Origin of the sequence: Caulobacter sp. BP25 (assembly GCF_002737755.1) — a bacterium.
Classification (GTDB): Bacteria; Pseudomonadota; Alphaproteobacteria; order Caulobacterales; family Caulobacteraceae; genus Caulobacter.
This window is the reverse complement of the sequence record NZ_PEGH01000008.1, coordinates 113,555-170,684: the sequence shown is the minus strand read 5'-3', so window position 1 is coordinate 170,684 and position 57,130 is coordinate 113,555. Positions and strand designations below refer to the sequence as shown.

Here is a 57,130-nt window from a genome sequence, read left to right as displayed (position 1 = left end):
ACCAACGGCAAGGTGCGCGGCTACGTCCAGGACGGGGTCAGCGTCTTCAAGGGTCTGCGCTACGGGGCCGACACAGGCGGCGCGCGGCGGTTCATGCCGCCGGTCAAACCCGAGCCCTGGACCGAGGTGAAGGACGCCCTGGCCTATGGTCCGGCCTCGATGCAGACCGGCAAGGGCGAGGAGGGCGAGACCCTCTCGGAAGACTGCCTGTTCCTCAATGTCTGGACCCCGGCCAAGGCCTCGCGCAAGGACGGCCTCGCCGATGGGGTCAAGCGGCCGGTGATGTTCTACATCCACGGCGGCGCCTATAACGGCGGTTCGGGGGCAGCCCCTGGTATGAGGGGACAAAGCTGGCCAAGCGCGGCGACGTCGTGGTGGTGACCGTCAATCACCGCCTCAACGCCTTCGGCTATCTGTACCTGGCGCGCCTGTTCAACGACCCCTCGGTGGCCGACAGCGGCAATGCCGGCCAGTTGGATCTGGTGCTGGCCCTGCAGTGGGTGCGCGACAATATCGCCAGATTCGGCGGCGATCCCGATTGCGTCATGCTGTTTGGCCAGTCCGGCGGCGGGGCCAAGATCGCCACCCTGATGGCCATGCCCGCCGCCAAGGGCCTGTTCCACCGCGCCGCCACCATGAGCGGCCAGCAGGTCACCGTGGGCGGTCCGTTCAACGCGACCAAGCGCGCGAAAGCCTTCCTCGACAAGCTGGGGATCAAGGACCTGGCCGCCCTGCGCGCCCTGCCCGCCGCCGAGATGCTGGCGGGGCTGAAGGCGGTCGATCCGATCGCCGGATCGGGCGGGGTCTATGTGGGTCCTGTGCTGGACCAGCGGTCGCTGACCCGCCACCCGTTCTTCCCCGACGCCGCGCCCCAGAGCCTGTCGATCCCGATGATGGTCGGCAACACCCACGACGAGACCAAGGGCTTCATCGGCTGGGACGCCAAGGCCTTCCCCCAGACCTGGGACGAGGTGATCGCCAGGCTGCCGGGCCAGTTCAACGCCCGCATCGACATCGCCCCCGAGACGGTGGTCGCCTTCTATCGCCAGACCTATCCGACCTATTCGCCGGCCGACGTCTATTTCGCCGCCTCGACCGCCGGGCGCTCGTGGAAGGCGGCGATCATCCAGGCCGAGGAGCGGGCCCGCGCCGGCGCGCCGGCCTATGTCTATCAGGTCAACTGGAAGTCGCCGATCCAGGGCGGGATCTTCGGCGCGCCGCATACGATCGACATCGGCCTGGTGTTCGGCACGCTGGATGCCAAGGGCTCGATCATCGGGACGGGGCCGGAGTCGGTCGCCATGTCGAACACGATGAGCGACGCCTTCATCGCGTTTGCCCGCACCGGCGATCCAAATGGCGCAAGCCTGCCCCGCTGGGAGCCCTACACGCTGGACCGCCGCCAGACGATGGTGTTCGACAACGTCTCGCGCTTGGAAGACGACCCGCGGGGGGCCGAGCGAGCGTTCTTCAACCGCGTGCCGTTCACCCAGTTCGGAACCTGACATCCGAGCAAAGAAAAAGGGCGAGCCCGAAGGCTCGCCCTAGAAAGCGGCCGGCGCGAACGCCGACGCTTCGTTCTCTTAGCGGAACAGGCTCAGGATCGACGAGCTCGAAGAGTTCGCGATCGACAGCGCTTGGATACCCAGTTGCTGCTTGGTTTGCAGCGACTGCAGCTTGGCGCTTTCCTTGGCCAGGTCGGCGTCCACCAGGTTGCCGACACCGGCGTCCAGGCTGTCTTGCAGCTTGCCGATGAAGGTCAGGTGGGTGTCGAGGCCGACCGAGCTGGTGCCCAGGGCGGCCAGCTTGTTGGTGGCGGTGCCGATGGCGGCGTCGAGGGTCGCGATCATCGTCTTAGCAGCGGAGGCCGTCGCGAAGCCGACAGCCGCAGTGGAGATGCCCAGCCCCCCAGAGACAGGTTTTGAGCGTTCACCGTGACGCCCGAGCCATCCGAGTTGGCCAAGAACGTCATGGTGTTGGTCTTGCCGTCGGCCAGGCTAACACCGTTGAATTTCGAGTTGGTGGCGGCCTTGGTGATCTGGTCGCGCAGCGACACGAAGTCGGCGTTCAGCGCCTTAAACGCGGCCGAGTTCAGCGAAGTGTCGGAAGCGGCCAGGGCCTTTTCCTTCATCTTGCCAAGCAGGTCGGTGATGGTGTCGCCGGCCGCCAGGGCCACGTCGATGGTGGACTGACCGCGTTGCAGCGAGTCCTTCACGGCGTTCAGCGATTGAGCGTTGGCCGACTGCGTCTTGGCCGTGGCCCAGATAGCGCCGTTGTCCTTGGCGCTGCCCACCTTCTTACCGGTGTTGATACGCTGCTGGACGGTGCCGAGTTCGGCGTTGGTCGAGTTCAGATTTTGCAGGGCGATCAGGGCCCCGGCGTTCGTATTGATGCTGTTCAGCGCCATAACGAAACAACTCCTATTCGAGGTGTCCCGGTGTCCTTTTGACGACCGGTGGGCGTTTTACCCTCGAACAGTATCCGAATGTGTCATTTCTATTTCGTTTAGAACGGATAGATATTCAATTAAATTATTGCACTATTTTATTAATCATGAACATCGAATTTACCTAGAACAGATAGGTATTTTACATAATCAATGTTTCATTTTGAAACACATCAACAGCGACATCCAGCTCTATATTAATCACCGATTCAGCATGACAGAGGCCTGCGCCGCCTCGTTAGCCGGCGGCGCGCGACGCAAGCGATAGGGCTTGGCCGCCGCGCGGACGGCCATGAGGAAGACAAACGCCTTCCAGGCGTCGAAGAGGAAATGAAGACGCATCGCGGGAGCCTCCCTGCCCCCTTCCAACGAGGAAAAGGCAAGGAGGCTCCCGCGCTCAGGCGGCCAAAGTCTATTTCCGGCGCATCACCGTCACGGGCCCGCCGGCATAGTCGACCGAGGCGTCGGCGGCGTCGAAGTCCGTCGATCTGACGCCCGGGCGGACGAAGCGGACCTTGAACACCCGCTTGTCGACCATGCCATCGAAACGGCCGGATCGCGGGCCGATGGTCAGCCGACCACTGGCGTCGTCATAGCTGATCGGGATACGGCTGTAGGCCCCGCGCTGATAGGCCATCGACAGGCCATCGTCCTCGTAGAGCTCGAACCGGCCATCCTGGCCCGTATAGACCAGCAGGGTGATCGGCGCGTTCGGCTTCTCGCCGATATACTGCTGGACCTCGGTCGTGGGCACGATGGCGCCGGCCTTAACGAACAGCGGCATGCGGTTCAGCGGCGCGGCGGCCTGGATCGTCTGGCCGCCCACGTGGGCCTTGCCAGTCTCGAAGTCGTACCAGGTGGTTCCGGCGGGCAGATAGACCGAGCGCGAGCGCGCCTTGAACTGGGTGACGGGCGCCACCAGGAACGACGGGCCATACAGGTACTGGTCGTCGATGTTCCGCGCCTTCAGGTCCTGCGGGAAGTCCATGACCAGGCCGCGCATAATGCTGCCGTCGCGGTGATAGGTCTCGCCCGCCAGGGTCAGGGTGTAGGGCGTCAGCCGATAGCGGAGCTTGTTGTACCAAACGAGCGAGTCGTAGACCTCGCTCCCCTCGTCGGCGAGGTTCCAGATCTCGCGGAACGGCTCCTCGCCATGGCTGCGGAACAGCGGGCTGAAGGCGCCGAACTGGTACCAACGCAGGTTCAGCTCCTGCCACTCGGGCCAGTGCTGGGCCTCCTTGCGGATATAGCGATCCTCGACCGAGAACCCGCCAATGTCGGTGGTCCAGTTGGGCACGCCGGTCATCGACAGGTTCACGCCGGCCGAGATCTGATCGCGGAAGTCGTCCCAGCGGGACACGACGTCACCGCTCCATAGCGCCACGCCATTGCGCTGGATGCCGCCGAAACCCGAGCGCGAAAGGATGAAGCTGCGCTTGTTCGGATCGAGCTCCCGCTCGCCCTCGAACACGCCAGTCGTGTGGATCAGGGGGTAGGAATTGAAGAACTCCGCGCCCGGCCCCATCGCGGTCGGCCCCATGCGCAGGGTGCGCTCGGCGACATCGAGGTTGGAGTGCATGTCAGGCTCGTCGGCGTCCATCCACCAGGCGTCGACGCCAAGCCCCTTCAGGTTGTCCTTGACCTGGCGCCAGTAGATGCTGCGCGCTTCCTTCGCGTACGGGTCGTAGAACGCGTTCAGATAACCCGGCCCAACCCAGTCCAAAGCGCCCTGCTCGACATTGCGGCGGTATATGAACCCCTTGGCGTCCAGCTCCTTGTAGTTGTCGGTGGTCGGATAGAACTTCGGCCAGATCGAGATCATGAAGCGGGCGTTCATGCCATGAACGTCCTGCAGCATCTTCTTCGGGTCGGGGAAGCGGGTTTCGTCGAACTTGTGGGTGCCCCAGCTGTCGTCTTTCCAGTAGCGCCAGTCGAGCACGATGTTGTCGAGCGGCACGTTGCGCTTGCGGTACTCCTTCACGACGCCGACCAGCTGTTCCTGCGTCTCGTAGCGCTGGCGGCTCTGCCAGAAGCCATAGGCCCAGCGCGGCAGGGCCTGGGCCTTGCCCGTCAGGTCGCGATAGCCGCTAACCACCTGATCCAGGTTCTCGCCCGCCACGAAATAGTAGTCGACCGCATGGGCGACGTCCGAGGTCAGGGTCAGCGACTTCTGCTCGGCCGCCGGAATCGGGTTGTTGTGCAGGAGGGCGATGTAGCCGTCGTTGGGCTCCCACTCGACCCGCACCTTGTGGCGGCTTCCGGCCTTCATCGGGGCGGTGAAGTTATGGAACCACGGGTTCCAGTTCTGCCGCCAACGGTCGATCTTTAGCTGGCCGTCGATCCACAGCTTGGCGTAGCTGGACGAGTACAGCTTGAACTTCTGCAGGCCGCCGACCTGACCCTCGACCGAGCCCTCCCAGACGACCTTGGCGCCCTTGAGCGGCTTCTTGTCGGGACCGGTCAGTTCGGCCGGCCACTTAGGCAGATCATCCAGGTACTGGTAGTCGATGTCCTGCTCGACGCGCGTCAGCTTCAGCTCGCCGTTGATGTAGTACTTGGCGGTGAAGCCGCCCGGCTTGCCGTCGGCGTCGAAGACCTTCAGGTCGCGCGAGGCCAGGGCGTAGGGCGTGGGATCGCCGAACCGGCTGATGCCGTTATTGTCCCACAGCACACCGTAGTTGCGCGTAGACAGCACGAACGGGATCGCGATGGCGCGATTGTACTGGGCCAGCTCGACGTCCTGGCCGTTGTAGTTCATCTGGCCGTTCTGGTGCTGGCCCAGGCCGTAAAAGCCTTCGTCCGTATTCGGATTAAATCGCTGGCTGATGGCGTAGAAGCCCTTGCCGTCGATGGTCAGCGGCTTGAAGTTCGATCGCGCCTGCTCGGTCAACACGGTCTTGCCGGCCGCGTCCTTGAACGACACCGCGCCGGTCGAGAGCGCGACCTCGGCCGTGGCCTTGCCGGCCTTCAGCACGACCTTGCCGCCGACCTGCTCGACGGTGAACCCGCTGGTCTTGGGGGCCGCGATCACCTGCAGACTGGGCGGGACCTTGATCTCGTCGGTGGGCGAGGCGGTGACCCGGATCGCGCGATCACTCATCACCTGGAGCCGGACCTTCTTGGCCGGGCCCGAGGCGGGGGTGACGACCACGCCATCGGCTGTCGTCGTAAAGGCGCCGTCAAGCGCGAGGGCCGATGACGAGGCCATCAGGGCCAGGCCGAAGGCGGAGAGGGCAAGGATACGCATGTCGGCAGTCTCCGTCAGTAGGTCGCGAGCTTGACCCGCAGAACCTGCGAGCCGCTGGTGAAGTTGAGGCCGTAGTCCGTCTGGTCGCCGTTCCACAGGCGATCAAAGATCCACTGACCGTTTTCGAAATGGCCTTCCTCGACCCGCGCCAGCATCATCGGCTTGCCGTCGGTCTTGGCGCGGCCGAACTCGACGCGGACGTTGCGGCCCGTGACAAGGAACTCGTTGGGAGAGAGCTGAGCGATCAGACCGCCGCCATCGGGGCCTTGCGGGCCCGCCGGACGGTCCTTGAGCCAGGTCCAGTCCCAAGCGCCGAACTGCCACTTGCCGTAGCGGAGGCTGACGGTCCAGTCGCCCATCGTCGTCGATTGCGCGGCCCGGTCATCGGGCTCGGCGCCGCCCCAGACCTTGCCCTCGAAGGACAGCTTGGCCCATTCGCGGGCCATCGGCGCCAGCAGGCGGTAGTTGGCGGCGAAGACGTCGATCAGGGCCTCGTCGACCCTGGCTGCGCCCAGCGGGTAGTTTGCGTAGCCGGTATAGTCCATGCCGAACGGCGACCAGCCGATCCCCTGCTTGCCCAGGGTGGAGAACACGTAGCGGGCATAGGCCGGATCATTGCCGGTCTCGGCGACGAACAGGGCGTTGTCGGGGCGCCCGTAGTGTTTGAGGACCGCCTCGTACTTGACCGACTCTTTCATGTAGATGTCGGGCGCGATCAGGTCGATCGAGGGCGCGGCCGCCTGCCAAACGCCGATGACATTGTCGGTGGGCCCGCCCGCCGAGTAGCTTTTGGGATCGCCCGGCGCGATCGGGTCACGCAGAGCGGCGTTGACGTACATCGGCAGCGGATAGACCGCCTTGCCGGCGGCGGCGACCTGGTCGACGAAGCGGCCGATATGCCAGGCGTGGAAGAACTCGTCGGCGTCCTTGCCGAAGGCCTGGGTCCAGGTCCCCGGCTTGGCGCCGAGCGCCTTGACCAGGGCGGCGGGCGCGGGGCCGTCAAACACCTTCTGGGCGGCGGGGCCGAAGTCCCGGACCGTGCCGTAGGTCCCGGTCTCGTTTTCGACCTGAACCATGATGACCGTCTTCTGGTCGCTATCAGCCGCCTTCAGGTGGCGCATCAGGGCCACGAACGCCTTGCGGTCCGCATCGAGCGTCGTCTGGGCCAGCGGCGACATCGAATAGGACCGTCCGCCGGTCTCGGTCCTCAGGCGCGGAAAGCGCTTGTCGTCCAGCTTGACCCATTCGGGCGCATAGGACGGCGAGGAGTTCTTCCAGGTTCCAAACCACAGCAGGACCAGGCGCACCTTACGCTCGCGGGCCTGGGCCAGCAGCAGGTCTAGATAGGAGAAGTCGAACTTACCCTCGACCGGCTCGATCTGCTCCCAGGCGATCGGGACCTGGACCGTGTTGGCGCCCAGACGGTCGATCGCCGGCCAGACCTTGTTCATCTGCGAGGGCCAGGCGCTGGAGTTGTTGACCTGGGCGCCCAGCATAAGCCACGGCGCGCCGTCCACCATCAGGGCGTGGCGACCGTCCTTGGAGACCAGCCGGGGCATGTCCCGTTCGGCCGCCGACACGGGCGCCAGAACGCCGAGGACAAGCGCCGCCGCCAGCCCTGCCGCCACGAACCGTGAAGCCCTCATACGCCTCCTCCCAATCGAGCGCCTTTGTTAGCGCTACCAACTTTGTGGACGGGATCGTCGCCGCGCGAGCGCGCCATGGCGAGTCCCGGTCTCGTATTCCCCGCGTCTCAAGACATGCGCGCGCCGCCGCGGGTGGCGGTGCGCGGGAAGAACGCCGCGCGATGATGGAGGCGGCGGACCGCATCCTCTTCGCGCCGACGCGCCGGGAGGCCCCGGCTTGGCTGAACACAGCCGACTATAATCGTACAATTCAGACCGGCAACCGACTTTGATAGCGTTGTCATGCGTTTTCGCCCCTCAGGCGGCGAGGGGGTCGGCCTTGCAGGCGGCGGCGATGAAGGCGTCGTGCGTCGGCAGGCGCGAGACCAGATTGGCGTTGGCCTGGCCGACCTTCCAGACCTTGGCGGCGGCCTCGTCATAGGATGGCACATCGGCCAACCGGTCGTAGTCGCGCGGCTCGATCCCCTGCCCCAGGAACACCGCCAGCCAGCTGGGCTCGGCGCGCGGCTGCGGAACAGCTCGATCTTGTGCGCCAGGCTGTCGGGGATCGCCATGGTCCGGCAGTAGTTCCAAAGAGGCGTGTCATCCCGCTCGGTGGCGCAATAGTGCAGGATAATGAAGTCGCGGATCTGCTCGTATTCGATCTGCGTCAGGCGATTGTACTCCTGCTCGGCGGCCGGGTCGTAGCCGCTCAGCGGCAGCAGAGCCAGCAGGCGCATCGCGCCCGTCTGCACCAGGTGGATGCTGGTCGATTCCAGCGGCTCCATGAAACCGCCCGCCAGGCCCAGCGCCACGACGTTCTTGCTCCAGGCCTTGCGGCGCCGCCCGGCCTTGAAGCGTAGCGGACGCGGGTCGGCGAGGGCCTTGCCGTCCAGATTGGCCAGCAGGGTCCCAGCGGCCTCATCATCGCTGATGAAGTCGCTGCAATAGACATAGCCGTTGCCGGTGCGGTGCTGCAGCGGGATGCGCCATTGCCAGCCGGCCTCGCGCGCGGTCGAGCGGGTGTAGGGCGTCAGCGGATAGGCGTTCTCGCACGGAACGGCCAGGGCGCGATCACAGGGCAGCCAGTGCGACCAGTCCTCGAAGCCGGCCTCCAGCGCCTCCTCGATCAGCAGACCGCGGAAGCCCGAGCAGTCGATGAAGAAGTCGCCCTCGATCCGGCGACCATCGGCCAGAACGAGCCCCGAGACGAAGCCGTCTTCCGGCCGCTGCTCGACCTTAGCGATCTTGCCCTCGGTGCGCTTGACCCCGCGCGTCTCGGCGTAGTCGCGGAGGTAGCGCGCATAGAGCCCGGCGTCGAAGTGATAGGCGTAGCCTAGCCCGGGCACGCCCGGCGGCAGGTCCTTGGGCGGGGCGGCGAACTTTCCGGCCTTGGCCGCCACCGTCGACAGCGCGTAGCTGTCCAGGCTCCCGCCCTCGCCATTGGCCCGCAGGCGCAGCCAGTAGTGGTGAAAGCTGACGCCGTCGATCGGCTCGCCATAGACGCCGAACGGGTGGAAGTACTCGTGCCCCAGGCGGCCCCAGTTGCGAAACTGGATGCCCAGCTTGAACGTCGCCTGGGTCTTGCGAACAAAGTCGTACTCGTCGATCCCCAGCAGCCCGTTCAGGAACTGGATCGGCGGGATGGTCGCCTCGCCGACGCCGACCGTACCGATCTCGTCGGACTCGATCAGCTCGACCTCGCCCACCCGGCCCTTCAGGGCCTGGATGAGGGTGGCGGCGGCGATCCAGCCGGACGTGCCGCCGCCAACGATGACGAACTTGCGATAGGGCTTTGTGTCCATGGGACCGCCTCGAGCGTTCATGAGGCCGCAAGGCTAGGCCCAGGCCTCGGAAGAAAGAAAGCCCCCGCCGCGTCCATCCGGAAGGACGGGGCGACGAGGGCCGACTTCAGTCTGGGCCGAACGGCCTTAGAACGTCCCGCGCAGCACGATCGAGTAGCGACGATCGGCGACGACCCAATTGTGAGCCGTCAGGCCCGCAGCGCTATCGCCCGGATAGCTGACCAGCACCTTGGTCTTGGTGTTGGTCAGGTTCACGGCCTGGAAGCCGACCTTCAGGTTGTCGTCGATGGTGTAGAAGACCGAGCCATCCAGCTGGCCGTAGTCGTCAAACCACGCCGGGATGTTGATATTGGCGGCTGAGGTCGTCTGCAGGAAGCGCTCACGCCAGTTGTAGGCCAGACGGGCCGAGACCTTGCCCAGGTCGTACAGGGCCGCGACGTTGTAGCTCTTCTTCGACAGGCCTTCGAGCGGCAGGTCGTCTCGCGCCCCGCCAACCAGGTTCGAGACTTGGCTGGTGTCATAGGGGTTCGAGGCGGCGTTACGCGCGCCCTTGCTGTCGACATAGGTGAAGTTGGCCTGGACGCCGAAGCCCTTCAGCGCGCCCGGCAGGAATTCGAAGTACTGCTGGTAGGCGACTTCGAAGCCTTTGATCTTGCCATGGCCGCCGTTGTACGGCTGGGTCACCAGAACGTCGCGGGTCACGCCGTTGTTGGTGAACTTCACCGTGTTCACACCGTTGGTGATGAAGTTGTAGACGTCCTTGTAGAACACGGTCGCCGTCAGGCTGCCGGTCGGCGCGAAATACCATTCATAGGCCAGGTCGTACTGGGTCGAGCGGATCGGCTTCAGGTCCGCATTCCCACCGGTAGCCGTATACTGGTAGACGCAATTGCCCTGCTGGCCGCTCGGTATGGAGTTCACGCAGGTCGAGCCGCTCAGATAGCCATTCGTCGGGCTGATGGTGAAGAACGGTTGCAGTTGGCCAAGGTCCGGACGGACGATCGACTTGGCTGCCGCGAAGCGGAGGAACATCTCCGACGTGATCTTCAGTCGGGCGTTCAGGCTGGGCAGGATGCTGACGTAGTCGCGACCACCCGTCAGATCGCTCTTGGCGCCATTGCTGAAGGCGAGATCAGCCGCCGGCACGGTGGTCGTATTGTTCTGCGAGAAGAGCTGGATGCCCTTGGCCTCGGTCTCGGTCTTGACCACGCGCAGGCCGATATTGCCATCGACCTCGCGCTGCTCGCCCCACAGCGACACGTCATTGCCGAAGCGCAGCAAGGCGTAGGCTGCCAGGGTTTTCTCCTTCTGGCGGTTGACACCGCCACTGCTGCCGCCGGCGGTCAGATTGTCGTAATCGCCATTGAAGGTCGTCCACCAACCGCCGTTGGCGGCGGCGAGCTGAGCGACCAGGGCGCCGCCTGTGGCGTAGTTCTGGACCAGCGAAGCGGTCGGCAGGATGAAGGTGGCCGGAAGGTTGGCCGCGCCGCGGAAGTAGTTCTTGAACGGATAGAGCTCGTAATAGCCCTGATAGGTCGCCAAGTTGTTGATCGACGGCGCCGACCAGCTGGGGGCCACGGCGCCCCAGTTGTACGTCGTCTCGCGCGTGGTGGACTCGCGATAGGTGTTGCGAACGCCGAAGCGGAACGACCGCAGCCAGCCGCCGTCGTCAAAGGTGTAGGAGCCGTCGAAACGCTGGGCCCACTCGCTGGCGTCGTTACGGTCATGGTGGTCCATGGCCGCGCTCAGATAGTAGCTGGCCGGGTTCGACGTATAGGCCGTGTTGTTGTTCATGGTGATGACCGGCAGGTCGCCGGTCAGGTCCAGCGACGCCGGAGCGGCGTCCGAGCCCAGGGCGTTGAACACCGTGAAGTCGACGGTCTTGGTCTTGGCGTAGATGTACTGGATGTCCGCCGAGAACGCCCACTTGTCGTTCGGATTATAGTTGATCTTCAGGGCGTAGTCGGACGTCACCGAGCTGCGGTCGGCGAAACGCGTGTCCAGGGTCGACGACCCGAGGCTAGCGCCGCCCGGCGTCTGGGCCAGCGTGCCTTTCACGAAGTGGCCCGTATCGTCGTAAGTGAAGGTGGTGCCTGCGGCCGGACCGTTGCCCGACCCCGGATTGAAGCCGATGGCGCGCTCGGTCGAGGCTTGCGACGCGGATGAGCGCAGGAACTGGAGACTGGCTTCCCACTGATCGTTCGGGCGCCATTGCACGGCGGCGGCAATACCCTTGCGCTCGCGTTCGAAGTCCAGGCTGCGGTAGCCGAAGCCGCCGGGCACATAGACCTTCTTGCCGGCCACCAGATCGGTGCGGGCATTATACGGATCGACCGAGATGGTGTCGGTGCGGCTGGCCAGCTGCGAGTCCGACAAGCTGACCAGGAAGCCCAGCTCGCCGATGTTGGTGTCCCAACGGTCGCTGTACAGGACCGAGCCGCTCGGCTTCCAAGTCTTGGACATGTCGCCGATGCTCATGTCGGCGGAGAAAGCCATGATGCGCTTGGCGCTGTCGAACGGCAGACGGGTGCGCAGGTTGACGGTGCCGCCCACGCCCCCTTCGACCAGATCGGCCGACGGGTTTTTGTAGACGTCCACGCCGGCCATCAGCTCGGGTGGGACATCCTCGAAGCTCAGGGTGCGGCCGCTCTTGGCCGAGAAGCTATCGCGGCCGTTCAGCTCGCCGCGCACCCACGACAGACCACGCACCTGCACGCCCGAGCCCTCGACCGAGATGCGGTCGACGTCGCGTCCATACGAGGTGCGGGCGATGGTCACGCCGGCGACCCGCTGCAGCGCTTCGGTCACCGAACGGTCTGGCAGGGCGCCGATGTCGGTCGAGGTGATCGAGTCGACCAGTTGCTCGGCGTTCTGCTTGATCTTCTGCGCCGACTGGATGGCGGCGCGCTGACCGGTGACGACGATCTCGTCGACGACCGCTTCATCTTTGGCTTGGGCCATGGCGGCGCTGGGCGCGATCGCGCAAAATACGAGGGCCGAAGCCCCAGCGAGCATGAAGTTGCGGCGTGACTGAACTTGGCGCTGCATGGCCTGTTTCCTTCCCCCAAAAAACTGTCCGTCCCGAAACGTTCTAGGCGTCGGTGACGGGCGGCGGTTCGGCGCCGCTCGCTCGGTCTGAAGAGCTTTAATCGTATAAGTTAGACCTTCAAGCCGAAATTGATAGCGCTATCAATTTTTACGAGGCAGCGTTGCCCTCGGGCACGCCCAGACGGATGACACCGATGGCAAAGGCGAAATTGGCGTGAAGATCATCATCCGCGAGCTGACTGGGTAACGGATTGCTCGCGGGAATATTGTATTATAAATGATGCTCGAAATGGCCATGGAGACAAGCTCTGTCGCCAGCGTTAGGGACGATCATGAGCGACGGCGGCACGGCACGGCGAAACGCGACAGCGAAGGGCCGAGCCTGATGGACCAGGATATCGTGATCGTCGGCGACTGGGGCACCTCACGCCTGCGGCTGTGGCTGCGCCAGGGCAAGAGCGTCATCCATCGCCGCGACGGCCCCGGCGTCTCGGCCCTGACCGACACCCCCGAAAAGACCTTCCTCGACCTGGTCGGCGACTGGCGCGAGGCGGGGCCCGCTGGCGCGATCCTGTGCGGCATGGTCGGCTCCAGCATCGGCTGGACCCTGGCCCCCTACGCCCCCTGCCCGGCCGATCCGGCGGCGATCGCCCAACGCACGATCCGCATCGAGGCCGACGGCCTGCCCGTGACCCTGGTTCCGGGCCTCTCGTGCGTGAACCCGCTGGGCGGTCCCGACGTGATGCGCGGCGAGGAGACCCAGGTCTTCGGCGCCCTGGCGCTGGACCCCGCTCTGCAAACCGGCCGCCACCTGCTCGTTTTGCCCGGCACCCACAACAAGTGGACCGTGGTCGAGGACGGCAAGGTCACGGGCTTCGTCACCGCCCCAGTCGGCGAGACCTTCGCGCTTCTGAAGAAGCACTCGACCCTGGCCGCCGGCGGCGGATCGCAAGCCGACGGCTCGGCCGAGGGCTTCGCGCTTGGCCTGTCGCGCATCGCCGAGCATGGCGCCGCGCGTCTGACGCACCTGATGTTCGAGACCCGCGCCCGCCAGCTGCTGGACGGCATGAGCCCGGCCGACGCCATGGGCTATCTGTCGGGCCTGTTGATCGGCGCCGACGTCGCCGCCGCCCGCGACTGGTTCGGACCGATGGACGCCGTGATCGTGATCGGCGCCGGCGCGCTTAGCGACCTCTATGTCCAGGCCCTGGCCAAGGTCGAGGTCGGCGCGACCGTCGTCGATGGCGACGCGGCCGTCCTCGCTGGCCTTTCAGCGATTTCCAGATCTCAAGAGAAGTGAAGCTTATGACCAACGCCGCTCCGCCCCCCATCGTGGCCATCCTGCGCGGCGTCAAGCCGACCGAGATCGTCGACATCGCCGCCGCCCTGGTCGCCGCCGGGATCAAGGCGATCGAGGTGCCGATGAACTCGCCCGATCCGCTGGAGAGCATCGGCAAGCTGTGCGACGCCTTCGGCGACCAGGCCCTGTGCGGCGCCGGCACCGTGCTGTCGCCGCAGGTCGTCGACCAGGTCGCCGGCGTCGGCGGCAAGCTGATCGTCACGCCCAATACCGACGCCGCCGTGATCGCGCGCGCCGTCGAGCTGGGCCTGACCGCCATGCCGGGCTTCGCCACGCCGTCGGAGGCTTTCGTGGCCGTCAAGGCCGGCGCCAAGGCGCTGAAGCTCTATCCGGCCAGCTCGTTTGGCCCCAGCCACATCAAGGCGGTCAAGGACGTGCTGCCCAAGGACATTCTCGTCTATGCCGTCGGCGGCGTGGGCGCGGCCAATCTCGAGCCCTGGCGGGCGGCGGGCGTCGCCGGCATCGGGGTCGGGGGCGAGCTCTACCGGCCGGGCTACACGGCCCAGGAGGTGGGCGAACGGGCCGCCGCCCTGGTCGCGGCCTGGGGCGCCTAACACCGACAAGAATAACAAGAGGGGGGAGACATCATGAACCTGGCCACGATCGACATCGCGGTTCTGGCGATCTACGCGGTCGCCATCTTCGGCCTGGCCCAATGGGTCAGCCGGGACAAGGGCGGCCACCAGAAAGACTCGACCGACTACTTCCTGGCCGGCAAGGCCCTGCCCTGGTGGGCGATCGGCGCGTCGCTGATCGCCGCCAACATCTCGGCCGAACAGATCATCGGCATGAGCGGTTCGGGCTACGCCATCGGCCTGGCCATCGCCTCCTATGAGTGGATGGCGGCCCTCACCTTGCTTATCGTCGGCAAGTACTTCCTGCCGGTGTTCCTGAAGAACGGCGTCTACACCATGCCGCAGTTCCTGGAGCAGCGGTACGGTCCCAGCGTGCGGACCCTGATGGCCGTGTTCTGGCTGGGTCTGTATGTCTTCGTGAACCTGACCTCGATCCTGTGGCTGGGCTCGATCGCCGTTCACACCGTCACGGGTATGGACCAGATGTGGGCCCTGGCCGCGATCGGCGTCTTCGCCCTGGCCTATCAGCTGTGGGGCGGACTGAAGGCCGTGGCCCTGACCGACATCGTCCAGGTGGCCCTGCTGGTCACCGGCGGCCTGATCATCGCCTGGCTGTCGCTGTCCAAGATCGGCGGCGGCGACGTCTTGGCCGGCTTCCACCACTTGACCACCCAGTTCCCCGAGAAGTTCGACATGATCCTCTCGAAGGACAGCCCGCACTACAAGGACCTGCCCGGGATCGCGGTCCTGGTCGGCGGCCTGTGGATCATGAACATCAGCTACTGGGGCTTCAACCAGTACATCATCCAGCGCGCTCTGGGCGCCAAGGACCTGGCCGAGGCCCAGAAGGGCATCGCCATGGCCGCCTATCTGAAGCTGCTGATGCCGATGATCGTGGTGCTGCCGGGCATCGCCGCCCTGGTGCTGGCGCCGCAGGGCATCAAGCCCGACCAGGCCTATCCCGAGATGATGAAGCTGCTGCCGCCCGGCCTGCTGGGCCTGGTGTTCGCGGCGCTGGTGGCGGCGATCGTCGCCTCGCTGGCGGCCAAGATCAACTCGATCGCCACCATCTTCACGCTGGACATCTATGCCAAGGCGCGTCCGAACCAGAGCGAGGGACGGCTGGTGGCCGTCGGGCGGATCACCGCCGTCGTCGCGGTCGTCATCGGGATTCTGACCGCCAAGCCGCTGCTGGGCGGCGCCGAGCAGGCCTTCCAGTTCATCCAGGAGTTCACCGGCTTCTTCACCCCAGGGATCGTGGTGATCTTCATCCTGGGCATGTTCTGGAAGAAGGCCACCACCGCCGGCGCCCTGACCGCCGCGATCGGCTCGGCCGTCCTCTCGGGCCTGTTCTGGTATCTGCAGGAGAAGGGAATCTACGCCATGCCGTTCATGAACCGCGTCGGCGTGGTCTTCCTGCTGTCGCTGGCCGGCGCCGTGCTAGTCTCGCTGGTCGCGCCGCAGAAGACGCCCGTCAGCGTCGTGACCCTGGAAGGCGTCAGCTACAAGACCTCGACCGGCTTCAACATCGCCGGCGTCGGCGTGGTCCTGATCCTGATCGCGCTCTACGCCACCTGGTGGTGACGCAGCGGAAAGCCAAGCGCGCAAAGGGATAGCGAATGCCGATCCTGACGCACTTTGACCGCGCCGTCCGTGCGAACACACTTGCCGAAAGCGGGCGGCGCGGCTGTATTCGCCCCGAGAGATTCCGCCGTTCGGCGGACCCGAACACCATAGGGAGCGGCGGCCGTCTCAAGGTCGCCGCCACAGGAAAGAAGATCCGTCCATGCGCACCCAGCCTGGCCTGAGCTTGACCTACGGCCTGGTGGAGCAGCTGGGCCAAGCGATCGTCACCGGTGAATACGTCGCGATCGGCTTTCCGACCGAGGGCGAGCTTTCCAAACAATTCGGCGCCAGCCGCACCGTCACGCGCGAGGCGGTCAAGATGCTGACCGCCAAGGGCCTGCTCAGCGCACGCCCCCGCCACGGCACCGTCGTGGAGCCCGAGGCCGAGTGGAACATGCTCGACCCCGACGTGCTGCGCTGGCTGCTGGAGCGCAAGTTCAGCTTGCGCCTGCTGGCCGACTTCACCGAGATGCGGCTGGGCATCGAGCCCGCTGCGGCGGCCCTGGCGGCGCGCAACGCCGACGAGGCCGGGCTGGAGGAGATCCGCAAGGGCCTGCGCCGGATGAAGGCCGCCGCCGAGGGCGAGGATGACCCGCTGTCGGCCGACATCGCCTTCCATATCGCCATCCTGGACGCGACCAAGAACCCGTTCTATCGCGAGCTGCATGAGCTGGTGAACACGGCCCTGCGCATCTCGATCCGGTTCACCAACCGCATCAAGGGCCGCACCGCCTCGATCCCATCGCACGAGGACGTGGCCGAAGCGATCATCGCTCGCGACGCCGACAAGGCCTCCTCGGCCATGCGCGCGATCATCGTCGATGTTCTGGAGTTGATCCGCGCGGCCTCGCCCAGCACGGAATCCGAGGCCGCCCGCCGCGAGGCATGAGCTGCTCGAAAACGACTCGCCGGTCTTATGGCTAAGGTTTAATGTGGGAGCGCTTGGCCGAAAGGCGGCGGACCCTTAAAGTTCTTGCCATGGACAAGGGCGATCCCTCTGTGACGGATCAGGTCGAGGGCCTCGATCGTCTCACCGAGCGTGAGCGTGAGTGCTTGCGTCTGGTTGATCGGCACATGAGCTCCAAGGAAATCGCCCGTGAGTTGGGCCTCTCCAAGCACACCGTCGACTGGCATCTGGACAAGGCCCGGCGTCGTCTCGGCGCGGCCGATCGCTACGACGCGGCGCGGCGGGTCTTCGACCGCGGCCGCCCGACGGACGCCGCCGCCCCCCCTGTCACGCCCCCTGTCACCCCCCCTCCGATCGCGTCGGGGTCCGATCCGACGCGGCTAGGCGAGCATCCTTCTTTCCGGTCACCTGACCTGGCTGAGGAAGGAGCTTTCTGTGACCGAACTGACCCCCTACCAGAAGGAAGCGATTGGCCGGGCGACCTATATGCGCCAGGATATCATGAGCTTCCGGAACACTTGGCCGGCCCTCAATTCGGCCGAGATCCTGCCGCCCATCACCTGGAGCGAACTCGAGCGCCAGCTGATGAGCCTGTCGGCGACGCCGGATGGCGCGGCCATGGTCCACGATCTGGTGGCGGCGACACGCAAGCAGGCTTCCTTCAAGCCGAGCGAACTGGTGATGCGGGAGATTCTCTGCATCGCCAGCGCGGTGATGGACGAGACGTTCCCATTGGACTCCTCGTCTCCGGACTCAGAGGCGGACGACCTAACAATCTAAGCATTCCGCTTCGACTGGCCTTCATCGCGGCCGTGATGATCGTAACCGCGTTCGCGTTCGGTTCGATCCTGGCGGGGCTCCACGCGCTCGAAAGCCTGCTGCCCTAAGAGACCTCGCCCGAGGAGCCGGGCCCCTACTCCAACCATCAACATTGGCAACGCGCCGGTCTCGCCGGCGTGAAGGAGACCGCTCATGCTCAAGGAACGCCGCCAAGCCGCCGAGACCGTGGCCGAAGCCCTATTCGCCGCAGAGAAGGCCATCGACGCCGCCATCGCCTCCACGGCCACCCTCGCCGCCCTGATGCCCGCCAGCCGCCAGGCCGCGAACCTCTCGGCCCTGATCGGACAGGACGCCCTGATGTCGGCCGTCAACACGATGCAGGCTCTGGCCACGGCGCGCGAAGGCATCGTCACGACCCACAAGCACCTGACGGTGGCCCAGCACGACATCGGCCTCTCGGCCTTGACCTTTGACGACACCGACGGTTTCGGCCAGGCCCCCGAAAAGCCGAAGGGCATGGCCAAGAGCCACCGCCGCCTGACCGTCGCCGCCTAAAACCCCCTGGGGTTCGACTGAACGCGTGATCCTCGTCGGCCTCGGCTGGCGAGGATCTCTGCAATCTGCCAACCTGATCCGATGGCGCTCAACTATCTATATCAATGGGCCAGCCTCGCGGCGTTGCTGATTTCGACCGGTGTCGCGCTATGGCGCGGCGGCTGGCCCGAACGGCTGGCCGCCTCGGCCATGATCGTGGCGTGGTTCTCCACCGGGTGGCTGTACGACAGCGAGCAGCGGTTCGGCCCTCAGACCGGCGCATTCTTCGTCGACGCCGCCCTGATGATGGTGCTGCTGTTCATCGCTCTGCGATCGAACCGGTGGTGGCCCATGTGGGCTTGCGGCTTTCACGCCCTCAGCCTGATCCTGATGCTGGCCACCCTGGCCGATCCCAGAATTCCCAACCGCGCCAGCCTGGTCGCCGGCGGAGGCATGTTCAGCTACCTGACCATGGCCGCGTTGTTTCTCGGCGCGATACGTCGCCAAAGCCCGCCTTCCCCTGACGCCGCGTCACCGCTGACATAGCCTCGGACGCCTGTTTCACTCCCCGCAACGAAAGCGCGTCAGGCGAAGTGTGAGCGGTTCGCCGCCCGGACGCGCGCCAAGGCAAAAGGGAGAGAACTCATGGGCGAAGCCTATATCGTGGCGGCCGCGCGCACGGCCGGAGGGCGCAAGGGCGGCAAGGTCTCGGGCTGGCACCCGGCCGATCTGGGCGGCGTCATCCTCGACGCCCTGGTCGATCGGACCGGCGCTGATCCGGCCCTGGTCGAGGACGTGATCATGGGCTGCGTCGGCCAGGTCGGCGAGCAGGGCCTGAACGTGGCCCGCAACGCCATCCTCGCCTCCAAGCTGCCCGAGAGCGTGCCGGGGACCTCGGTCGACCGCCAGTGCGGCTCGTCGCAGCAGGCCATCCATTTCGCCGCCGCCACCGTGATGTCGGGGGCCATGGACATCGTCATCGCCGCTGGCGTCGAGAGCATGAGCCGCGTGCCGATGGGCCTGTCCTCGCAGCTGCCGTTCAAGAACGGCTTTGGCACCTACAAGAGCCCGCGCATCGAGGACAAATATCCCGGCATCCAATTCAGCCAGTTCATGGGCGCCGAGATGATGGCCAAGAAGTACGACCTGTCGCGGGCCGACCTCGACGCCTTCGCGCTTGAGAGCCACCAGCGCGCCATGGCCGCCACCAAGGGCGGCAAGTTCGCCGCCGAGATCGTGCCGATCGAGATCAAGCTGGAAGACGGCAAGACCGAGCGCCACGAGGTCGATGAGGGCATCCGTTGGGACGCCTCGATGGAGTCGATCGGCTCGGTGAAACTGCTGGCGGAAGACGGCCGCATCACCGCCGCCACCTCCAGCCAGATCTGCGACGGCGCGGCCGGGGTGATGATCGTCAACGAACGCGGGCTCAAGGCCCTGGGCGTCGAGCCGCTGGCCCGCATCCACCACATGACCGTGATCGGCCACGACCCGGTGATCATGCTGGAAGCCCCCATCCCGGCCACCCTGAAGGCGCTGGAGCGGGCCGGCATGAAGATCGGCGACATCGACCTCTACGAGGTCAACGAGGCCTTCGCTTCGGTGCCGACCGCTTGGCTGAAGGTCACCGGCGGCGATCCGGCCAGGCTGAACGTCAATGGCGGCGCCATCGCCCTTGGGCACCCGCTGGGCGGCTCGGGCGCCAAGCTGATGACCACGCTGGTCCACGCCTTGAAGGACCGCGGCGCGCGCTATGGTCTGCAGACCATGTGCGAAGGCGGCGGCCTGGCCAACGTCACGATCGTCGAGCGGCTGTAGCTGGGTCACTGGCCCCCTCCGGGCCTTCGGCCCTCCTCCCCCACAGGGGGAAGAAGAGGGTGCGAGCCTTCTTCCCCCCATGGGGGAGGAGCGCGCAGCGCGGAGGGGGCAAGTCGCAAAAGGAGCCCCCATGATCACCCTCTGGCACTGCCGCGACGCACGCTCGTTCCGTCCGCTGTGGGCGCTGGAGGAGCTGGAGGTCCCGTACGACCTCAAGCTCCTGCCCTTCCCGCCGCGCTTCCACGCGCGGGACTATCTCGACGAGAACCCGCTGGGCACCATCCCGCTGCTGGTCGACGGCGAAACGCGGATGACCGAGTCCGCGGCGATGATCGAGTACCTGTCGACGCGCCACGGCGAGGGGCGACTGTCGGTGCGGCCTGAAGAGCCGGGCTACGGCGCCTATCTGAACGGCCTCGTTTATGGCGAGGCGACCCTGACCTTCCCCCAGACCCTGGTGCTGCGCTACGCGCGCCTTGAGCCCGAGGAACGCCGCCAGCCGCAGGTGGCCGAGGACTACGCCCGCTGGTTCTTGGCCCGGCTGAAGGGGCTGGAGACGATCCTGGAGACCTCGGCCTTCGTCGCCGCCGGCCGCTTTACCGGCGCCGACATCTCGGTGGCCTACGCCCTGTTGCTGGCCCGCGCCCTGAAGCTGGAGGGCGAGTTCTCACCAGCGGTCGCCGACTACTGGACACGCATGAGCGACCGCCCCGCCTTCGCCCGCGCCAAGGCCGCGCAAAGCTCAGCTCCAGCCAGCGTTTGAACGGATTTATCGTCTTACGGCAAATTAACTGAGCGACCGTGGGTTTGTCGGCTAGAAGGCCGACGGGGTAGTAACTGTCGCTGGGGATGAACGTGCTTTACCGGATCACTGGGCGCCGCCCGGCTTTGAGCGCGCTGGTCTTGGTCCTGGGGGTGAGCGCGATCGCCCTTTCGGGATGCGGCGACAAGAAGCCCCAAAAAGCCAAGGCTCCCGCTCCGGCGGCCACCGTCAGCGTGGCCACGGTCGCCAGCCAGCCGATCGCCCGCCTGATCAACGCCACCGGCACGATCTCGCCCTGGGAAGAGGTGCCGGTCGGCGCCGAAACCGGCGGCCTGACGGCCCTATCGGTCAACGCCGAGGAAGGCCAGGTGGTCCAGGCCGGCCAGGTTCTGGTCAAGCTGAACGACGCCCTGATCAGCGCCCAACTGCGCCAGCAGGAGGCCGCCGTCGCCAGCGCCCGCGCCACCTTGGCCGAAGCGCAAGCCGCCCTGGGCCGCGCCCGCGAGCTGCAGGCCAAGGGCTATCTGTCCCAAGCCTCGCTGGACACCGCCACAGCCCGCCAGGGCACGGCCGCCGCCAACCTGGCCGCCGCCGAGGCCGCGCGCGGCGAGACCACGGCGCGCCTGGCCCAGACCTCGATCCGCGCCCCGGTCGGCGGCCTGATCAGCCGTCGCAGCGTCACCAAGGGACAGATCGTCAGCGCCGGCTCGGAGCTCTTCCGCATCGTCCGCGACAGCCGCCTGGAGGTCGACGCCGAGATCCCCGAGACCGAGCTTGGCGCGGTGAAGGCGGGGATGCCGGCCACGATCTATTCCGACAAGGTCGGTGAGACCAGCGGCAGCGTCCGCATCGTCACCTCCGAGGTCAACGCGACCAGCCGCCTGGGCGTGGCCCGGGTCGCCCTGTCGTCGATGGGCGGCTTCCGTCCGGGGATGTTCGCGCGCGTGCGTATCGACGCCGGCGACCAGCCCGCGCTCGTCGTGCCCAGCGCCTCGGTGCTGTACCGCGAGAACCGTCCGGGCGTGTTTGTCGTCGACAACGCCAAGAAGGTCCATTTCCGCCGCATCCAGATCCTGACGAGCACCGGCGACCGTGTCGCCGCCACCGGCCTCACGGCCGGCGAGCAGGTGGTGGTCGAAGGCGCCGGCTTCCTGGGCGAAGGCGACCTGGTGCGCGTCAGCGCCATCGTCGCCGCTCGCTAGGGCCCGGTCCGATGCGCAACATCTCATCCTGGGCGATCAAGAACCCGATCCCCGTCATCCTGCTGTTCCTGCTGTTGATGATCGCCGGGATCGCGAGCTTCCGATCCATGCGGATCAACAACGATCCCGACGTCGACCTGCCGATCGTCGTCGTCACGGCCGTGCGCCCCGGCGCCGCGCCCAGCGAGCTGGAGACCCAGGTCACCCGCCTGATCGAGGACTCGATCGCGGGCCTGGGCCAGGTCCGACACTCGCGATCCACCATCGTCGACGGCGCCTCGACCACCGTGATCGAATTCGAGCTGGGCGTGGACCACGAGCGGGTCACCAACGACGTGCGCAACGCCATGTCCAACCTGCGCAGCGACCTGCCCCAGGACATGCAGGAACCGACCGTCACTCGGGTCGACATCTCTGGCGACGACCTGATCACCTATGTGGTCAAGGCCCCGACCCTGACGCCCGAGCAACGCAGCTGGTTCGTCGACAACGACGTCAGCCGCGCCCTGCTGGCCATCCGCGGCGTCGGCGAGGTCAATCGCCGGGGCGGCGTCAATCGCGAGATCGAGGTCGCCCTCGCCCCTGATCGGCTGGCCGCGCGCGGCGTCACCGCCGCCGCCGTCAGCCAGGCCCTGGTGTCGTCCAACGCCGACCTGCCCGGCGGCCGCGTGACCATCTCCGGCGCCGAGCGGGCCATCCGCACCCTGGGCGCGGCCGGCTCGATCGAGCAGCTTCGCGAGACCCGCGTGCCGCTGTCGGGCGGCGGCTTCGTGCGCCTGGCCGACCTGGGGACCGTGACCGACCACTGGGCCGAGCCGCGCTCGCGCGCTCGCTTCAACGGCCAGGAGGTCGTGACCTTCTCGATGATCCGCTCGCGCGGCGCCTCGGAGGTGCAGACCGCCGAGAAGGTCCGCAAGGCCGTCGAGACGCTCGACAAGGAGCACCCCGAGGTCGAGATCGAGGAGATCACCTCGACCGTGAAGTATATCGAGGAGAGCTATCTGGCCTCGATGGAGGCCCTGATCATCGGGGCGATCCTGGCCGTTCTGGTGGTGCTGCTGTTCCTGCGCGACTGGCGCGCCACCCTGCTGGCGGCCGTGGCCATCCCGACCTCGCTGATCCCGACCTTCGCGGTGCTGGGGCCGATGGGGCAATCGCTGAACGGCGTCACCCTGCTGGCCCTGTCGCTGACCGTCGGCATCCTCGTGGACGACGCCATCGTCGAGATCGAGAACATCGTCCGCCACATGCGCGGCGGCAAAAGCCCCTATGCGGCGGCCATGGAGGCGGCTGACGAGATCGGCCTGGCGGTCGTGGCCACCACCTTCACCATCGTGGCGGTGTTCGCGCCGGTGGGCTTCATGCCGGGGATCATCGGCCAGTTCTTCAAGGCCTTCGCCCTGGCCGCCTGTATCTCGGTGCTGTTCTCGCTGGTCGTGGCCCGCCTGCTGACGCCGCTGATGGGCGCCTACATGCTGAAGGCCGACCACAAGCATGAGGACAAGGACCCGTCCTGGATGGGCCCGTACCTCAAGAGCCTGAACTGGAGCCTGAACAACCGCTGGAAGGTCCTGTTGATGGGCGTTCCGCTGTTTCTGGTCTCGATCTTCCTGGCCACCCGCCTGCCGTTCGAGTTCCAGCCCCAGGTCGACCGGGGACGCTCGGAGTTCGCGATCGAGCTGCCGCCGGGCGCGACGCTGGACGAGACCGACGCCATCGTGCAGCGCGTGACGCACGAACTGCGCGCGCGCCCCGAAGTGGTCAGCGTCTTCGCTTCGGTCGGCCGCAACAACGCGGTCAACAGGGGCCAGGTGACCGCCGACCTGACCGACAAGGGCCAGCGGATCAGCCAGCAGCAGTTCAGCCGCCAGATGGTCGACCAGTTCGCCGCCATCCCCGGCGCGCGGATCGGCGCGGGCAGCAACAACGGCGGCGGCCCGTCGAGCGGCGGCAGCTACACGCTGAGCCTGGTCAGCGACAACGGCCCAGCCCTCGAAGCCGCCGCCCGCAAGGTCGAGGCCGAGATGCGTACGGTCCCGGGCCTGGCCCACGTGGTCAACACCGCCGCGATCGCGCGTCCCGAGATCGTCGTGACGCCGCGTCCCGACCAGGCCGCCCGCGCGGGCGTCTCGGCTGGGGCCATCTCGCAGGCCGTGCGTGTGGCCACGATCGGCGACGTCGACCAGAACCTGCCCAAGTACAATCTGGGCGACCGCCAGGTTCCGATCCGGCTGCGCCTGGACGAGAGCGCGCGCGAGGATATCGCCGTGCTGCAGACCCTGCAGGTGCCCTCCGCCAACGGCGCCGTGCCGCTGAACGCCGTGGCCGACGTGCGCTTTGGCGCGGGTCCCTCGCAGATCGACCGCCGCGACCGCTCGCGGGTGGCCACGATCACCGCCGAGCTGGACGGCATCGTCGTCGGCGAGGCCGCCACCCGCGTCCACGCCTTGCCCTCGGTCAAGAACCTGCCGCCTGGCGTCAAGGAAGTGGCCGCCGGCGACGCGGAGTTCATCGCCGAGATGGTCAGCGGCTTCCTGGGCGCGCTGATCACCGGCATCCTTCTGATGTACGTCGTGCTGGTGCTGCTGTTCCGCAGCTTCGCCCACCCGGTCACCATCATGGTCGCCCTGCCGCTGGCCATCGGCGGCGCCTTCGGCCTCTTGGTGCTGGCCAAGTCCAGCTTCTCGATCTCGACCCTGATCGGGATCCTGATGCTGATGGGCATCGCGGCCAAGAACTCGATCCTCCTGGTCGAGTACGCGATCATGGCCATGAAGGAACACGGCATGGACAAGCGCACGGCCATCGTGGACGCCGCCCACAAGCGGGCTCGGCCGATCCTGATGACCACCGTGGCCATGGGCGCGGGCATGCTGCCCACCGCCATCGGCCTGGGCGCCGAGGTCGAGTTCCGGGCCCCGATGGCGATCGCCGTCATTGGCGGCCTGATCACCTCGACCCTGCTGTCCCTGCTCTACATCCCGGTGGTGTTCATCCTGATGGACGGGCTGCGGACCCGCGCCGAGCGCCTGATGCGCCGCATGTTCGGCCACCAGCACCACGCGGCCGCCGAAGGTGGTGGAGTAGCAACATCGTCCGACCTCCCCGGCGAATGCCGGGGCCCAGATCGAACCCACGAGCGCCCTTCGTCGAACCACGGCGGAGGGCGCTTTAATTTCAGGCTCACGGGATGAATCTGGGTCCCGGCATTCGCCGGGAAGGTCGGTGTGTTGGGCCTACCCCTTCAACGCCTTCGCCACGACCGGCGCCAGGCGTTCGGCGATGATCCGCGCGCCCTCGGCGTTGGGGTGGATGCCGTCGCTCTGCATGTAGCGCGAGACGCCGATCACGCCGGTGAAGAAGTCGGGCGCGTAAAAGACCCCGAGCTCACGCGCCAGGGCCGGATAGATGTCGGTGAAGCGGCGGGCGTAGTCGACGCCTAGCAGGGCCGGCGCTCGCATCCCGGCCAGCACCACGCGGACGCCTTTCGCCTTCAACCGCGTGACGATGGCGCGCAGGTTCTCGCGGGTCCAGGCCGGCTCGGCGCCCTGCAGCAGATCATTGCCCCCCAGGGCGACCACGCAGACAGCGGTCTCGGCGGGGATGCGCTCCACGCGCGACAGGCCAGCCTGGGTGGTGGCGCCGATCACCCCGAAGCCGAAGACCCGAGCCTGAATCTTCATGCCGTCCAGGGTGCGCTGCAGCCAGGCGGGCAGCGCGCGGTCCTGCGTCAGGCCAAGACCGGCGGTGATGGAGTCGCCCAGCACCGTGACTAGCGGCGGGGACGCCTTGTGGCGCGCGGCGGCGTGGACCGCGCCCGGAACGCCAAGGGCCAGCAGGCCGCCTAGAAAAGCCCGGCGGGCGGCGAGAGGGCTGTGGAACTTCTCCATGGATCGAACCGTATGAGTTGCCTGTCATCATGAAACGCGCTTGGCTTTGAACGCGGGATGAAGGGGAGAGGCGGCTATGCGTCGCAGGGTTCGCGAAATCTTGATCGCCGGCGTGGCGGCGGCGGCGCTGTCGGCCTGCGGCCAGAGCCAGTCTCAGACCGGTCCCGTGGGCTACGGCCCCAACCCCGCCCTGCCCAAGCCGTGCAAGACCCTGATCCCGACCGTCAAGGTTTCCGAGGTGGTCGGCTGGCCGTCGGGCGTGACGCCGACCGCGCCGGCGGGCTTCCGCGTGCAGCCGTTCGCCACGGGCCTGGACCATCCGCGCTGGCTGCTGGTGCTGCCCAACGGCGACGTGCTGGTCGCCGAGAGCGCCGCCCCGCCCAAGGCGAAGCCCACGCCCGGCCTGCGCGGCTTCTTCGAGAAGATGCTGATGAAGAAGGCCGGCGCGGTCACCCCCAGCGCCAACCGCATCACCCTGCTGCGCGACGCCAACGGCGACGGCGTGGCCGAGCTGAAGACGCCGTTCCTGACGGGCCTCTATTCACCGTTCGGCATGGCCCTGGTCGGCGACACCCTCTACGTCGCCAACGCCGACGCCATCGTCGCCTTCCCGTACAAGGCCGGCGAGACAAAGATCACCGCGCCCGCACGCAAGGTGGCCGACCTGCCCGGCGGGCCGATCAACCACCACTGGACCAAGACCATCATCGCCAGCGCGGACGGCTCCAAGCTCTACGCAACCGTCGGCTCGAACAGCAATGTCGGCGAGAACGGCATGCAGAACGAGGTCAATCGCGCGGCGATCCTCGAGGTCGACCTGGCCACGGGGGCCAAGCGCGTCTTCGCCTCAGGCCTGCGCAACCCCGTCGGTCTGTCCTGGAACCCGGCCAATGGCGAGCTGTGGACCGCGGTCAACGAGCGCGACGAGCTCGGCAACGATCTGGTCCCCGACTACATGACCTCGGTGCGCGACGGCGGTTTCTATGGCTGGCCCTACAGCTATTTCGGCCGCCACGTCGACAAGCGCGTCCCCGACTCCGACCGCCGCCCCGACCTCGTCGAGCGCGCCATCGTCCCCGACTACGCCCTGGGCGCCCACACCGCCTCGCTGGGCCTGACCTTCTATGAGGGGGCCAGCTTTCCCGCGCGCTACAAGAACGGCGTCTTCGTCGGCCAGCACGGTTCGTGGAACCGCAAGCCCCAGGCCGGCTACAAGGTGATCTTCGTCCCGTTCACGGGCGGCAAGCCGGCGGGTCCGGTGGAGGACTTCCTGACGGGCTTCCTCGACGCCAAGGGCAAGGCCCAGGGGCGTCCGGTGGGCGTCACGGTCGATGGGTCCGGCGCGCTGCTGGTGGCGGATGATGTGGGCGACGCGGTCTGGCGGGTGAGCGCGGCGCGGTAAAGGACGCCCCCTCCGTCGCCTTTATTTTCGTCTTTCTCGCCCCACGGGACCGGCTTCGCCGGCCCGAGGGCAAGCCAAGTGGCGAGAACCCCTGGTTCAGTTGACACGTGAGACGCAAGCGGACCGCCAGCGGTCCGCCCCTCCGGCGCCTGCGGCGGACAGAGGGGTTCCCGCCACAAGGGCGGCAATGACGGATGGTTATGGGAAGCGACTAGAAACTTGCACAACGAGACTAACTAGCCTTACCCTCCTCGCAAAATACGGGAGGACCGCCATGAAGCTTGAACGCCTGCCGCCGGTGCGGACGTCGCTGTCGCCGACCAACCACCCGTACATGACCGGCCCGTGGACGCCGCAGCACGAGGAGGTCAACGCCTGGGACCTCGAGGTGCTGGAGGGCGCGATCCCGGCCGACCTGGACGGCGTCTATCTGCGCAATACCGAGAACCCCGTCCATGACCCGCTGGGCCGCTATCACCCGTTCGACGGCGACGGGATGATCCACCAGATCGAGTTCAAGGACGGCCAGGCGACCTATCGCAACCGCTTCGTCCGCACCCGCTGCTTCGAGGCCGAGCAGGAGGTCAATGAGAGCCTGTGGGGCGGTCTGATGGACGGTCCGGGAACCTCCAAGCGTCCCGGCTTCGGCGCTCATGGGTCCTTGAAGGACAGCGCCAGCACCGACATCGTCGTCCACAATGGCGAGGCGATCGCCACCTTCTACCAGTGCGGCGAAGCCTATCGGCTAGATCCCCTGACCTTGGAGACGCTCGGCGTGGCAGCCTGGGCGCCGCTGGATGGCGTCTCGGCCCACCCCAAGGTCGACGAGAGCACCGGCGAGCTGTTGTTCTTCAACTACTCCAAGGCCTGGCCCTACATGCACTATGGCGTGGTCGGTCCCGACGGGAAGCGCAGCCTCTATCAGGGCGTGCCCCTGCCCGGTCCGCGCCTGCCGCACGACATGTGCTTTTCGGCGAACTGGGCGATTCTCAACGACCTGCCGGTGTTCTGGGACCAGGAGCTGATGGCCCGCGACATCCACGCCGTGCGCCTGCACAAGGGCCTGCCCAGCCGCTTTGCACTCGTCCCCCGCCACGGCGGCGAGCCGCGCTGGTTCGAGGCCGAGCCGACCTATGTGCTGCACTGGCTGAACGCATACGAGGACGGTGACGAGGTGGTCCTGGATGGCTACTTCCAGGAAAAGCCGATCCCCCGTCCGATGGAAGGCGCGCCTGAGGGCCACGGCCACCTGATGGCCTATCTGGACGAGCACAGCTTCCTGCCGAAGCTTCACCGCTGGCGCTTCAACCTGAAGACCGGCGAGACGACCGAACGCCACCTGGACGACCGGGTGCTGGAGTTCGGCATGTTCAATCAGAAATATGCCGGCAAGCCCTATCGCTACGCCTATTCGACCACCGCCAAGCCGGGCTGGTTCCTGTTCAACGGCTTCGTCAAGCACGACCTTGAGACCGGCGAGAGCTGGTCGATCACCCTGCCCGAGGGCCGCTACGCCAGCGAGGCGCCTTTCGCGCCCAAGGTCGGCGCCAAGGACGAGGACGACGGCTACCTGGTCAGCTTCATCATCGACGAGAACCGGGGAACCTCGGAGTGCGCGATCGTCGACGCCAAGCGCTTCGAAGTCGTCTGCCGGGTGGCCCTGCCGCACAAGCTGAGCAGCGGCACCCACAGCGTCTGGGCCGGGCGGGAGATGCTGCGGGGGTAGCGGCCCGCGCCCCTTCCGCAAGGTCCGCTTGCCGCGTCGGATAACGTCGGTACACTCACCTGAACAACGATAAGTCGGGAGGGTGGAATGGCGACCGGGAACCCCCAAGCGCGGCTGCCCAAGGCCTGCGTGATCGGCGCCGGCTGCAGCGGCTTCACCACGATCAAGCGGCTGAAGGACTACGGCGTCCCCCACGACTGCTTCGAGATGTCCGACGAGATCGGGGGCAACTGGTACTACAAGAACCCCAACGGAATGTCGGCCTGCTACGACAGCCTGCACATCGACACCAGCAAGTGGCGGCTGGCGTTCGAGGACTTTCCCGTGCCGAGGGACTGGCCCGACTTTCCCCACCACGCGCAGCTCTTTCAGTACTTCAAGGACTATGTCGACCACTTCGGCCTGCGCCCGACCATCACCTTTAACACCCGGGTCCAGAGCGCCCGTCGCACCAGCGACGGTCTGTGGTCAGTGACGCTGTCGAGCGGCGAGACGCGGCTCTATGATGTGCTGTTCGTCTGCAACGGCCACCATTGGGACCCGCGCGTTCCGGAGTATCCCGGCGAGTTCGATGGCCCCGCCTTCCACGCCCACGCCTATTGCGACCCGTTCGATCCGGTCGACATGCGCGGCAAGAACGTCGTGGTCGTCGGCATGGGCAACTCGGCCATGGACATCGCCAGCGAGCTCTCCCAGCGCCCGATCGCCAAGACCCTCTGGGTCTCGGCCCGGCGGGGCGTGTGGGTGTTCCCGAAGTATCTGAACGGCAAGCCCGCCGACAAATCCGCCCTGCCCGCCTGGGTGCCGCGCAAGCTGGGCCTGGCCCTGTCGCGCTCGGTGCTGAAGAAGACCATCGGCCGGATGGAGGACTACGGCCTGCCCAAGCCCGACCACGAGCCGCTGGAGGCTCACCCGTCGGTCTCGGGCGAGTTCCTGACGCGCGCGGGCTGCGGCGACATCAAGTTCAAGCCGGCGATCAAGGCGCTGGAGGGCAAGCGCGTCCGCTTTACCGACGACAGCGTCGAGGACGTGGACGCGATCGTCTTCGCAACCGGCTACAAGATCAGCTTCCCGTTCTTTGACGATCCGGCGCTGCTGCCCGACGCCGACCACCGCCTGCCACTGTTCAAGCGGATGATGAAGCCGGGGGTCCCGAACCTCTTCTTCATGGGCCTGGCCCAGCCCCTGCCGACCCTGGTGAACTTCGCCGAGCAGCAGGCCAAGCTGGCGGCCGCCTACCTGGCCGGCCGCTACGCGCCGCCGCTACGCGCGGAGATGGAGAAGATCATCGCCAAGGACGAGCAGCGCCACACTGGTCACTTCTACGAGTCCGCCCGCCACACGATCCAGGTCGACTTCAACGTCTATTGCGCCGACCTGAAGAAGGAGATCGCCAAGGGCGAGGCGCGGGCGCGGAGCCAGGGCGGGACGTTGCCGGTGGCGGCGCGGGCCGAGGGCAAGTCGGAACCGCTGCTGGCCCCCACCTGACCACGCTTTGCGTGGTCGTCCGCCCCCGGAGGGGGCGGAAGGTGACGCCGCGTCCTTCTTCCCCCTCCGGGGGAGGAGCGCCGTAGGCGCGGAGGGGGCAAGTAAGCTACGCCTCTCCGCGAAAGAGGAGCCCCCATGCCCAAGATCACCTTCGACAAGGACACCCGCGCCAAGCTGGTCGCCGGCCTGTCACACTATCTGAAGGACGAGCTGGATCTGGAGGTGAAGGGCTTCGACGCCGAGTTCCTGCTGGACTTCGTGACCGAGCGGCTGGGCCCCTACTGGTACAACCAGGGCCTCCACGACGCCCAGGCCCTGTACCGCGAGAAGCTGGAGGCGATCAGCGAGGCGGTCTACGACATCGAACAGCCGGTCAAACCCTTATGAGCGCGGGGGCTTGCCGGGCGGAGCGGAATGAGGTCACGTTCCTGACGGAGCGTCACGATCGCTCCATCTCCGAGTCGGGGCCCATGTCGAACATCGCCTACTTTCCCAAGCCCCATATCGACCAGCGGCCGGGCAAGCGCGAGCGGACCAAGACCGCCAATCGCCAGGCCATACTGGACGCCGCCCGCGAGGTGTTCGGGGAGCTGGGCTATGACGCCGCCACGGTGCGCGACATCATCCGCCGCACGGGTTTGGCCTCGGGCACGTTCTACAACTACTACAAGTCCAAGGAGGAGGTGTTCGAGGCCCTGGCCGACGACGGCGCCCGCCGCTTCCGCCCGCTGCTGCGCGCCGAGTCCGAGAAGGCCGTCGACTTCCCGTCGTTCCTGCGTGGGGCGATGCTGGCCTATTTCGACTTCCTGGCGAAGGAGCAGGAAAGCTGGCGGATCGACCGCCCCTCCAGCGAACCGATCCCGCACGCTCGGTCCAGTCCAGAGCTGGCCGCCGTGTTCGACGAGGTCCGCGAAGCCTTCGCCCGGGTGCTGGCCCACGACAACGCCCCGCCCGTCGATCTGGACTACCTGACCTCGGCCTGCATCGCGATCGCCCGCGAGCTGGGCGACAAGATGCTGGAGCGACGGCCGGTCGATACGGCCGGCGCTGCGGACTTCGCCGTCAGGCTGATCCTGGGCGGCGTGCCCGCCCTGCCGAAACTATAAAAACAACAGGAGGGGGAAAGATGGCCTCGGACGCCACGCAGAAAGCCATACTGAAGCTGATCCTGTCGCTGCCCAGCCCGATCCTGCGGGCGATGTCGGGCGGGGGCGTCGTCTATAAGGGCGGGCGGACGCTGGACCCGCGCTTCCAGTTCTTCGCCCACGCGGCCAAGAAGCTGCCCCCGATGTCCAGCCTGTCGCCCGCCGAGGCCGTGGCCGGCAGCGCCAAGGGCCTGGCGGCCGTGCAGGGGCCGTTGGAGCCCGGCGTGCGCACCGAGAGCCTGTCGGTGGAGGGGCCGGGCGGCCCGATCCCCTGCCGCGCCTATCGGCCGGAAAACCAGGACATCCACGCCCCGCTGATCGTCTACGCCCACATGGGCGGCGGGGTGATCGGCGATCTGGAGACCTGCCACGCCTTCTGCTCCATCCTGGCCAAGATGGTGCGTACGGCGGTGATCTCGGTCGACTACCGCCTGGCGCCCGACCACAAGTTCCCGGCGGGGCTGGAGGACGTGCTGGCCGTCTATCGCTGGGCGCGTGACAACACCGCCCGCTTCGGCGCCGCGCCGACGCCGCCCGCCATCGGCGGCGACAGCATGGGCGGCAACTTCTCGGCCATCATCGCCCAGGAGATGAAGCGCACGGGCGAGCCCCAGCCGGCGGTCCAGATCCTGATCTATCCGGCCGTGGACGTCGCCAGCGAGACGCCGTCCATGACCACCTTCGGCGACGCCTATCCGCTGACGCGCCAGACCATGGACTGGTTCATGGGCCACTATATGGGCCCCGACGCCGACCCGGCCGATCCGCGCCTGTCACCGGACCGGACCGAGGACCTCTCGGGCCTGGCGCCGGCCGTGATCGCCACCGCGGGCTTTGATCCCCTGACCGACCAGGGCGAAGCCTACGCCAAACGCTTGCAGGCCGCCGGCGTGCGGGTGCGCTATCGCCGCTACGACAGCCTGGCCCACGCCTTTACCGCCTTCACGGGCGCGATCCCGGCGGCGGACGCGGCCTGCCGCGAGATCGCCAGCCTGGTGCGCGAGACGTTCGAGGCGGGGGTTTAGGGCCAAACACCCGATCTCCCCGGCGAATGCCGGGGCCCAGATCGAACCCACAAGCGCCCGATGTTGGGACGAGGCGTATCTCGGATCATCTCAAACCGCTCAGGCTGAATCTGGGCCCCGGCATTCGCCGGGGAGGTCGGATCTAAAGGAGAGAGCGTGAGTTCAATCCCCCCCGCCATGCGCGCCCTGGTCGTCGAGGCCCTAGCGGCCGACTTCGGCGGCTGCGCGGTCCGTGAGGTCGCAACCCCGACGCCCGGCCCCGGCGAGGTCCTGGTGCGCGTCCGCGCAGCCAGCGTGAACTTCCCCGACCTGTTGATGACGCGCGGGGAGTACCAGTTCAAACCGCCCCTGCCCTTCACCCCCGGCCTGGACCTGTCCGGCGAGGTCGTCGCGCTGGGCGAGGGCGTCTCGAGCCTGGCCGTCGGCGACGCCGTGGTCGGCGGGGCGCGGCTGGGCGGTTTCGCGGAGTACGCGGTGCTGCCCGCCGAAGCCCTCAAGCCCAAGCCCGCGCGGCTGTCCTTCGCCGAAGCGGCGGCCTATGGCGCGGCGTACCTGACGGCCTACGTCGCCCTCGTCCGCCGCGCGCGGCTGGAGCCCGGCGAATGCGTGCTGGTCCACGGCGCGGCCGGCGGGGTGGGCCTGGCGGCGGTGGACCTGGCCAAGGCCCTGGGCGCGCGGGTCATCGCCACCTCGGCCTCCGACGACAAGCTGGAAGCGGTTCAGGCGCTCTACGCCCCCGACGCCGTGGTCAATGTGACCGGCGGCTTCCGCGACCGGGTGAAAGAGATCACCGGCGGCCACGGCGCGGACGTGATCTATGACCCCGTCGGCGGCGACGTCTTCGACGAGAGCGTCCGCTGCGTCGCCTTTGACGGACGGCTCCTGGTGATCGGTTTCACCTCGGGACGGATCCCGACGGTCTCGGCCAATATGCCGCTGATCAAGGGCTTCTCGGTGATGGGCGTGCGGGCCGGCGAATACGGGCGGCAGTTTCCAGACAAGGGCCGCGAGAACAGCCAGGCGGTCTGGCGGATGGCGGACGAGGGGCGGATTCGCCCGCATGTGCACGCGCAGGTTCCGCTGGACCGCTGGCGCGAGGCGTTCGACCTGCTGGCCCAGCGCAAGGTGGTGGGCAAGGCGGTGATCACGCCGTGATCCTGGCCCCCTCCGCGCTTCGCGCTCCTCCCCCAGAGGGGGAAGAAGGTGGGCGGTGATCCTTCTTCCCCCTATGGGGGAGGAGGGCCGAAGGCCCGGAGGGGGCGAGTAGGGTAAGTCCCTGAACCGACTCAGGTTGACATCCCGCGTCCGTTCTTTTATCCACCGCCCCTCACTCGCGGGGCCCCAGGCTTCGCGTCCAACGTTTTGCATTTCGGAGCCACGTCGTGAAGCGCACCTTCCAGCCGTCGAAGCTCGTGCGTGCCCGCCGTCACGGCTACCGCGCGCGTATGGCCACCAAGAATGGCCAAAAGGTCGTCGCGCGTCGCCGCGCCAAGGGCCGCAAGCGCCTGACCGCCTAATTGCTCTTCCTCCCTCGGGAGGCTAGATCATGATCAAAGCCGCCTTTTCCACAGACCTGATTTCAGGTTCTCGCCGGAAAGGCGGCTTTTTTCATGCCTGAAGCCATGCATGAAGCCCCGCTCCGCTTCGAGCGGCTTCGCAAGCGGCCTGACTTCCTGCTGGCGGCCAAGGCCCCGGCCCTGTCGCGCGGCGCCGTCTTCATCCAGATGCGCAAGCGCGCCGACGAGGATCCGGTGGTCCGGGTCGGCTTCACCGCCACCAAGAAGATCGGCGGCGCCGTCGAGCGCAACCGCGCCAAGCGCCGCCTGCGCGAGGCCGCCAGGCTGGTCCTGCCCCTTCATGCGCGCCCTTCGCATGACTATGTGTTCATCGCGCGTGGCGGTACGGGCTCGCGCGAATGGGGACGTTTGCTTGACGATGTCAAAAGCGCGCTGATAAGCCTCGCCGCCGAGCACGATGGCGCGAGGGTCTCGCGGTCATCGGCCGGCGCATCGTCCAAAGCCGTCTCTTCCCAACAACCCGATCCCACAGTTTCCGGTTAAGCGCTCCATGCAGAACGACAACAAAAACACGCTGATGTTCATCGTCAGCGCGTTCGCGATCCTGATCGGGTACCAGTTCTTCATCCTGGGTCCGCAGCAGAAGCAGGCCGAAGCCGAGGCGCGCGCCAAGAAGGCAGCGCAGAGCCAGGTCGCCGCCCAGGCCGGCGTTCAGCTGGACGCCAACGGCAATCCCGCGCCGCTGCGCCTGTCGCGCGAGGCGGCCCTGAGCCAGAGCCCGCGCATCGTGGTCGACACGCCCGCGCTGAAGGGCTCGATCGCGCTTAAGGGCGGCCGCATCGACGACCTGTTCCTGCGCAAGTACGCCGAGACGACGGCCAAGGCCTCGCCGCCGGTCGAGCTGTTCCGCCCCGAGGGCGCCGAGCACGCCTGGTTCGCTGATTTCGGCTGGGCCGGCGCCAATCTGCCGGGCCTGCCCGACAGCCGCACCGTCTGGACCGCCGCGCCGGGCCAGGTGCTGCGCCCCAATTCGCCAGTGACCCTGACCTATGACAACGGCCTGGGCCTTACCTTCACCCGCGTGATCGCGGTGGACGACCAGGCGATGTTCTCGGTCACCGACAGCGTCAAGAACAACGGGACCAACGGCCTGCAGCTTGCCCCCTACGCCACCGTGCAGCGTCAGGGCATCGGCCAGCACCTGGGGACCAACCAGATCGTCCACGAAGGCGCCATCGGCGTGCTGGGCTCGGGCAAGGACCAGAAGCTGGAGCTGTCCAAGTACCAGAAGTGGAAGAAGGACAAGCCGCTCACGACCTTCGACTCGGTCGGCGGCTGGGCGGGCATCACCGACAAGTACTGGCTGGCGGCCCTGATCCCCGGCCAGACCGAAACCATCAAGGCCCAGTACCGCGTGACCAACGTGGCCGGCGTCGACGTCTACGACGTCAATTTCGTGGGCCCGACCCAAGCGCTGAACCCCGGCGCGACCCTGACCCAGACCACGCGCCTGTTCGCCGGCGCCAAGACCGTGCCGCTGCTGCGCACCTATCAGTACGCCGGCCAGGCGCCCGACTGGTGGAAGTTCTGGGACAACCGCAAGGCCGAGATCCCGCGCTTCGACTGGGCCGTGGACTGGGGCATGTTCTCCATGTTCACCCGCCCGATCTTCAACGTGCTGGAGATCTTCTTCAAGCTGGTCGGCAACTTCGGCCTGGCCATCCTGCTGCTGACCGTCGTGCTCAAGCTCGTCCTCTATCCGATGGCGGACAAGAGCTACGAGTCCATGGCCAAGATGAAGAAGATCGCCCCCGAGGTCGAGAAGCTGAAGACCAAGCACAAGGACGATCCGGCCAAGCAGCAGCAGGAGATGATGGCGCTGTATCAAAAGGAGAAGATCAACCCGATGATGGGCTGTCTTCCGATGCTGGTGCAGATCCCGGTCTTCTACGCCCTGTACAAGGTTCTGACCGTCACCATCGAAATGCGCCACGCGCCGTTCTTCGGCTGGATCCAAGACCTCTCGGCGCCGGATCCGACGACGATGTTCAACCTGTTTGGCCTGATCCCCTGGGACCCGGGCATGCTGCCTCTGGTCGGCGGTCTGATCGCCCACCTGGGCGTGTGGCCTCTGCTGTACGGCTTCACCATGTGGCTGACCACGGCGATGAACCCGCCGGCCGGCGACCCCATCCAGCAGAAGATCTTCCAGTGGTTCCCGGTGATCTTCACCTTCACCCTGTCGGGTTTCGCCGTGGGCCTGGTGATCTACTGGTGCTGGAGCAACGTCCTGACCATCGTCCAGCAGTACGTGATGATGCGCCGCTACAAGGTCGAGAACCCGATCGACCGCATCATCGCGCGCCTGCAAGGCAAGCCGGTTAGCGCGACCTGATGAGCGACGAGGTCCTGTTCACGGATGAAGAGATCGAGACGGCGCGGGTTTTCTTCGCCCAGCCCGTCTCGTTCATCATGGGCGCGGTGCGCATGGACGCCATGCCCGCGCCCGACCTGCCCGAAGTGGCCTTCGCCGGCCGCTCCAACGTCGGCAAGTCCAGCCTGATCAACGGCCTGGTGAACCAGAAGTACCTGGCCCGCGCCTCGAACGAGCCGGGCCGCACGCGGGAGATCAACTTCTTCCTGCTGGCCGAACAGGTACGGCTGGTCGACCTGCCCGGCTACGGCTTCGCCCGCGTCTCGCGCTCGATCGCCGACAAGTTCCAGGACCTGGGCCGCGCCTATCTGCGCGGCCGGGCGAACCTGAAACGCGTCTACGTGCTGATCGACGCCCGCCATGGGCTCAAGACGGTCGACCTCGAGGCGCTGGACGCCCTGGACGAGGCCGCGGTCTCCTACCAGATCGTCCTGACCAAGGCCGACAAGATCAAGCCGGCCGAGGTCGACAAGGTCGTGGCTGACACCTTGAAGGCCATCGCCAAGCGTCCCGCGGCTTTCCCGCGCGTGCTGGCCACCTCGTCCGAGAAGGGCCTGGGGCTGCCAGAGCTTCGCGCCGAGATCGTCCGGGTCTGCATCGACGAGTGAGCTATTAAGCCTGTCATCCCGGCCTAGCGCGAAGCGCGACGAGCCGGGACCACGGCAAGCGTCGCCGTTTCCGGCGGTCCCGGCTCTCCGCTACGCTACGGCCGGGATGACACGACATTGATAGCCTTCCACAGCCCTACCGCTTCCCGTTAACCTTGCGCTAGGGTTCAACCGCCAGAACCCCGCCTCCCCGTTTTCCAGAAAAGTCTCCCCGCCATGCACCGCCACGAACTGAAGACTTGGCCCAAGTACTTCGCCGCCGTCCGCTCCGGCCAGAAGCGCTTCGAGATTCGCCGCAACGACCGCGAATTCAAGGTCGGCGACATACTGGTGCTGCGCGAGTTCGATCCGGCCACCGATACCTTCACCGGCCAGTTCGAAGAGCGGCAGATCACCTTCCTGCTGTCGGAAGAGGACTATGGCGGCGTCATCCACGGCTTCGTGGCCATCGGCTTTGGCGATGTGGCCCCGCATCCGGACGCGGCCGACGATCTGACGCCTGAGGCCCTGGGCGACTGGCACGAGGCCGCCGCCTCGCAGGCCGCCCTGCGCGCTCAGGAAGCCCGCAAGGTCTCGGACAGCTACGCCAAGAGCAATATGGGCGTGGCCCGCGACCGCCACGCGGCCGTCGCCGACGCCGCCGACGCCGAAGCCGGCTTCCACGCCGCCGCGGCGCGGATCGTTCGCAAGGGGTGATGGCTCTTTAGATCCTCCCCCGCGATGCGGGGGAGGTGGCCCAGAGGGCCGGAGGGGGCTAGCTGGACGCTCGCCGCGTTCGCCCCTCAGTCACTCCGTGACAGCTCCCCCGTGTCACGGGGGAGCATCTTGAGATCAAGCCGCTTCGTGAACCACGGCCGGGAACACGTCGTCCATGCGCAGGTAGGTGATCAGGCGGTTTTCCATCGAGATGATGGCCTGGATGTAGCGCAGCTCATCGACGCCGACGTCCGGGGCCGGCTGCAGGCTGTCGCGCGGCACGGTGAAGGTCTCCGACACGGCGTCCACCAGGATGCCAGCCAGGCGGTCCTGGCACTCGACGACGACGATCACGTGGCGAGTCTCGGGGATGGTGACGCCCAGGCCCAGGCGGTTGCGCAGGTCGATGACCGGCATGATCGCGCCGCGCAGGTTGATGACGCCGCGCAGATAGGTCGGGGCATGAGGAATCGGGGTGGCCGGGGTCCAGCCGCGGATTTCGCGGACGGTCTTCACGTCGATGCAGAACTCCTGCTCGCCGATGCAGAACGAGATCAGCTCCAGAGCAGGCGCGGTGTTGTCGGTCATAAGCGGTCCCCGGGAACAAAGAGCTCGGCCGGAGCGGCGATCGACGCGCTCCGGAACACCTTGCCAGTTAACCCTACGCCGCCTTTAGCAAGCGTTAAGCCAACGCCGCCCCAAGCGCGCCCAAATGTCGCGGCGGCCTGAAAACTGTCATCCCGGCCGAAGCGTAGCGAAGAGCCGGGACCGCGGCGAGCTCGGAGCTTCAGGCGGTCCCGGCTCGGCGCGCTGCGCGCTTGGCCGGGATGACAGCGTCTAAGGCTCCGACAGCCCCTCGTCGCCGTCGTCGGCCAGGTTGAATTCGTACCAGACGCCATTCAGCACGCCGAAGGCGACGGCCAGGCCCAGGCCCAGGATCCAGGTGAAATACCACATCGGTTCGTTTCCTTCGGATCAGTAGAGGTCGGGATTGACGGCCAGGGCGGCCGTGGTGCTTTTGCCCCACAGGACCTTGTAGACCCAGGCGGTGTAGAGCAGCACCAGCGGCAGAAAGATCACCGTGACGATCAGCATGATGAACAAGGTCATGTGGCTGGACGAGGCGTTCCACACCGTCAGGCTCGACCGGGGATCGAAGCTGCTGGGCAGGATGAACGGGAACATCGACAGGCCGACGGTCCCGATGATCCCGGTGGCCGAGGCCGAGGAACCGGTAAAGGCCAGCCAGGCTTTCTTCCAGTAGAGGCCGGCGATCGCCAGGGCGGCGCCGACGAAGCCCAGGACCGGCGCAACGATCATCCAGCCGTGGCGGCTGTAGTTGTCGAGCCAGGCCCCCGGAGCGTGGACGGCGGCCGCGCCGCGCAGCGGGTTGGACGGACCGGCCGCGTCGGCCAGGCCCTCGATGCGGAAGCCCATGCCGCCGAAGGCGACCCAGAAGCCCCCGGCCGCGAACAGCACGATGCTGGCCAGGCCGGCGATCTCGCCGATGCGGCGGGCCCGCTCGGCGACGGGACCTTCCTCGCCCTTGACCGTGATCCAGGCCGCGCCGTGCAGCACCAACATGGCGACCGACAGAAGGCCGCACAGCAGGGCGAACGGCGAGAACAGACCCAGGAACGAGCCCTCATAGAAGGCCCGCAGGTCGCTATCCAGACGGAAGGGCGCGCCTTGCAGGACGTTGCCCAGGGCCACGCCAAAGCACAGCACCGGCACGAAGCCCCCGACGAACAGCGCCCAGTCCCAGAACGACCGCCAGCGCGGATCGGCCCGCTTGGAGCGGTACTTGAAGCCCACCGGCCGCAGGATCATGGCCGCCAGAACCACGAACATGGCCAGATAGAAGCCCGAGAAGCTGATGGCGTAGACGAAGGGCCAGGCGGCGAAGATCGCGCCGCCCCCCAGGATGAACCACACCTGGTTGCCCTCCCAGGTCGCGCCGATGGTGTTGATCACCATCCGGCGCTCCTTGTCGGTCTTGGCGACGAAGGGCAGCAGCGCCCCGACGCCCATGTCAAAGCCATCAGTCAGGGCAAAGCCGATCAGGAGGATCCCGACCAAGGCCCACCAGATCACGCGAAGCGTGGCGAAATCGACGGGGATTTCCATAAGGTTCGCTCCTCTTAGGCCACGGCCGGTTCGGCTTCGACGGAATCGTCGAGCGCCGGTTCGTGCTGGGCGAAAGGCCCCTTCTTGATGGTCTTGAGGATCAGGCCGACCTCGACCACCGCCAGGGCGCCATACAACAGGGTGAAGGCCGCGATGCTGATCAGCAGCTGCGGGACAGTCAGGCTGGACGCGCCCAGGAAGGTGGGCAGTACGCCCTCCACGGCCCAGGGCTGGCGGCCGACCTCGGCCAGAACCCAGCCCAGCTCCGCCGACAGCCAGGGCAGCGGGATGGCCGCTATGGCCAGGACCAGGAACCACTTGGTGTCATGCTTGCGCAGGGTGACCAGGATGAAGGCCGTGGCGAACAGGGCGATCATCAGGAAGCCGATCCCGGCCATGATCCGGAACGCCCAGAACATCACCGGCACCGGCGGCACGGTGTCCCACGCCGCCTTCTGGATCAGCTCGGGCGAGGCCTGACGCGGATCGGCGACATAGCGCTTGAGCAGCAGGGCGTAGCCCAGGTCGCGGCGGTGCTGCTCGAAGGTCGCGCGGGCGGCCAGGTCGTTGGGATTGACCTTCAGCGTCTCGACCGCGCCATAGGCGACAACGCCGGACTCGATGCGATCCTGAGCCTTGGCGACCAGCTGGAAGATGCCCTCGACCGGCTTGTCGAAGCTGCGGGTGGCGATCAGGCCCAGCACGTAGGGAATCTTGACCTCGTGGTGGGTCGTGCGGTCGGCCATGCTGGGAATGCCGAAGGCCGTCAGGCCGGCCGGCGCGGCTTCCGTCTCCCACATGGCCTCCAGCGCCGCGAGTTTCATTTTTTGGTTGTCGGTCAGGGCGTAGCCGCTCTCGTCGCCAAGCACGACCACCGACAGCGACGAGGCCAGACCAAAGGCGGCCGCGACGGTCATCGACCGCTTGGCCACGCCCACATGCTTGCCCTTCAGCAGGTACCAGGCCGAGACCCCCAGCACGAACACGGCGGCGATCACATAGCCGGCGCTGACGGTGTGGACGAACTTGGCCTGGGCCACTGGGTTGAAGATCACGTCCCGGAAGTTGGAGACCTCCATCCGCATGGTGTCGGGATTGAAGACCGCGCCGATCGGGTTCTGCATCCAGCCGTTGGCGACCAGAATCCACAGGGCCGACAGGTTGGTGCCCAGCGCCACCATGAAGGTGACGAACAGGTGCCCCACGCGAGACAGCTTGTCCCAGCCGAAGAACATCAGACCGACGAACGTGGCTTCAAGGAAGAAGGCCATCAGGCCCTCGATCGCCAGGGGCGCGCCGAAGATGTCGCCGACATAGTGCGAGTAGTAGGACCAGTTCATGCCGAACTGGAATTCCATCGTGATCCCGGTCGCCACGCCCAGCACGAAATTGATGCCAAACAGGGTCCCCCAGAACCGCGTGATGGTGCGCCAGATCGGGCGCTTGGTCATGACGTAGATGCTCTCCATGATGACCAGCATGAAGGAGAGCCCCAGCGTCAGGGGCACGAACAAAAAGTGGTAAAGAGCCGTAAGCGCGAACTGCAATCGCGATAGGTCTATAACCGCGGGGTCCATGGACTACTCCCAGACAGACGGCCAATGTGCATACCGACCGAGAGCCCTCCCCTAGATCGGCCTGTGGCCGCAGTCCTTGATCACGGTCAAGGATAGCGACCGGTGTCAGCCTACACTCAAGCGATGGGTTCCCGCATAGCGCAGATTGTCCACCCCCTCGATTCCAAGGCCTGGTTGAAACGGCGCGACCGCGTCGCGGGACCCGTCGTGCGGCGCGCTCAAGCCGTCGGGCTGCTGGACGGCCTGGCCGCGATCGGCTTCGCGGCCGGGCTGGCCTTTGGGGCCGACGCCATCGCCAACCGACGGGAACCTTGGATCTTTTCGCTCTGCCTGGCCGGCGTCCTGGCCGCCATGCTGCTGCGCGCGCTGCTCGCCTACGCCAGCGCCCGGATGGGCGCCGAGGCGGCCGCCGGCGCCAAGGTGAACCTGCGCGCCGAGCTGGCGCGGGCCGTGTTCGGCGGTCCCCGGCGCCCGGCCGGCGAGGCGACCACCGCCCTGGTCGAGGGCGTCGAGGCCATGGACGGCTATTTCGCCCGCTTCCTGCCCACGCGCCTGTCGGCGGCTGTTCTGCCGCTGTTGATGATCGCCGCCGCGGCGATCGCCAGCCCGATCTGCGCGGCGATCATGCTGGCCACCCTGATCCCGTTCATCGCCGCGATGATCCTGGCCGGGACCGCCGCGGCGGCCGAATCCCGCGCCCAGTTCCAAGCCCTTGAACGACTTTCGGGTCTGTTCCTCGACCGCGTCCGCGCCCTGCCCGTGGTGCTGGCCTTCGAGGCCGAGGGGACGACCACGGCCGCGCTCGGCCGCTCGGCCTCGGCGCTCGCCGAACGAACCCTTAAGGTGCTGCGGGTGGCGTTCGTGTCATCGGCGGCGCTGGAGTTCTTCGCCGCTCTCTCGGTGGCGCTGGTGGCGGTCTATTGCGGCTTCAACCTGCTGCGCCTGCTGCCCTTCCCGGTCCCCGAACAGCTGGACCTGAAGCGCGCCTTCTTCGTCCTGGCCCTGGCGCCCGAGGTTTACGCGCCCATGCGCCGCCTGGCCGCCGCCTATCACGACCGCCAGGCCGCCGAGGCCGCCGCCGCGCGCCTTTGCACCTTCGAGGAGCCCGCCCCCGCGCCGACCGTCGCGCCGCTGCCCGCCGCCCCGGCGATCCGCTTCGAGGGCGTCACGGTGCGCTATCCCGAGGCCGACACTCCAGCCGTGGCGGGCTTTGATCTCGACATCCCGGCTGGCGCGATGGTGGCCCTGGTCGGGGCCAGCGGCGCGGGCAAGAGCTCGATCCTGAACCTCTTGCTGGGCCTTTCTCCGCTTACCGAGGGACGAATCCTGATCGACGGCGCCGAGCGTCCGGTCACGGCGGCCGATATCGCCTGGGCGGGCCAGTCACCGCTGATCCTGCCGGCCTCGATCGCCGACAACATCGCCCTGTCGCGCCGTGACGCTCCCCGCGCCGAGATCGAGGCGGCCGCCCGCGACGCGGGTCTCGAAGCGGCCCTCGCCCATCGCCCCGGCGGCCTGGACTTCGTGCTCGACGAGCGCGGCAGCGGCCTCTCCGGCGGCGAGCGTCGACGCCTGTCCCTGGCCCGCGCCCTCCTGAAGCCCGCGCCGATCCTGCTGCTGGACGAGCCGACCGCCAATCTCGACGCCGTGGCCGAGACCCAGATGCTGACGGCCCTGCGCCGCGCCGCCCAGAGCCGCACGACCCTGATCGCCACCCACTCCGAGGCCGTTGCGGCCCTGGCGGACAAGGTGGTGCGGTTGTGAGGTTGGCTCGGCTCGCACCTAAAAAGCACCCGTCATTCCCGCCCTTGTGGCGGGAACCCCTCTATCCGCCGCAAGTGAAGATGGGGCGGACCGCTGGCGGTCCGCTTGCGCCGCAAATGCGGGCTGAACCAGGGGTTCCCGCCACAAGGGCGGGAATGACGGCATGGGTTGGGGGTCAAGCGCAATGAGCTCCCAGCCCTCCCCCGTCGACGCCCTGATCCGCGACCAGAAGCGCGTCCACGCGGGCAATCTGCGCCTGGCCATCTTGAGCGCCGTCGTGGTCGGCGCGGCCTCGACCCTGCTTCTGGGCCTGTCGGGCTGGTTCATTGTCGCCAGCGCCGCGGCCGGCGCCGCGGGACTGGCCGCCGCCCACGCGTTCAACGTGCTGCTGCCGGGCGCCGCGATCCGCCTGCTGGCCATTCTGCGCACCGCATCGCGCTATGGCGAGCGGCTGGCCGGCCATGCCGCCGCTCTGCGGGCGCTAGCGGCGATCCGCCCGGCCGTCTTCGCCAGCCTCGCCGCCGCCCCGCCGGCGGAGTCGCTGGCTCTGTCGCGCGGCGAGGCCTCGGCCCGCCTGGTGCAGGACGTCGACGCCGTCGAGACCCGCTTCGTGCGCCTGTCGGCCCCCTGGAGCGCGGCCGCCGGCCTGGGCGCTGGCCTATTCCTGGCCGCCTTCGCCGGCTGGGCGCCCAGCCTGGTGATCCTGACCGCCGCCGGCGCGGCGATCCTGTCAGCCCGCGCCCTGGCCCGCCGCTACTCGGCCCCAGCCCGCATCGCCGTCCAGACCAAGGTGGGCGCCCTGAAGGACAGCGCCGCCGCCCTGGTCTCGGCCGCCGCCGAACTCCGCGCCTATGGCCTGGAAGACTGGGCCGGCCAGACCCTGAACCAGCGCGCCGCCGACCTGGAGGCCGCGCGCCTGGCCGCCGCGCGGGCTCAAGGCCTGGTCCTGGCGAGCCAGGCGGCGATCCTTGGCGCGGCCGTCGCCGCCGCCATGGCCGCCGCCGCCCCGACCGGCGCGCCGCTGGCCGCGCTCTCGGCCCTGGCCGCCGCCATGAGCGTCGAGGCGCTGTCGGGCCTGGCCCACGCCTTCGACCAGGACGGCGCCGCCCGCGAGGCGCGCGATCGCCTGAACGCCCTGCTGCGTCATCAGCCGCGTCCAGCCTCCGCGCCCTTAGTGGAAGCGCCCGCCCTGACCCTGCTGGACCAGACCCTCCAGCCCGGAGAACGCCTGGCGATCGTCGGCCCGTCCGGCTGTGGCAAGACCACCCTGATCGAGACGCTTCTGGGCCTGCGCGGCGAGGCCGCTCAGCCGCCTCGCGGCGCCTTCGCCTGGCTGCCTCAAGACGCGGGCCTGATCGCCGGGACGGTGCGCGAGAACCTGCGTCTGGCCGCGCCGCAAGCCAGCGATGCGGCGCTGTGGGAAGTCCTGGAGGACGCCGCCCTGGCCGACCGCGTGCGCGCCGCGCCGGGCGGTTTGTCGGCCTATCTCGGCGACGACGGCGAGCGGCTATCGGGCGGCGAGCGGCGTCGCCTGGCCTTGGCTCGCGCCTATCTGCGCACCGCGCCCTGGCTGCTTCTGGATGAGCCGACCGAAGGCCTTGATCCGACGACAGAGGCCCGCGTGATCGAGGGCCTTGAGCAGCGGCTGACCCGCACCGGCCAGGGCCTTTTGCTGATCAGTCATCGTCCCGCGCCCGTCCGCCTTTGCGACCGCATTCTGCGGCTGGACGAGACCGCGCAGGAAAAAGGCCCGGCGGTCGCGCCGCCAGGCCTTGTCGTCACGCCCTGAACGCGACGTCTATTTCAGGTTCACCCGGATATGAGTCGCGAAAAGCGCCACGGCGAAGGCCGCGAACGCCGCGATCACCAGACCGATATATGCCGTTTGTCCGTCGGACATGGAGTGTCTCCCTTGATCGAAGACAAGAGGTTGGGCTTGGCCAGGCTCCCCCGCCTTGACCTGCCTCAAACCGCGTCGCCTATAAGGGCCGCGTTTCCGTCGGAGTGCTTGCGCGGATGAAGCCCGCCCGAGGCCTGCCCTCGCCCCTGTTCAGCGACCCCCGCCCCACCGCCTATGTCACGGCCCTGGTGTCCGTGATGGCGACGGCGGTCCTGCGCCTGTACCTGCCCGAGGCCTTCACCGCGCCGTCATCCTTTCTGCTGTTCGTGCCGGCGGTGCTGATCAGCGCCGCCCTGGGCGGGGTGGGTCCGGGCGTCTTCGCCACCACCCTGGCCTGGGCCGCAGTCTGGTGGATGACGCGCGACATCCCGTTCAACCTGGTCAGCGGCATCTGCGCGGGCGTCTTCCTGTCGACGGGCTTTGGCATGGCGGTCGGGGGCGGCTGGTTCCACGCCACGCGCCGCCGCGCCGCCGCCGTCAACGACCACCTGCGCTCGATCCTCGACACCGTGCCCGACGCCGTGGTCGTCATCGACCGACAGGGCCTGATGACCTCGTTCAGCCCCGCCGCCGAGCGGATGTTCGGCTGGAAGGAGGCCGAAGTTCTGGGCAAGAACGTCAGCCTCTTGATGCCCGAGCCCTACAAGGCCCAGCACGACGGCTATCTGGAGCGCTACGGCCGCACCGGCGAGCGGCGGATCATCGGCTCTGGCCGCGTCGTGGTGGGCAGCCGCAAGGACGGCTCGACCTTTCCGATGGAGCTGGCGGTCGGCGAGACCAAGGGTCCGACGCCCTCGTTCACCGGCTTCATCCGTGATTTGACGGAAAGCCAGGAGACCGAGACCCGCCTGCAGGAGCTGCAGAACGAACTGGTCCACGTCTCGCGCCTGACGGCCATGGGCGAGATGGCCTCGACCCTGGCCCACGAGCTGAACCAGCCGCTGTCGGCCATCGCCAACCTCTTGACCGGCTCGCGCCGCCTGATGGACCGGGGCCGCGAGGCCGACCAGGCCAAGATCCGCGACGCCATCGACCGCGCCGCCGCCCAGGCCCTGCGGGCCGGCGAGGTGATCCACCGCATGCGCGACTTCGTCCGCCGCGGCGCCAGCCAGCGCGAGGCCGAGAGCCTGTCCAAGCTGATCGAGGAGGCCAGCGCTCTTGCTCTGATCGGCGAGAAGGAGCGCCAGGTCGACGTGCGCCTGAACCTCGACCCCAAGGCCGACGCGGTGTTCGCTGACCGGGTTCAGGTGCAGCAGGTGCTGCTGAACCTGATCCGCAACGGCATCGACGCCATGCAGGTGCAGGACCCCAAGAAGCGCGCCCTGCTGATCAGCAGCGATCTGACCGAGGACGGCTGGTCGCGCGTCATTGTCGACGACACCGGCCCAGGCATCGCCCCCGAGGTGCTTGAGCGCCTATTCCAGCCGTTCATGACCACCAAGCCGCAGGGCATGGGGGTGGGCCTGTCGATCTCGCGCTCGATCATCGAGGCGCACGGGGGCCGCATCTGGGCCGAGGCCAATCCGGCCGGCGGCGCCCGCTTCTGTTTCACCCTACCGCCCGTAGAGCAGCCGGACGCTGCCAAGGAGACCGTTAATGAGTGACGCCCCCGTCGTGCATGTGGTCGACGACGACGAAAGCGCCCGCGAGTCCCTGGCCTTCTTGCTGGAGTCCGCCGACTTCGAGGTCGTCACCTACGCCAGCGCCCCGGCCTTCCTGGAGGCTCTGGAGACCGCGACGCCCGGCGTGATCATCACCGACGTGCGCATGCCCGAGATGAGCGGTCAGGACCTGGTCGCCCGCCTGGCGGCGCTGAAGATCAAGATGCCGATCGTGATGATCACCGGCCACGGCGACATCCCGATGGCGGTCGAGGCCATGCGCTCGGGCGTCGTCGACTTCCTGGAAAAGCCGTTCTCGGAGTCGCGGATGCTCGACGCCCTGCAGCGGGCGTTCAAGTCGGTCGAGGCCGCGCCTGTGTCCACCGACCAGGCCGCCGTCCTCAAGCGTATCGAGAGCCTATCCGAACGCGAGCGCCAGGTGCTGGACGGGGTGGTCGCCGGTCACGCCAACAAGGTCATCGCCCGCGAGCTGGGCATCAGCCCGCGCACCGTCGAGATCTATCGCGCCAAGCTGATGACCAAGATGCAGGCCGACAACCTGGCGGCCCTGGTGCGCATGACGCTGTCGGTGCGCGGGGGATAGACGGGACAGGAGCGCCCCCTCCGTCGCGACGCGTATCCGCATCGCGCCACCTCCCCCGCCTTGCGTGGGAGGAGGATGCGGAACGCCCTCCTCACCCGTGAAACGGGGGAGGAGGATCGGCGCGAAGCGACGAGACGGAGGGGGCGCTGCCCCTAGTGCCTCGCCAGCAGCGCCGCCAGTTCACGCCCCAGCGAGTCGTCCAGCAGCGGCTTTTCCACCACGGTGACGTCCTTGAAGCCCTGGCGCTGGAAGCGTTGGGCGTCGCCGGTCAGGACAATGGTCGAGCGGCCGGGGACGGGCGTGGGCAGCGGCGCCGAGCCGTCGTCGATGATCACGCAGGCCGCCGCGCGACAATCCAGGCAAGACGCGCAACCGTCGGCGCACGACGGGGCCGTCACGCTGTAGCCCTCGGTTTCCAGCGAAAACCTCAGCGCATCACGCAGGGGCTCGTCCGCGACGAGCAGCAGGATCAGGGGTCGGACGTCGCCATCCGACAGGTCGGACCGGTCGCACATGGCGTAAATCTTCGCAGCCGTCCAAGCCGTTGGCTTTGATCCTGGTCAAACCGCGTTTGTAAAGGGCCGCCGCCTAAGGGGTTTCCCTTAGCGAGGGTCCCTTAGGCGGCTGCCCCGAATTTCGCGACTTTTGCTTTGGCGCAATAACCCTCGGGCAACCAGGGGTTTCCAATGCTGTCTCCGATCCGCGCTCAGAGCTTCGAACCGCCCGTCCACTTGGACGCCAATCTCGACGCGGTCCTCGCCACCCCCTGCGCCTGCCCGCGCTTCGCCCGCGACGAGGAGATCTTCGGCGAAGGCGAAGCCGCCGACTACGTCTACCAGGTCGTTTCCGGCGCGGTCCGGACCTATCGCATCCTGCGCGACGGCCGCCGCCAGATCGACGAGTTCCACTTCGCCGGCGACTATTTCGGCCTGGAACTGGGCGAGGCCCACCGGGTCACGGCCGAGGCCATGACCGACACGACCATCCGCATGATCCGCCGCGGCGCCCTCAGCGACCTGGCCGCCCGGCGCGGCGACGCGGCCCGCGCCATCCTGCGCCTGACCGCCGAGGGCCTGCAACGCAGCCAGGACCATGTGCTGATGCTGGGCCGCCGCTCGGCCTGCGAACGCGTCGCCGGCCTGCTGCTCGACATCGCCGAGCGCACCCACGCCAAGGCCGAGCTGGACGTGCCGATGAGCCGCCAGGACATGGCCGACTATCTGGGCCTGACCATCGAGACCGTCTCGCGCACCCTGACCAGCCTGCAGGACGAGGGCCTGATCGCCCTGCCCAGCGTCCGCCACGTGGTGCTGCAGGACCGCCGCGCGCTGGAGCGGATGACGGCTTAGGCCTGGGCTCAAAGCCTCTCCCCATAACCCACCGTCATTCCCGCCCTTGTGGCGGGAACCCCTCTATACGCCGCAGGTGCGGGTGGGGCGGACTGCTATGCAGTCCGCTTGCGTCTCACGTATCAGCTGAACCAGAGGTTCCCGCCACTTGGCTTGCCCTCGGGCCGGCGAAGCCGGTCCCGTGGGGCGGGAATGACGGGTGTTGCTCGGCTCCGCCTCAAACCCCGCCCTCGTCCGACCGCTCCAGCCCCGCGATCGTCGCCTCCCGTTCCGGAGACGCCTGGCTGACCGAACGCAGCACCGTCTGGCGCACGGCGTAGGCCAGCATGGCGGCCAGGATCAGGGCGTTCAACGCGAAGGGCGCCCAGCCGATCTGCTCGTAGAGCAGCACGAACAGCGGCGCGACGACGACGTTCAGGCCGTTGATCGCCGCGATGGCGCCGGCGGCCCCGGCCTGCTCCTTGGCGGACACCGACAAAGAGGCGCCCGCCGTGAACCCCGGCCGGGCGAAACCGTAGCCCAGGCAGGCGATCGCATAGCCGATGGCCACTCCCGCATAGTCGGGCGCCAGCGCCACCACCACATTGCCAAGCACCGCCGCCGCCGCGCCCCAGCGCAGCAGCTCGCGCGGGCCCATGCGGAACATGCGGATAAGGCCCCACTGGGCCAGGAGCCCCGCCACCGCCCCGGCCGCCATGGCCAGGGTGATGAAGCTCTGCGCCTTGACCGGCGGCAGGCCCAGCTTGTCGATAATCAGAAAGCCCAGGGTCTGGGTCTGGGCCGTCTGGCAGGCGGCCACCAGGAAGCCGTAGATCAGGAAGGGCTTCAGGCGCGGATCGCGCCATAGCGCCGCCCCCTCGCCCCGCCAGGGCAGGGCGGCGCGGCGGCGCGGCGGGGTGTCGCCCCGCCCTGGCTTAAAGGTCTCAGGCAGGCCGCGATGCACGACCACCAGCATGATCGCGGCGATCAGGGCGAAGGCGAACATCGGCCCGGCCAGGCCCACGCCCGGCAGCACGAACAGCGGCGCCAGCAGCGGCCCGACCACCGTGCCCAGGCCAAAGGCGCCCGCCAGCGTCGCCATGGACTGGGTGCGCTCCTCGCGGCTGGTGCGATCGGCCATATAGGCCTGGGTGGCCGGATTGGCGGCCGAGCCCACGCCGCCGAACAGCGCTCGGCACAGCAGGAACAGCACGAAGATCACCATCGGCGGGGCCAGGTGATGCAAGCCCGCTGACACCACGATCGCGCACAGCGTCATCGAGACGCAGAAGCCGGCCAAGCCCAGCATGATCAGCGGCTTGCGGCCGCGCAGGTCGGACTGGCGCGCCCAGAACGGCGACGTCACGGCCCACAGCACCGCCGACAGGGAGAAGATGGCCGCGACCATGGCGTCGGGGATGCCGATCTGCCGGCCGATGGCGGGCAGCACCGACAGCATGCCGGTGTTCCCCAGGGCGGTCGCCACCGACACGCCGAAGAGGATGGCGAACGCGCCACGGTTGGTCCGGACTTCTGATGTCTCCCCAGTCATCAAAACGATCGTTAGACCCGCCTGTGCGCCCGCGCAACGTGTCGCGGGGCCGCGCCGCCCTTAATCGTCGCGGCGAGAACCTTGGATTAAGCATTAACTCCGATGATGCGCGCTCAAACTCGGGGTCGGCTGCGCACCATGTTCCAGATCATCGGCATCGTATTGCTCTTCGCCCTGGTGTTTGGCTCGTACATCATCTCGGGCGGCAAGATGGACGTGATCATTCACGCCGCGCCACACGAACTGATGGCCATCGGCGGGGCCGGCGTCGCCGCGTTCCTGATTTCCAACTCGATGACCGTGATCAAGGCTACCCTCAGCGGGTTCGGCAAGATCTTCGCCGGTCCCAAATGGAAGGCGCAGGACTATCGCGACCTGCTGTCCCTGCTGTTCCTGCTGACCAAGACGATGAAGTCCAAGGGCGTCATCGCCCTGGAAGCCCACATCGAAAAGCCGCACGAGAGCAAGATCTTCGAGCGCTACCCGAAGATCACCCACGACCACTTCGCCGTCGACTTCATCTGCGACACCCTGCGGATGATGACCATGAACCTGGAGGATCCCCACCAGGTCGAGGACGCGATGGAGAAGCAGCTCGAGAAGCACCACCACGAGGCGCACGCCGCCGCCCACGCCCTGACGCAGCTCTCGGACGGCCTGCCCGCCCTGGGCATCGTCGCCGCCGTGCTGGGCGTCATCAAGACCATGGGCTCGATCACCGAGCCGCCGGCCGTGCTGGGCACGATGATCGGCGGCGCTCTGGTCGGTACGTTCATGGGCGTGTTCATGGCCTATGGCCTGGTCGGCCCGATGGCCACGCGCCTGGCCGCGGTGCTGGACGAGGACCACGCCTTCTACAAGATCATCCAGGCCGTCCTGGTCGCCCACCTGCACGGCAACGCCGCCCAGATCTCGGTCGAGATCGGCCGCGGCAACGTCCCCAGCGCCTCGCAGCCCAGCTTCGCCGAGCTGGAAGAGGCGCTGCAGCAGATCCCGAATGAATAATGCGACACGTTCGGGCTCGCGCGTTTGCGCAGAGCCCTGAACGCGTTATGCCTTCCAGGAAGACGTCGAAGAGACGCGCTCACTCGGAAGGGAAACCTCATGCGCACCACCATGCTCCGTAAGCTCATCATCGCCGGCGTGGCCGTGTCGGCCCTGTCGCTGGCCGCTTGCGGCAACAAGGAAGAAGGCGGGGACGAGAGCGCCGCCGCCGAGGCCGCCGCCGCCGACGCCAGCACCGTGACCGAGGCCGCCTCGGCCCAGGACCAGGCCGCCGCCGACGCCAACAAAGAAGCCGCCGCCGCCGCCAACGCCCCGGTCGATCCGGCCGACGCCGCCGCCACCGGCGCTACCTCGACCACCGCTCCGGCCGAAGCCTCGGCCACGGCCGCCGCCGACGCCAAGCCGGCCGAGAAGAAGGCCGCGCACTAGAACTAATCTCCGATCTCCCCGGCGAATGCCGGGGCCCAGATCGAACCCACGAGCGCCCTTCGTCGATCCACGGCGGAGGGCGCTTTCACGTCTGATGCTCGGGATGAATCTGGACCCCGGCATTCGCCGGGGAGGTCGGGTTGTTGGGGGAGATTTATGAGCAGCCTTGACGCCCGCCCCGCCTCGGCGCTCTAGCAACCGCATGGATCCCACCGCCCCTTCCAGTCCGCTCGTCTGGCGCGAGGACGGCCTGCCGCAGTCCAGCCTGTACGGCGACGTCTATTTCTCCAGCGTCGATGGCCTGGCCGAGACGCGGGCGGTGTTCCTGCAAGGCTGCGGCCTGCCAGAGCGGTTTTCGGGCCGCCAGGATTTCGTGGTCGGAGAGCTGGGCTTCGGCTCGGGGCTGAACATCGCCGCGCTGCTGGACCTGTGGCGGCGCGAGAGGCCGCCTGGCGCTCGATTGCGGATCTTCTCGATCGAGGCCCATCCGCTGGACCGCGACGAGGCCGCCCGCATCCTCGCCCACTGGCCGGAACTGGGCGAGGCGGCGCAGGTCCTGCTGGACGCGTGGCCGGGCCGGGCGCGCGGCTTCCACCGGGTCGACCTGCCCGGCTTCGACGCGGTGCTGGATCTGGCCGTCATGGACGTGGTCGAGGCGCTGGAGGCCTGGGACGGCGCCGCCAACGCCTGGTTCCTGGACGGCTTCTCGCCCGCCCTGAACCCGGCCATGTGGCGCGAGGAGGTCTTGGCCGCCGTCGCCGCCCGCTCGGCCCCAGGCGCCCGCGCGGCGACCTTCACCGTGGCCGGCGCGGTGCGGCGCGGCCTGCAGGCGGCGGGCTTCGAGATCGCCAAGCGCCCCGGCTTTGGCCGCAAGCGCGAGCGGCTGGAGGCCTGGCTTTCCGGCGAGCGCGCTGTCCCTCCGCGTCCCCAAAGCCTGGCGATCATCGGCGGGGGGATCGCCGGCGCGGCCCTGGCCCGCGCGGCCCGGGTCGAGGGCCTGTCCGCCACCGTGATCGACGACCCCGACGGCGTCGCTGCCTCGGGCAATCCCACGGGCCTGGTCACGCCGGCCCTCGACGCCGGCGGCGGGCCCCGCGCGGCGCTGTACGCCCAGGCCCTGGCGCGGGCCACGCGACTCTACGCCCAGACGCCCGGCGGCGTCGTCGCCAGCGGGGTGCTGCAACTGGCCAGCGCCGAGCGCGATCCGGCCCGCTTCGCCGCCGTCGCCGTTCAGGACATCTTCGAGCCCGCGACCATGAGGCCGCTAGATCCCGAAGAGACGGAAACCCAGCTTGGCGAGGCGGCTCCGGCCCTCTCCATGGCCTCGGCCCAGGTCGTGGAGCCGCCGACGATCCGCGCCGCCTGGATCGGCCAGACCCTGTCCGTCCGCGTCGCCCGCCTGGAGCGCGACGGCGACGGCTGGCGGCTGCTGGACGCGGGCGGGGGCCTGATCGTGCGGGCCGACGCGGTGATCCTGGCCGGCGGCGCGGCGAGCGTAGCCCTCGATCCGGCCCTGCCTCTGCGACCGGTGCGCGGCCAGGCCAGCTGGGCCAGCGGCGTCACGACGCCCTCGCCGGCGGCCTTCGGCGGCTATGCGATCCCGACCCGAGACGGCGTGCTGTTTGGCGCCACCCACGACCGCGACGAGACGGCGACCGACGTGCGCGAAGAGGACCACGCCCGCAACCTCGCCACCCTGGCCAAGGGCCTGCCGCGCCTGGCCCAGCGGCTGGAGGGCCTGGCGTTCGAGGGCCGCGCGGCCCTGCGCGCCACCGTGCCCGATCACTTGCCTATCGCCGGCGCGCGGGCGGACGGTCTTGGGCTACTGACGGGTCTGGGCTCGCGCGGGCTGTGCCTGGCGCCACTGCTGGCCGAGCACGTCATCGCCGGCCTGCTGGGCGTTCCCTCGCCCCTGCCGCGCCAATTGTCGCACCTGGTGAATCCGGCCCGTTTCGACTCGCCCGCGAAAGCCGCCCACGTATAGTTCGAAACGAGATACGAGGCCGGCGTTCTCCATACCGGCCACGTCGCGGCGGCCTCCGCCCTCTATAGGTCCGCCGTGCAGGACGCTCCCGACCCCCATCGGGAGCGTCCTTTCGTTTCCTCCATTCCGACATCCCCGGCGAATGCCGGGGCCCAGATCGAACCCGCTAGCGCACGACGGCTTGAGAGGGCGCATCTCGGATCATCCCAAATCGCTCAGGCTGAACCTGGGCCCCGGCATTCGCCGGGGAGATCGGGCTATGGATGAGTGTTGAGCGCTTGCGCTCCGCGCCTTTTGCACAAAAGAAGAGGGCTGACCTTGCGGCCAGCCCTCCCGGTTCTCCAGGCGGAAAACCTCTTAGAAGTTGATCGACACCGAAGAGCGGCGGTTCAGCGGCTCCTTGACGCCATCGCCGGTGGCGACGGCCGGAGCGCTTTCGCCCTTCCAGTCGACGGCCAGGGCCGTGGCGTTGACGCCCATGCCCACCAGACCATCGGCAACGGCCTTGGCGCGGCGCTCCGACAGCCTGCGGTTATAGGTGTCCGAGCCCGAGGTGTCGGTGTGACCCGTCACGACGATCTTGGTCGCGCCGCCGCCCTTGGCGTAGTCGGCGGCCTGTTGGACCACCGCCTGGGCTTCCGGGGTCAGCACGTACTGATCGAACGGGAAGTAGACCACGAACTCACGCGACTCGTAGGCCGGGGCGACCGGCGGCGGGGGCGGAGGCGGCGGGGGCGCTTCCGGAGGCGGCGGAGGCGGCGGAGGCGGAGGCGGGGGCGGCGGGGGCGGCGGCGGCGGAGCGCCGAAGGTGTAGCGCAGGCCCAGGGTCACCGAGGTGTCCTTGTAGCGGCCCGTAAACGTGCCGACGTCAGTGATAGCGCCAACGTTCGTGCTGGCGTTCTGCGTTACCGAACCCCAGTCCAGCTTGCTGGTGCGCAGGTAGCGACCGGTCAGGTCCATCGACCAGTTCTGTGCGAAGTTCCAGCCCAGACCGACAATGCCCTGCAGGGCGAAAGCCTGATCGACGTCATCGAAGCTGGTGTTCTGGAAGCGAGCGCCGCCGGCCGGAACGCCCGACAGCTGGCCATAGACCTTGTTGTGGACCCAGGCCGTACCCGCGCCGACGCCGACGAACGGGTTCAGGCCCGAATTGGGCGCCATGTCGAAGATGACATTGGCCATCAGGGTCGAGGCCTTGAACTTGCCGTCCGGCTCACCGCAATCTGGCGCGCTCGGGCTGCGGCCCACGCCGGCGGTGCAGAGGCCGACCGGCTGGCCCGTCGTCGAGCCGGCCAAGCCCGCCCCGCGGACGCTCTTGATGTCGCTGGGGCGGTAGCCGTACTCGGCTTCCACGCGCCAGTTCGGCGTGAACTTGTAGCCCAGGCGGCCAAAGCCGGCCCAGTCATGATCGCCGCCGAAGTTCCATTGATAATTGTTGGAGGACGTGGCCTTGACGTCCTTCGGCTCGTGATAGCCGACGTCTGCGCCGACGTACCAACCGCTCGTAGCGCTTTGGGCCAGGGCGCCCGACGCGGCGCCCAGCGCCACCGTCGCCACGCCGACCAGCAACCGCATTTTCATTGGTGTACCCTCTACTTTTCGAATGTCGTCGTCCCGACATGCTCAGCGGGACCCACGACGACAAACGCGCTCGCACCGGATTCAGGTGTTGCTCTGAAGCCACAAAATGGGGCTAACTCCGAAACCCATGCGGCGCCGCGCCACGATGCGGCCGCGCTTAGCATGGCCGAAGACGTGCGCGCCCGTGCCGCAAGAGCCTGAGATTGCAGCGGAAATCTGCCGCGCCCATTGTCCGCTCACGAGGCGAGCGCAGGGCGGCCAGGAACCTTGAACCTTTTTCTGGTCCCAGACGATTTGCCATCGGTCTTTGGCGGCGACACCCAAGGGAAGCGCCCTCAAGAGCCAATATCGGCAAAGTCCAGAGTTGCCCAACACGCACGATCAGGAAAATCCGTCCCTGTTTCAGCTGAACTGGATTGCGCGTCCGCGCCCCAAATCCTATCGCAATGATAGATTAATCATCGGAAGAGGCGCGGTTCACCAGCATCTTCCCGGGGGCGTCGATGACATCCAAGCGCGAGTCTAGGAAACGGGTCCTGGTGGCCGGCGCCAGCACGCTGGGCGGCCTGCTGCTGCTGGCGGCCCCCGCCCAGGCGGCCGAGCCCTCCGCCCCCGCCACCGAGGTCACGGACACCGCCGTCGACCAGATCATCATCAGCGCCCGCCGCCGCGAGGAGAAGCTGCAGGACACGCCGATCACGGTGTCGGCCGTGTCGGGCCGGGTCATCGAGACCGAGCGCCTGGACCGGGTGGCCGACTACGCCGCCAAGATCGCCAACTTCGGGGCCCTGCAACAGAACGCGCGGGTCTCGACCCTGACCGTGCGGGGCGTGGGCGGCAACGCCAACAGCGATGGCTCGGAGGCCGGCGTCGGCCTGATGGTCGACGGCGTCTTCTTCACCCATCCTGGCTTCTCGTGGCTGGATTTCGTCGACCTGGACCATGTCGAGCTGGCGCGCGGCCCGCAGGGCACGCTGCTGGGCAAGAACACCACGGTCGGCGCGCTGGTGGTCACGACCAAGGCGCCGTCCTACGCGCCCGAAGCCTTCGTCAGCGGCACGGCCGCCAACCACGACCGCTATCAGCTGCGCGCCAACCTCTCGGGGCCCCTCGTGGCCGACAAGGTCGCCGGCCGCCTGACCCTCTACGGCGACACCGGCGGCGGCTGGATCCGCAACAAGGCCGACGGCAAGTCGTATCTGGACAACCGTCGCTGGGCCGTGCGCGGCCAGCTCTTGTTCGATCCCAACCCCAGCTTCAGCGACCGCCTGATCGTCGAGCACTACAACACCAAGGAGTACAACAACTACACGCCCGCAGTGGCCGACCCGCTGACCTTCGCCAATGGAGCGCCCCGCAACGGCTGGGCGCGCAAGCTGGCGGCCGGCTTTGGCTACACCTCGTCCTATGACGTCGAAGACGCCAATTTCGACACCCAGGCGCGCGCCGTCTCGCGCACTGACGGCGTCTCCAACATCGCCACGTTCAAGCTGGGCGACTACGGCCTGACCGCGATCAGCGCCTGGCGGCGGTTCTATTTCCGCCCCAATAACGACAGCGACTCCACGCCCTTTCCGATCTTCCGCAGCGGCTACGACGTCGATGTCGATCAGTACTCTCAGGAGCTGCGCCTGGCCTCGCCAACCGGCGGCGCGGTGGACTGGCAGACCGGGATCTATCTGCTGAAACAGGAGGTGCGCAGCAACTACCGCGTCCGCCTGCTGTCGAAAGCCACGGCCTTCTTCGTCTCGCCGCTGCTGCCCGACGCGGTTCTGGACGGGGTCGAGGCCGACCAGATCGGCCGGGCCGACACCACCAGCGCGGCGATCTTCGGCCACGGGACCTGGCATGTCAGCGACCGCGCCGCCCTGGCCGCCGGCCTGCGCTACACCCACGAGGATCGCGAGGCGTCCAACACCGCCGTCTCGTTCGGCGGCGTCGCCCTGACCGGACGCCTGGCGCCCTTGGCCGTCTATCGCGCGGCCGTCACCGGCCCCGACTTCACCGTAGG

The 57,130-nt window shown here is 67.7% G+C and carries 45 protein-coding genes and 6 pseudogenes (2 of these 51 cut by a window edge); 35 read left to right on the top strand and 16 right to left on the bottom strand.

Annotated elements, in window-relative coordinates:
- A pseudogene (locus CSW59_RS05660) lies at positions 1–1,505 on the top strand (carboxylesterase/lipase family protein) (it extends 111 nt beyond the left edge of the window).
- A gap of 78 nt (positions 1,506–1,583) precedes the next feature.
- Here CSW59_RS05660 and CSW59_RS05655 read toward each other — a convergent pair.
- The 6 genes and pseudogenes from CSW59_RS05655 to CSW59_RS05635 form a co-directional block, all read right to left on the bottom strand.
- Positions 1,584–2,407 (bottom strand): annotated as a pseudogene (locus CSW59_RS05655) (flagellin).
- A gap of 240 nt (positions 2,408–2,647) precedes the next feature.
- Positions 2,648–2,788 carry a hypothetical protein gene (locus CSW59_RS20730; protein ID WP_161495019.1) on the bottom strand — a complete coding sequence of 47 codons (141 nt, stop codon included), beginning with the start codon at positions 2,786–2,788 and terminating at the stop codon, positions 2,648–2,650.
- Positions 2,789–2,858: 70 nt separating this feature from the next.
- A complete protein-coding gene (locus CSW59_RS05650; protein WP_143754957.1) occupies positions 2,859–5,693 on the bottom strand; it encodes a TIM-barrel domain-containing protein in 2,835 nt (944 codons plus the stop codon).
- Between the two features lie 14 nt (positions 5,694–5,707).
- Entirely contained in the window at positions 5,708–7,339 is a 1,632-nt protein-coding gene (locus CSW59_RS05645) for a DUF5597 domain-containing protein (protein ID WP_099443111.1), read from the bottom strand.
- A gap of 297 nt (positions 7,340–7,636) precedes the next feature.
- Positions 7,637–9,123: pseudogene (locus CSW59_RS05640) on the bottom strand (tryptophan halogenase family protein).
- 126 nt (positions 9,124–9,249) lie between these two features.
- Positions 9,250–12,171: a TonB-dependent receptor gene (locus CSW59_RS05635; RefSeq protein ID WP_099443110.1), complete on the bottom strand. Its 2,922-nt coding sequence runs from the start codon at positions 12,169–12,171 to the stop codon at positions 9,250–9,252.
- A gap of 385 nt (positions 12,172–12,556) precedes the next feature.
- On the opposite strand from CSW59_RS05635, the gene CSW59_RS05630 reads away from it, so the two are divergent.
- The 12 genes and pseudogenes from CSW59_RS05630 to CSW59_RS05580 all read left to right on the top strand — a co-directional run bounded on the left by CSW59_RS05630 (position 12,557) and on the right by CSW59_RS05580 (position 24,930).
- A complete protein-coding gene (locus CSW59_RS05630) occupies positions 12,557–13,471 on the top strand; it encodes a 2-dehydro-3-deoxygalactonokinase (RefSeq protein WP_099443109.1) in 915 nt (304 codons plus the stop codon).
- Between the two features lie 5 nt (positions 13,472–13,476).
- Positions 13,477–14,085, top strand: coding sequence for a 2-dehydro-3-deoxy-6-phosphogalactonate aldolase (locus CSW59_RS05625; protein ID WP_099443108.1), 609 nt, complete (start codon positions 13,477–13,479; stop codon positions 14,083–14,085).
- 33 nt (positions 14,086–14,118) lie between these two features.
- Positions 14,119–15,690: a sodium/sugar symporter gene (locus CSW59_RS05620; RefSeq protein ID WP_099443107.1), complete on the top strand. Its 1,572-nt coding sequence runs from the start codon at positions 14,119–14,121 to the stop codon at positions 15,688–15,690.
- Positions 15,691–15,892: 202 nt separating this feature from the next.
- On the top strand, positions 15,893–16,621 hold the full coding sequence (locus CSW59_RS05615; protein WP_099443106.1) for a FadR/GntR family transcriptional regulator: 729 nt from the start codon (positions 15,893–15,895) through the stop codon (positions 16,619–16,621).
- Between the two features lie 41 nt (positions 16,622–16,662).
- Positions 16,663–16,908 (top strand): annotated as a pseudogene (locus CSW59_RS21600) (helix-turn-helix transcriptional regulator); the annotation flags it as partial.
- A gap of 217 nt (positions 16,909–17,125) precedes the next feature.
- Positions 17,126–17,419: a hypothetical protein gene (locus CSW59_RS21220; RefSeq protein ID WP_236632163.1), complete on the top strand. Its 294-nt coding sequence runs from the start codon at positions 17,126–17,128 to the stop codon at positions 17,417–17,419.
- Between the two features lie 192 nt (positions 17,420–17,611).
- Complete coding sequence (locus CSW59_RS05605; RefSeq protein WP_099443104.1) at positions 17,612–17,974, top strand: hypothetical protein; 363 nt, start codon at positions 17,612–17,614, stop codon at positions 17,972–17,974.
- Between the two features lie 81 nt (positions 17,975–18,055).
- Entirely contained in the window at positions 18,056–18,499 is a 444-nt protein-coding gene (locus tag CSW59_RS05600) for a hypothetical protein (protein WP_099443103.1), read from the top strand.
- Positions 18,500–18,598: 99 nt separating this feature from the next.
- A complete protein-coding gene (locus CSW59_RS05595) occupies positions 18,599–19,771 on the top strand; it encodes an acetyl-CoA C-acetyltransferase (RefSeq protein ID WP_099443102.1) in 1,173 nt (390 codons plus the stop codon).
- A 130-nt stretch (positions 19,772–19,901) separates the two neighbouring features.
- Positions 19,902–20,534, top strand: a complete 633-nt coding sequence (locus CSW59_RS05590; protein ID WP_099443101.1) for a glutathione S-transferase family protein — start codon at positions 19,902–19,904, stop codon at positions 20,532–20,534.
- 125 nt (positions 20,535–20,659) lie between these two features.
- Positions 20,660–21,736 carry an efflux RND transporter periplasmic adaptor subunit gene (locus tag CSW59_RS05585; protein ID WP_236632159.1) on the top strand — a complete coding sequence of 359 codons (1,077 nt, stop codon included), beginning with the start codon at positions 20,660–20,662 and terminating at the stop codon, positions 21,734–21,736.
- Positions 21,737–21,747: 11 nt separating this feature from the next.
- Positions 21,748–24,930 carry an efflux RND transporter permease subunit gene (locus CSW59_RS05580; protein WP_236632158.1) on the top strand — a complete coding sequence of 1,061 codons (3,183 nt, stop codon included), beginning with the start codon at positions 21,748–21,750 and terminating at the stop codon, positions 24,928–24,930.
- A 42-nt stretch (positions 24,931–24,972) separates the two neighbouring features.
- On the opposite strand, the gene CSW59_RS05575 is transcribed toward CSW59_RS05580, so the two are convergent.
- Entirely contained in the window at positions 24,973–25,626 is a 654-nt protein-coding gene (locus CSW59_RS05575) for an arylesterase (protein WP_099443100.1), read from the bottom strand.
- Between the two features lie 76 nt (positions 25,627–25,702).
- Between CSW59_RS05575 and CSW59_RS05570 the strand changes: the two genes are divergently transcribed.
- A complete protein-coding gene (locus tag CSW59_RS05570; protein ID WP_099443099.1) occupies positions 25,703–27,028 on the top strand; it encodes a sorbosone dehydrogenase family protein in 1,326 nt (441 codons plus the stop codon).
- Between the two features lie 77 nt (positions 27,029–27,105).
- Here CSW59_RS05570 and CSW59_RS21215 read toward each other — a convergent pair.
- Positions 27,106–27,255, bottom strand: a pseudogene (locus CSW59_RS21215) (hypothetical protein); the annotation flags it as partial.
- 47 nt (positions 27,256–27,302) lie between these two features.
- Here CSW59_RS21215 and CSW59_RS05565 point away from each other — a divergent pair.
- The 11 genes from CSW59_RS05565 to CSW59_RS05515 all read left to right on the top strand — a co-directional run bounded on the left by CSW59_RS05565 (position 27,303) and on the right by CSW59_RS05515 (position 37,667).
- Positions 27,303–28,754: a carotenoid oxygenase family protein gene (locus CSW59_RS05565; RefSeq protein ID WP_099443098.1), complete on the top strand. Its 1,452-nt coding sequence runs from the start codon at positions 27,303–27,305 to the stop codon at positions 28,752–28,754.
- 87 nt (positions 28,755–28,841) lie between these two features.
- A complete protein-coding gene (locus tag CSW59_RS05560; protein ID WP_099443097.1) occupies positions 28,842–30,242 on the top strand; it encodes an NAD(P)/FAD-dependent oxidoreductase in 1,401 nt (466 codons plus the stop codon).
- Positions 30,243–30,377: 135 nt separating this feature from the next.
- A complete protein-coding gene (locus tag CSW59_RS05555; protein WP_041538744.1) occupies positions 30,378–30,629 on the top strand; it encodes a DUF2164 domain-containing protein in 252 nt (83 codons plus the stop codon).
- Between the two features lie 83 nt (positions 30,630–30,712).
- The gene (locus tag CSW59_RS05550) at positions 30,713–31,348 is read left to right on the top strand and encodes a TetR/AcrR family transcriptional regulator (RefSeq protein WP_099443156.1); all 636 of its coding nucleotides are present in this window, start codon (positions 30,713–30,715) and stop codon (positions 31,346–31,348) included.
- A 20-nt stretch (positions 31,349–31,368) separates the two neighbouring features.
- On the top strand, positions 31,369–32,412 hold the full coding sequence (locus CSW59_RS05545) for an alpha/beta hydrolase (protein ID WP_099443096.1): 1,044 nt from the start codon (positions 31,369–31,371) through the stop codon (positions 32,410–32,412).
- A 177-nt stretch (positions 32,413–32,589) separates the two neighbouring features.
- Positions 32,590–33,567, top strand: a complete 978-nt coding sequence (locus CSW59_RS05540; protein WP_099443095.1) for an NADPH:quinone oxidoreductase family protein — start codon at positions 32,590–32,592, stop codon at positions 33,565–33,567.
- Positions 33,568–33,794: 227 nt separating this feature from the next.
- The gene (rpmH, locus tag CSW59_RS05535) at positions 33,795–33,929 is read left to right on the top strand and encodes a 50S ribosomal protein L34 (RefSeq protein WP_004622337.1); all 135 of its coding nucleotides are present in this window, start codon (positions 33,795–33,797) and stop codon (positions 33,927–33,929) included.
- A gap of 105 nt (positions 33,930–34,034) precedes the next feature.
- On the top strand, positions 34,035–34,472 hold the full coding sequence (rnpA, locus tag CSW59_RS05530) for a ribonuclease P protein component (RefSeq protein WP_099443155.1): 438 nt from the start codon (positions 34,035–34,037) through the stop codon (positions 34,470–34,472).
- 7 nt (positions 34,473–34,479) lie between these two features.
- Positions 34,480–36,324, top strand: coding sequence for a membrane protein insertase YidC (gene yidC / locus CSW59_RS05525; RefSeq protein ID WP_099443094.1), 1,845 nt, complete (start codon positions 34,480–34,482; stop codon positions 36,322–36,324).
- The gene (yihA, locus tag CSW59_RS05520) at positions 36,324–36,971 is read left to right on the top strand and encodes a ribosome biogenesis GTP-binding protein YihA/YsxC (RefSeq protein ID WP_099443093.1); all 648 of its coding nucleotides are present in this window, start codon (positions 36,324–36,326) and stop codon (positions 36,969–36,971) included. The genes yidC and yihA overlap by 1 nt, the downstream gene beginning before the upstream one ends.
- A 216-nt stretch (positions 36,972–37,187) precedes the next feature.
- Complete coding sequence (locus tag CSW59_RS05515) at positions 37,188–37,667, top strand: DUF3850 domain-containing protein (protein WP_099443092.1); 480 nt, start codon at positions 37,188–37,190, stop codon at positions 37,665–37,667.
- 135 nt (positions 37,668–37,802) lie between these two features.
- Here the strand turns inward: CSW59_RS05515 and CSW59_RS05510 are convergent, their stop codons facing one another.
- The 4 genes from CSW59_RS05510 to CSW59_RS05495 all read right to left on the bottom strand — a co-directional run bounded on the left by CSW59_RS05510 (position 37,803) and on the right by CSW59_RS05495 (position 41,371).
- Complete coding sequence (locus CSW59_RS05510) at positions 37,803–38,255, bottom strand: chemotaxis protein CheW (protein WP_099443091.1); 453 nt, start codon at positions 38,253–38,255, stop codon at positions 37,803–37,805.
- Between the two features lie 249 nt (positions 38,256–38,504).
- Positions 38,505–38,624: a cytochrome bd-I oxidase subunit CydX gene (gene cydX, locus CSW59_RS05505; protein WP_013080671.1), complete on the bottom strand. Its 120-nt coding sequence runs from the start codon at positions 38,622–38,624 to the stop codon at positions 38,505–38,507.
- Between the two features lie 18 nt (positions 38,625–38,642).
- On the bottom strand, positions 38,643–39,794 hold the full coding sequence (cydB, locus tag CSW59_RS05500; protein WP_099443090.1) for a cytochrome d ubiquinol oxidase subunit II: 1,152 nt from the start codon (positions 39,792–39,794) through the stop codon (positions 38,643–38,645).
- Between the two features lie 14 nt (positions 39,795–39,808).
- Positions 39,809–41,371 carry a cytochrome ubiquinol oxidase subunit I gene (locus CSW59_RS05495; RefSeq protein ID WP_099443089.1) on the bottom strand — a complete coding sequence of 521 codons (1,563 nt, stop codon included), beginning with the start codon at positions 41,369–41,371 and terminating at the stop codon, positions 39,809–39,811.
- Between the two features lie 123 nt (positions 41,372–41,494).
- Here CSW59_RS05495 and cydD point away from each other — a divergent pair, with 123 nt between their 5' ends.
- Both cydD and CSW59_RS05480 read left to right on the top strand, forming a co-directional pair.
- Entirely contained in the window at positions 41,495–43,135 is a 1,641-nt protein-coding gene (gene cydD / locus CSW59_RS05490) for a thiol reductant ABC exporter subunit CydD (protein ID WP_099443088.1), read from the top strand.
- A gap of 184 nt (positions 43,136–43,319) precedes the next feature.
- Positions 43,320–44,924 (top strand): amino acid ABC transporter ATP-binding/permease protein, encoded by a 1,605-nt coding sequence (locus CSW59_RS05480; RefSeq protein ID WP_099443087.1) that lies wholly within the window; start codon positions 43,320–43,322, stop codon positions 44,922–44,924.
- Between the two features lie 9 nt (positions 44,925–44,933).
- Here CSW59_RS05480 and CSW59_RS20555 read toward each other — a convergent pair whose 3' ends face one another.
- Positions 44,934–45,035: a hypothetical protein gene (locus CSW59_RS20555; RefSeq protein ID WP_143754956.1), complete on the bottom strand. Its 102-nt coding sequence runs from the start codon at positions 45,033–45,035 to the stop codon at positions 44,934–44,936.
- Positions 45,036–45,151: 116 nt separating this feature from the next.
- Here CSW59_RS20555 and CSW59_RS05475 point away from each other — a divergent pair, with 116 nt between their 5' ends.
- Together CSW59_RS05475 and fixJ are read left to right on the top strand one after the other, a co-directional pair.
- The gene (locus tag CSW59_RS05475; RefSeq protein ID WP_099443086.1) at positions 45,152–46,639 is read left to right on the top strand and encodes a PAS domain S-box protein; all 1,488 of its coding nucleotides are present in this window, start codon (positions 45,152–45,154) and stop codon (positions 46,637–46,639) included.
- On the top strand, positions 46,632–47,240 hold the full coding sequence (gene fixJ / locus CSW59_RS05470; protein ID WP_099443085.1) for a response regulator FixJ: 609 nt from the start codon (positions 46,632–46,634) through the stop codon (positions 47,238–47,240). Before CSW59_RS05475 ends, fixJ begins: the two co-directional genes overlap by 8 nt.
- A 152-nt stretch (positions 47,241–47,392) precedes the next feature.
- Here the strand turns inward: fixJ and CSW59_RS05465 are convergent, their stop codons facing one another.
- On the bottom strand, positions 47,393–47,755 hold the full coding sequence (locus CSW59_RS05465) for a nucleoside transporter (protein WP_099443084.1): 363 nt from the start codon (positions 47,753–47,755) through the stop codon (positions 47,393–47,395).
- A 171-nt stretch (positions 47,756–47,926) separates the two neighbouring features.
- Here CSW59_RS05465 and CSW59_RS05460 point away from each other — a divergent pair, with 171 nt between their 5' ends.
- Together CSW59_RS05460 and CSW59_RS21205 are read left to right on the top strand one after the other, a co-directional pair.
- Entirely contained in the window at positions 47,927–48,589 is a 663-nt protein-coding gene (locus CSW59_RS05460; RefSeq protein ID WP_099443083.1) for a helix-turn-helix domain-containing protein, read from the top strand.
- A 31-nt stretch (positions 48,590–48,620) separates the two neighbouring features.
- A pseudogene (locus CSW59_RS21205) lies at positions 48,621–48,738 on the top strand (hypothetical protein); the annotation flags it as partial.
- 68 nt (positions 48,739–48,806) lie between these two features.
- Here CSW59_RS21205 and CSW59_RS05450 read toward each other — a convergent pair.
- Entirely contained in the window at positions 48,807–50,120 is a 1,314-nt protein-coding gene (locus tag CSW59_RS05450; RefSeq protein WP_099443082.1) for an MFS transporter, read from the bottom strand.
- Positions 50,121–50,258: 138 nt separating this feature from the next.
- Between CSW59_RS05450 and motA the strand changes: the two genes are divergently transcribed.
- The 3 genes from motA (at position 50,259) to mnmC (ending at position 53,538) form a co-directional block, all read left to right on the top strand.
- Positions 50,259–51,125, top strand: a complete 867-nt coding sequence (motA, locus tag CSW59_RS05445; RefSeq protein ID WP_099443154.1) for a flagellar motor stator protein MotA — start codon at positions 50,259–50,261, stop codon at positions 51,123–51,125.
- Positions 51,126–51,224: 99 nt separating this feature from the next.
- A complete protein-coding gene (locus tag CSW59_RS05440) occupies positions 51,225–51,554 on the top strand; it encodes a hypothetical protein (RefSeq protein WP_099443081.1) in 330 nt (109 codons plus the stop codon).
- 202 nt (positions 51,555–51,756) lie between these two features.
- Entirely contained in the window at positions 51,757–53,538 is a 1,782-nt protein-coding gene (mnmC, locus tag CSW59_RS05435) for an FAD-dependent 5-carboxymethylaminomethyl-2-thiouridine(34) oxidoreductase MnmC (protein ID WP_099443080.1), read from the top strand.
- Positions 53,539–53,895: 357 nt separating this feature from the next.
- Here mnmC and CSW59_RS21650 read toward each other — a convergent pair whose 3' ends face one another.
- Positions 53,896–55,119, bottom strand: a complete 1,224-nt coding sequence (locus tag CSW59_RS21650) for an OmpA family protein (protein ID WP_099443079.1) — start codon at positions 55,117–55,119, stop codon at positions 53,896–53,898.
- 539 nt (positions 55,120–55,658) lie between these two features.
- Here CSW59_RS21650 and CSW59_RS05425 point away from each other — a divergent pair.
- Positions 55,659–57,130, top strand: partial view of a TonB-dependent receptor gene (locus CSW59_RS05425; protein WP_236632157.1) — the 5' portion only. The gene runs 832 nt beyond the window's last position; only the first 1,472 of its 2,304 coding nucleotides appear in the window; it begins with the start codon at positions 55,659–55,661; its stop codon lies off the right edge, out of view.

What these genes read in the sequence shown, in the direction of transcription:
- CSW59_RS20555 (WP_143754956.1), bottom strand. Translation starts at nt 45,035, where the DNA reads ATGTCCGACGGACAAACGGCATATATCGGTCTGGTGATCGCGGCGTTC.
- CSW59_RS05650 (WP_143754957.1), bottom strand. Translation starts at nt 5,693, where the DNA reads ATGCGTATCCTTGCCCTCTCCGCCTTCGGCCTGGCCCTGATGGCCTCG.
- CSW59_RS05460 (WP_099443083.1), top strand. Translation starts at nt 47,927, where the DNA reads ATGCTGTCTCCGATCCGCGCTCAGAGCTTCGAACCGCCCGTCCACTTG.
- yihA (WP_099443093.1), top strand. Translation starts at nt 36,324, where the DNA reads ATGAGCGACGAGGTCCTGTTCACGGATGAAGAGATCGAGACGGCGCGG.
- CSW59_RS05580 (WP_236632158.1), top strand. Translation starts at nt 21,748, where the DNA reads ATGCGCAACATCTCATCCTGGGCGATCAAGAACCCGATCCCCGTCATC.
- CSW59_RS05540 (WP_099443095.1), top strand. Translation starts at nt 32,590, where the DNA reads ATGCGCGCCCTGGTCGTCGAGGCCCTAGCGGCCGACTTCGGCGGCTGC.
- motA (WP_099443154.1), top strand. Translation starts at nt 50,259, where the DNA reads ATGTTCCAGATCATCGGCATCGTATTGCTCTTCGCCCTGGTGTTTGGC.
- CSW59_RS05605 (WP_099443104.1), top strand. Translation starts at nt 17,612, where the DNA reads ATGCTCAAGGAACGCCGCCAAGCCGCCGAGACCGTGGCCGAAGCCCTA.
- CSW59_RS05495 (WP_099443089.1), bottom strand. Translation starts at nt 41,371, where the DNA reads ATGGACCCCGCGGTTATAGACCTATCGCGATTGCAGTTCGCGCTTACG.
- CSW59_RS05645 (WP_099443111.1), bottom strand. Translation starts at nt 7,339, where the DNA reads ATGAGGGCTTCACGGTTCGTGGCGGCAGGGCTGGCGGCGGCGCTTGTC.
- yidC (WP_099443094.1), top strand. Translation starts at nt 34,480, where the DNA reads ATGCAGAACGACAACAAAAACACGCTGATGTTCATCGTCAGCGCGTTC.
- CSW59_RS05465 (WP_099443084.1), bottom strand. Translation starts at nt 47,755, where the DNA reads ATGTGCGACCGGTCCGACCTGTCGGATGGCGACGTCCGACCCCTGATC.
- CSW59_RS05480 (WP_099443087.1), top strand. Translation starts at nt 43,320, where the DNA reads ATGAGCTCCCAGCCCTCCCCCGTCGACGCCCTGATCCGCGACCAGAAG.
- CSW59_RS21650 (WP_099443079.1), bottom strand. Translation starts at nt 55,119, where the DNA reads ATGAAAATGCGGTTGCTGGTCGGCGTGGCGACGGTGGCGCTGGGCGCC.
- fixJ (WP_099443085.1), top strand. Translation starts at nt 46,632, where the DNA reads ATGAGTGACGCCCCCGTCGTGCATGTGGTCGACGACGACGAAAGCGCC.
- CSW59_RS05475 (WP_099443086.1), top strand. Translation starts at nt 45,152, where the DNA reads ATGAAGCCCGCCCGAGGCCTGCCCTCGCCCCTGTTCAGCGACCCCCGC.
- CSW59_RS05570 (WP_099443099.1), top strand. Translation starts at nt 25,703, where the DNA reads ATGCGTCGCAGGGTTCGCGAAATCTTGATCGCCGGCGTGGCGGCGGCG.
- CSW59_RS05515 (WP_099443092.1), top strand. Translation starts at nt 37,188, where the DNA reads ATGCACCGCCACGAACTGAAGACTTGGCCCAAGTACTTCGCCGCCGTC.
- CSW59_RS05575 (WP_099443100.1), bottom strand. Translation starts at nt 25,626, where the DNA reads ATGGAGAAGTTCCACAGCCCTCTCGCCGCCCGCCGGGCTTTTCTAGGC.
- CSW59_RS05565 (WP_099443098.1), top strand. Translation starts at nt 27,303, where the DNA reads ATGAAGCTTGAACGCCTGCCGCCGGTGCGGACGTCGCTGTCGCCGACC.
- CSW59_RS05630 (WP_099443109.1), top strand. Translation starts at nt 12,557, where the DNA reads ATGGACCAGGATATCGTGATCGTCGGCGACTGGGGCACCTCACGCCTG.
- CSW59_RS05450 (WP_099443082.1), bottom strand. Translation starts at nt 50,120, where the DNA reads ATGACTGGGGAGACATCAGAAGTCCGGACCAACCGTGGCGCGTTCGCC.
- CSW59_RS05615 (WP_099443106.1), top strand. Translation starts at nt 15,893, where the DNA reads ATGCGCACCCAGCCTGGCCTGAGCTTGACCTACGGCCTGGTGGAGCAG.
- CSW59_RS05600 (WP_099443103.1), top strand. Translation starts at nt 18,056, where the DNA reads ATGGCGCTCAACTATCTATATCAATGGGCCAGCCTCGCGGCGTTGCTG.
- CSW59_RS05545 (WP_099443096.1), top strand. Translation starts at nt 31,369, where the DNA reads ATGGCCTCGGACGCCACGCAGAAAGCCATACTGAAGCTGATCCTGTCG.
- CSW59_RS05635 (WP_099443110.1), bottom strand. Translation starts at nt 12,171, where the DNA reads ATGCAGCGCCAAGTTCAGTCACGCCGCAACTTCATGCTCGCTGGGGCT.
- rnpA (WP_099443155.1), top strand. Translation starts at nt 34,035, where the DNA reads ATGCATGAAGCCCCGCTCCGCTTCGAGCGGCTTCGCAAGCGGCCTGAC.
- cydX (WP_013080671.1), bottom strand. Translation starts at nt 38,624, where the DNA reads ATGTGGTATTTCACCTGGATCCTGGGCCTGGGCCTGGCCGTCGCCTTC.
- CSW59_RS05595 (WP_099443102.1), top strand. Translation starts at nt 18,599, where the DNA reads ATGGGCGAAGCCTATATCGTGGCGGCCGCGCGCACGGCCGGAGGGCGC.
- CSW59_RS05560 (WP_099443097.1), top strand. Translation starts at nt 28,842, where the DNA reads ATGGCGACCGGGAACCCCCAAGCGCGGCTGCCCAAGGCCTGCGTGATC.
- cydD (WP_099443088.1), top strand. Translation starts at nt 41,495, where the DNA reads ATGGGTTCCCGCATAGCGCAGATTGTCCACCCCCTCGATTCCAAGGCC.
- CSW59_RS05620 (WP_099443107.1), top strand. Translation starts at nt 14,119, where the DNA reads ATGAACCTGGCCACGATCGACATCGCGGTTCTGGCGATCTACGCGGTC.
- CSW59_RS05440 (WP_099443081.1), top strand. Translation starts at nt 51,225, where the DNA reads ATGCGCACCACCATGCTCCGTAAGCTCATCATCGCCGGCGTGGCCGTG.
- CSW59_RS05550 (WP_099443156.1), top strand. Translation starts at nt 30,713, where the DNA reads ATGTCGAACATCGCCTACTTTCCCAAGCCCCATATCGACCAGCGGCCG.
- cydB (WP_099443090.1), bottom strand. Translation starts at nt 39,794, where the DNA reads ATGGAAATCCCCGTCGATTTCGCCACGCTTCGCGTGATCTGGTGGGCC.
- CSW59_RS05625 (WP_099443108.1), top strand. Translation starts at nt 13,477, where the DNA reads ATGACCAACGCCGCTCCGCCCCCCATCGTGGCCATCCTGCGCGGCGTC.
- CSW59_RS05555 (WP_041538744.1), top strand. Translation starts at nt 30,378, where the DNA reads ATGCCCAAGATCACCTTCGACAAGGACACCCGCGCCAAGCTGGTCGCC.
- CSW59_RS05590 (WP_099443101.1), top strand. Translation starts at nt 19,902, where the DNA reads ATGATCACCCTCTGGCACTGCCGCGACGCACGCTCGTTCCGTCCGCTG.
- mnmC (WP_099443080.1), top strand. Translation starts at nt 51,757, where the DNA reads ATGGATCCCACCGCCCCTTCCAGTCCGCTCGTCTGGCGCGAGGACGGC.
- CSW59_RS05510 (WP_099443091.1), bottom strand. Translation starts at nt 38,255, where the DNA reads ATGACCGACAACACCGCGCCTGCTCTGGAGCTGATCTCGTTCTGCATC.
- CSW59_RS21220 (WP_236632163.1), top strand. Translation starts at nt 17,126, where the DNA reads ATGCGCCAGGATATCATGAGCTTCCGGAACACTTGGCCGGCCCTCAAT.
- CSW59_RS20730 (WP_161495019.1), bottom strand. Translation starts at nt 2,788, where the DNA reads ATGCGTCTTCATTTCCTCTTCGACGCCTGGAAGGCGTTTGTCTTCCTC.